General features: G+C 61.4%; 35 protein-coding genes and 2 tRNA genes (1 of these 37 cut by a window edge). 23 read left to right on the top strand and 14 right to left on the bottom strand.

All coding sequences use genetic code 11. The annotated features are described in order from the left end of the window. Positions 1-118: 118 nt before the first annotated feature. Together mfd and ACM64M_RS10825 are read right to left on the bottom strand one after the other, a co-directional pair. Positions 119-3,640 carry a transcription-repair coupling factor gene (gene mfd, locus ACM64M_RS10830; RefSeq protein ID WP_416228704.1) on the bottom strand — a complete coding sequence of 1,174 codons (3,522 nt, stop codon included), beginning with the start codon at positions 3,638-3,640 and terminating at the stop codon, positions 119-121. A 62-nt stretch (positions 3,641-3,702) separates the two neighbouring features. Continuing rightward, complete coding sequence (locus ACM64M_RS10825; protein WP_416228697.1) at positions 3,703-4,011, bottom strand: succinate dehydrogenase assembly factor 2; 309 nt, start codon at positions 4,009-4,011, stop codon at positions 3,703-3,705. Between the two features lie 55 nt (positions 4,012-4,066). On the opposite strand from ACM64M_RS10825, the gene recG reads away from it, so the two are divergent. Further along, entirely contained in the window at positions 4,067-6,142 is a 2,076-nt protein-coding gene (gene recG, locus ACM64M_RS10820; protein ID WP_416228696.1) for an ATP-dependent DNA helicase RecG, read from the top strand. A 14-nt stretch (positions 6,143-6,156) separates the two neighbouring features. Here the strand turns inward: recG and ACM64M_RS10815 are convergent, their stop codons facing one another. Further along, the gene (locus ACM64M_RS10815; protein WP_416228695.1) at positions 6,157-6,654 is read right to left on the bottom strand and encodes a low molecular weight protein-tyrosine-phosphatase; all 498 of its coding nucleotides are present in this window, start codon (positions 6,652-6,654) and stop codon (positions 6,157-6,159) included. A 65-nt stretch (positions 6,655-6,719) separates the two neighbouring features. Here ACM64M_RS10815 and ACM64M_RS10810 point away from each other — a divergent pair, with 65 nt between their 5' ends. Continuing rightward, positions 6,720-8,486, top strand: coding sequence for a DUF885 domain-containing protein (locus ACM64M_RS10810; RefSeq protein WP_416228694.1), 1,767 nt, complete (start codon positions 6,720-6,722; stop codon positions 8,484-8,486). A 3-nt stretch (positions 8,487-8,489) separates the two neighbouring features. Here the strand turns inward: ACM64M_RS10810 and ACM64M_RS10805 are convergent, their stop codons facing one another. Next, positions 8,490-9,869: an ABC1 kinase family protein gene (locus ACM64M_RS10805; RefSeq protein WP_416228693.1), complete on the bottom strand. Its 1,380-nt coding sequence runs from the start codon at positions 9,867-9,869 to the stop codon at positions 8,490-8,492. Positions 9,870-9,938: 69 nt separating this feature from the next. Continuing rightward, positions 9,939-10,712 carry an SDR family NAD(P)-dependent oxidoreductase gene (locus ACM64M_RS10800; RefSeq protein ID WP_416228692.1) on the bottom strand — a complete coding sequence of 258 codons (774 nt, stop codon included), beginning with the start codon at positions 10,710-10,712 and terminating at the stop codon, positions 9,939-9,941. A 78-nt stretch (positions 10,713-10,790) separates the two neighbouring features. Between ACM64M_RS10800 and ACM64M_RS10795 the strand changes: the two genes are divergently transcribed. Beyond that, entirely contained in the window at positions 10,791-11,246 is a 456-nt protein-coding gene (locus ACM64M_RS10795; RefSeq protein WP_416228691.1) for a DUF3429 domain-containing protein, read from the top strand. Positions 11,247-11,254: 8 nt separating this feature from the next. On the opposite strand, the gene ACM64M_RS10790 is transcribed toward ACM64M_RS10795, so the two are convergent. Continuing rightward, on the bottom strand, positions 11,255-12,388 hold the full coding sequence (locus ACM64M_RS10790) for a hypothetical protein (RefSeq protein ID WP_416228690.1): 1,134 nt from the start codon (positions 12,386-12,388) through the stop codon (positions 11,255-11,257). Positions 12,389-12,532: 144 nt separating this feature from the next. Continuing rightward, on the bottom strand, positions 12,533-14,047 hold the full coding sequence (locus ACM64M_RS10785) for a tryptophan halogenase family protein (RefSeq protein ID WP_416228689.1): 1,515 nt from the start codon (positions 14,045-14,047) through the stop codon (positions 12,533-12,535). Between the two features lie 195 nt (positions 14,048-14,242). Here ACM64M_RS10785 and ACM64M_RS10780 point away from each other — a divergent pair, with 195 nt between their 5' ends. From ACM64M_RS10780 to ACM64M_RS10755, 6 genes are all read left to right on the top strand, one after another. Beyond that, positions 14,243-17,554: a TonB-dependent receptor gene (locus ACM64M_RS10780; protein ID WP_416228688.1), complete on the top strand. Its 3,312-nt coding sequence runs from the start codon at positions 14,243-14,245 to the stop codon at positions 17,552-17,554. Positions 17,555-17,651: 97 nt separating this feature from the next. Then, a complete protein-coding gene (locus ACM64M_RS10775) occupies positions 17,652-18,665 on the top strand; it encodes a family 16 glycosylhydrolase (protein WP_416228687.1) in 1,014 nt (337 codons plus the stop codon). A gap of 24 nt (positions 18,666-18,689) precedes the next feature. Beyond that, positions 18,690-19,745, top strand: coding sequence for a LacI family DNA-binding transcriptional regulator (locus ACM64M_RS10770; protein ID WP_416228686.1), 1,056 nt, complete (start codon positions 18,690-18,692; stop codon positions 19,743-19,745). 14 nt (positions 19,746-19,759) lie between these two features. Then, entirely contained in the window at positions 19,760-20,962 is a 1,203-nt protein-coding gene (locus ACM64M_RS10765; RefSeq protein WP_416228685.1) for an MFS transporter, read from the top strand. 100 nt (positions 20,963-21,062) lie between these two features. Next, on the top strand, positions 21,063-23,465 hold the full coding sequence (locus ACM64M_RS10760; protein WP_416228684.1) for a glycoside hydrolase family 3 N-terminal domain-containing protein: 2,403 nt from the start codon (positions 21,063-21,065) through the stop codon (positions 23,463-23,465). A 52-nt stretch (positions 23,466-23,517) separates the two neighbouring features. Then, entirely contained in the window at positions 23,518-25,101 is a 1,584-nt protein-coding gene (locus ACM64M_RS10755; RefSeq protein WP_416228683.1) for a sodium:solute symporter family transporter, read from the top strand. Positions 25,102-25,140: 39 nt separating this feature from the next. On the opposite strand, the gene ACM64M_RS10750 is transcribed toward ACM64M_RS10755, so the two are convergent. After that, positions 25,141-25,217, bottom strand: a tRNA-Pro gene (locus ACM64M_RS10750). A gap of 100 nt (positions 25,218-25,317) precedes the next feature. Here ACM64M_RS10750 and thyA point away from each other — a divergent pair. From thyA to ACM64M_RS10725, 5 genes are all read left to right on the top strand, one after another. Then, positions 25,318-26,286, top strand: a complete 969-nt coding sequence (gene thyA / locus ACM64M_RS10745) for a thymidylate synthase (protein ID WP_416228682.1) — start codon at positions 25,318-25,320, stop codon at positions 26,284-26,286. A gap of 113 nt (positions 26,287-26,399) precedes the next feature. Continuing rightward, positions 26,400-27,716: a thiamine pyrophosphate-dependent enzyme gene (locus ACM64M_RS10740; protein ID WP_416228681.1), complete on the top strand. Its 1,317-nt coding sequence runs from the start codon at positions 26,400-26,402 to the stop codon at positions 27,714-27,716. Then, on the top strand, positions 27,713-28,783 hold the full coding sequence (locus ACM64M_RS10735; RefSeq protein ID WP_416228680.1) for an alpha-ketoacid dehydrogenase subunit beta: 1,071 nt from the start codon (positions 27,713-27,715) through the stop codon (positions 28,781-28,783). The genes ACM64M_RS10740 and ACM64M_RS10735 overlap by 4 nt, the downstream gene beginning before the upstream one ends. Before the next feature lie 236 nt (positions 28,784-29,019). Next, positions 29,020-30,324 carry a dihydrolipoamide acetyltransferase family protein gene (locus ACM64M_RS10730; protein WP_416228679.1) on the top strand — a complete coding sequence of 435 codons (1,305 nt, stop codon included), beginning with the start codon at positions 29,020-29,022 and terminating at the stop codon, positions 30,322-30,324. A 100-nt stretch (positions 30,325-30,424) separates the two neighbouring features. Continuing rightward, a tRNA-Asp gene (locus tag ACM64M_RS10725) sits at positions 30,425-30,501 on the top strand. Positions 30,502-30,543: 42 nt separating this feature from the next. Here ACM64M_RS10725 and ACM64M_RS10720 read toward each other — a convergent pair. The 4 genes from ACM64M_RS10720 to ACM64M_RS10705 form a co-directional block, all read right to left on the bottom strand. Then, the gene (locus tag ACM64M_RS10720; protein ID WP_416228678.1) at positions 30,544-30,795 is read right to left on the bottom strand and encodes a DUF2842 domain-containing protein; all 252 of its coding nucleotides are present in this window, start codon (positions 30,793-30,795) and stop codon (positions 30,544-30,546) included. An 11-nt stretch (positions 30,796-30,806) separates the two neighbouring features. Then, positions 30,807-31,388, bottom strand: a complete 582-nt coding sequence (locus tag ACM64M_RS10715; RefSeq protein WP_416228677.1) for a 5-formyltetrahydrofolate cyclo-ligase — start codon at positions 31,386-31,388, stop codon at positions 30,807-30,809. A 521-nt stretch (positions 31,389-31,909) separates the two neighbouring features. After that, positions 31,910-32,476 (bottom strand): cell division protein ZapA, encoded by a 567-nt coding sequence (gene zapA, locus ACM64M_RS10710; protein WP_416228676.1) that lies wholly within the window; start codon positions 32,474-32,476, stop codon positions 31,910-31,912. Positions 32,477-32,486: 10 nt separating this feature from the next. Continuing rightward, positions 32,487-32,729 (bottom strand): hypothetical protein, encoded by a 243-nt coding sequence (locus ACM64M_RS10705; protein ID WP_416228675.1) that lies wholly within the window; start codon positions 32,727-32,729, stop codon positions 32,487-32,489. 238 nt (positions 32,730-32,967) lie between these two features. Between ACM64M_RS10705 and tkt the strand changes: the two genes are divergently transcribed. The 6 genes from tkt to ACM64M_RS10675 all read left to right on the top strand — a co-directional run bounded on the left by tkt (position 32,968) and on the right by ACM64M_RS10675 (position 39,087). Next, positions 32,968-34,965 carry a transketolase gene (tkt, locus tag ACM64M_RS10700; protein WP_416228674.1) on the top strand — a complete coding sequence of 666 codons (1,998 nt, stop codon included), beginning with the start codon at positions 32,968-32,970 and terminating at the stop codon, positions 34,963-34,965. A gap of 15 nt (positions 34,966-34,980) precedes the next feature. Continuing rightward, positions 34,981-35,988 carry a type I glyceraldehyde-3-phosphate dehydrogenase gene (gap, locus tag ACM64M_RS10695; RefSeq protein WP_416228673.1) on the top strand — a complete coding sequence of 336 codons (1,008 nt, stop codon included), beginning with the start codon at positions 34,981-34,983 and terminating at the stop codon, positions 35,986-35,988. A gap of 13 nt (positions 35,989-36,001) precedes the next feature. Next, positions 36,002-37,204 (top strand): phosphoglycerate kinase, encoded by a 1,203-nt coding sequence (locus ACM64M_RS10690; RefSeq protein ID WP_416228672.1) that lies wholly within the window; start codon positions 36,002-36,004, stop codon positions 37,202-37,204. Continuing rightward, the gene (locus ACM64M_RS10685; RefSeq protein ID WP_416228671.1) at positions 37,205-37,633 is read left to right on the top strand and encodes a nuclear transport factor 2 family protein; all 429 of its coding nucleotides are present in this window, start codon (positions 37,205-37,207) and stop codon (positions 37,631-37,633) included. It abuts the gene before it with no gap. Positions 37,634-37,651: 18 nt separating this feature from the next. Beyond that, complete coding sequence (locus ACM64M_RS10680; protein ID WP_416228670.1) at positions 37,652-38,107, top strand: PaaI family thioesterase; 456 nt, start codon at positions 37,652-37,654, stop codon at positions 38,105-38,107. An 89-nt stretch (positions 38,108-38,196) separates the two neighbouring features. After that, complete coding sequence (locus tag ACM64M_RS10675; RefSeq protein ID WP_416228669.1) at positions 38,197-39,087, top strand: fructose bisphosphate aldolase; 891 nt, start codon at positions 38,197-38,199, stop codon at positions 39,085-39,087. A gap of 14 nt (positions 39,088-39,101) precedes the next feature. Here ACM64M_RS10675 and ACM64M_RS10670 read toward each other — a convergent pair whose 3' ends face one another. Continuing rightward, positions 39,102-39,563: a hypothetical protein gene (locus tag ACM64M_RS10670; RefSeq protein ID WP_416228668.1), complete on the bottom strand. Its 462-nt coding sequence runs from the start codon at positions 39,561-39,563 to the stop codon at positions 39,102-39,104. Between the two features lie 128 nt (positions 39,564-39,691). On the opposite strand from ACM64M_RS10670, the gene thiE reads away from it, so the two are divergent. Then, the gene (gene thiE, locus ACM64M_RS10665) at positions 39,692-40,348 is read left to right on the top strand and encodes a thiamine phosphate synthase (RefSeq protein WP_416228667.1); all 657 of its coding nucleotides are present in this window, start codon (positions 39,692-39,694) and stop codon (positions 40,346-40,348) included. Positions 40,349-40,364: 16 nt separating this feature from the next. Here the strand turns inward: thiE and ACM64M_RS10660 are convergent, their stop codons facing one another. After that, positions 40,365-40,766, bottom strand: coding sequence for an elongation factor P (locus tag ACM64M_RS10660; protein WP_416228666.1), 402 nt, complete (start codon positions 40,764-40,766; stop codon positions 40,365-40,367). 197 nt (positions 40,767-40,963) lie between these two features. Here ACM64M_RS10660 and efp point away from each other — a divergent pair, with 197 nt between their 5' ends. Both efp and ACM64M_RS10650 read left to right on the top strand, forming a co-directional pair. Then, positions 40,964-41,527, top strand: coding sequence for an elongation factor P (gene efp, locus ACM64M_RS10655; RefSeq protein ID WP_416228665.1), 564 nt, complete (start codon positions 40,964-40,966; stop codon positions 41,525-41,527). Positions 41,528-41,532: 5 nt separating this feature from the next. Further along, positions 41,533-42,129: the 5' portion of an inositol monophosphatase family protein gene (locus ACM64M_RS10650; protein ID WP_416228664.1), read on the top strand. 222 nt of this gene lie beyond the right edge of the window; 597 of the gene's 819 nt are visible here — the first part of the coding sequence; its start codon is at positions 41,533-41,535; the stop codon falls past the right edge of the window.

The following is a 42,129-nucleotide window of genomic DNA, read 5'->3' as shown; positions in this document are numbered from 1 at the left end:
AGCGCCGGCGATGTCAGTGCGCGGCCTTCGACAGGCTCAGGCTGAGCGGGGGTTGCAAAGGATTTCGTGGCAGCAATCGGATTGATTCCTGAACGGCAGTATATGGCGAAAATTGGCCCTATCCGCCCGTCAGCTCCCCTCTTTTTCCCGCCTTCCGCGCAATCGCGCTCAACCCCTTGGTCAGCTGGAACAGACCGTTCAGTCGGCTTTCCGGGTCGCCCCAGGCGCGGTTGATTACCAGCTTCATGTCCGGGCGCAATTTGGCAGTTTCCTGCCCGTTCTGGTTCAGCCGGTCGACGTAAGCGACAAGGCCCGGTCCGTCGGCGAAATCGTCCTTGTGAAAGGTCACCAGCGTCCCGCGCGCGCCCACATCAATCTTGGCGATGTTGGCCTCGATCGCCTGATGCTTGATCTCGATCAGGCGCACCAGATTGCGCGTTGGCGAGGGCAGATCGCCGAAACGGTCGATCATTTCTGCGGCGAGGCTTTCGATTTCGGCCTTGTCAGCCGCCTGATTGAGCCGGCGATACAGCGCCATGCGCACCGCGAGGTCAGGCACATAGGCTTCCGGAATCATGATCGGCGCATCGACGGTGATCTGGGGCGAGAACGCGTCGGGCGCTTTCTCCAGCCCCATCTCGCCCGCCTTGGCGGCCAGGATCGCGTCCTCCAGCATCGATTGATACAGCTCAAAGCCAACCTCGCGGATATGGCCCGATTGCTCATCGCCCAGCAGATTGCCCGCGCCACGAATGTCGAGATCGTGGCTGGCCAGCTGGAACCCTGCGCCAAGGCTGTCGAGATCGCTCAATACCTTGAGCCGTTTCTCGGCGATTTCGGAAAGCTGCGTGTCTGCCGGAGTGGTGAGATAGGCATAGGCGCGGATTTTTGACCGGCCCACGCGCCCGCGCAGCTGATACAATTGCGCCAGACCAAAACGGTCAGCCCGATGGATGATGATGGTGTTGGCGCTCGGCAGATCGAGTCCGCTTTCGACGATGGTGGTCGATAGCAGGACTTCGTATTTGCCATCGTAGAACGCGCTCATGCGCTCCTCGATCTCGCCTGCGCCCATTTGGCCATGGGCGGAGATCGGCTTCACTTCGGGCACATTGTCGCGCAGCCATTGTTCGACATCAGCCATGTCGGAAATGCGCGGCACGACGATAAAGCTCTGCCCGCCGCGGTGATGTTCGCGCAGCAATGCCTCGCGCATCACCATGTCGTCCCACTCCATCACATAGGTGCGCACCGCCAGCCGGTCGACCGGCGGGGTCTGGATGGTGGAAAGTTCGCGCAGGCCGCTCATCGCCATTTGCAGCGTGCGCGGGATCGGCGTGGCGGTAAGGGTGAGCATGTGCACATCGGCGCGCAATTGCTTCAGCTTTTCCTTATGCGTGACGCCGAACCTTTGTTCCTCGTCAACGATCACGAGCCCGAGATTCTTGAACTCGGTCGATTTGGACAGGATCGCATGGGTGCCGATCACCAGATCAACCGAACCCTTAGCCAGCCCCTCGCGGGTTTCGGCGGCTTCCTTTGCGGAAACCAACCGCGACAATCGCCCGACATTGAGCGGGAAGCCGGAGAAGCGTTCAACAAAGCCATTGTAATGCTGCCGTGCGAGCAGGGTGGTGGGGGCAACCACCGCGACTTGCTGACCGCTCATTGCGGCGACAAATGCGGCGCGCAATGCGACCTCGGTTTTGCCAAAGCCAACGTCGCCGCACACCAGCCGGTCCATCGGCCTGCCGCTTTCCAGATCGCGCAGGACATCGGCAATGGCGGCGTCCTGATCCTCGGTCTCCTCCCATGGGAAGCGGTCAACGAAGGGATTATAGCTTGCCTCATCGGCCTCAAAAACCGGCGCTTTCCTGAGCGCACGCTGGGCCGCGACTTTCATCAACTCCCCGGCAATGGCGGTGATGCGTTCTTTGAGCTTGGCGCGGCGTTTTTGCCACGCCTCGCCGCCAAGCCGGTCCAGCGGGACGCTTTCCTCGCTGGAGCCATAGCGCGACAGCACGTCGATATTCTCGACCGGGATGAACAATTTGTCCCCCCCGCGATATTCCAGCGCGACGCAATCATGCTGGCTCTTGCCCACGGGCACGGGCTCAAGGCCGAGATATTTGCCGATCCCGTGTTCGACATGGACCACCAGATCGCCCTGCGCCAGCGCTTGAAGTTCGGCGAGGAAAGCATCGGCATCCTTGCGCTTTTTCTTGCGCCGCACGAGCCGGTCACCGAGCACATCCTGCTCTGTGATGATCTCCAGATCGTCATTGGCGAATCCCGTTTCGAGCGGGAGCACCATGGCGGCGGTCTTGCCCTTGGCGGCCCGTCCCAGCGCGTCCTGCCAGCTTTCGGCGAGTGCGGCGGGAGCGCCCGCTTCCTCTAGGATTGACGCAATGCGCGCACGGCTGCCGTTGGAATAGGCGGCGAACAACGGTTTGCGGCCCGATTTTGCGACGCTGAGCAAGTGTTTTGCCGCCGCTTCGTAAACATTGTCGCCGCGCGCGCGCTCTGGTGAGAAATCGCGCGCTGCGCGGAACCCGAAATCGAGGTGGTCGCCGCCATCGGGTGCGGCAAAGACGCTGGCGCGGTGCGCGGGTGCAGCGGCGAGCGCAGTTTTGAACGCGCCATCGCCCACATACAATGCGTCGGTCGCCAGCGGCCGGTAGCTGCCGCTCTTTTCGCCGCTCAATCGCCCGCGTTGTTCGTGATAATCGGCAATGTCACGCAGCCGTTCATCGGCAGCACCCAGCGCAGCCTGATCGATGACCACCACATCGTCGCCGCTCAGATAATCGAATAGGCTCGCGAGCTCTTCCTCGAACAGCGGCAGCCAATGTTCCATCCCTGCCAGCCGCCGCCCGTCGCTGACGGCTTCGTACAGCGGGTCCTGCGTTGCCGAAGCGCCAAACTGCTCGCGGTAGCGTGAGCGAAAGCGTTTGATGCTGTCTTCGTCCAGCAGCGCCTCGGACGCAGGCAGCAGCAGATGGGCATCCAGCCGCCCGGTGCTGCGCTGGGTTGAGGGATCGAACAGCCGCAAGCTTTCCAGATCATCGCCAAAGAAATCGAGCCGTAAGCCTTCGTCAAGCGAGGAGGGGAAGATGTCGACAATCGACCCGCGCACTGCAAATTCACCATGGTCGATCACTGTATCGGTGCGGGAATATCCCTGACGGATGAGCAAAGCGGCAAGGCTTTCATGGCCAATGGACATGCCGGGCCTGAACTCGCGCACGCTTTGCCGAACCCGGAACGGGGTAATGACCCGCTGCAAAGCGGCGTTGACCGTGGTGACCAGCAATTGCGGCCCAGTCGCGGCGCGCTGCAACCGGTAAAGCGCCGACAGCCGCGCCGCGCTGACCGAAAGCGCCGGGCTGGCCCGGTCATAGGGCAGGCAATCCCAAGCCGGGAATTCGATGACCTCGATTTCCGGGGCGAAGAACCGCGCGGCCTCTGCCAGGCTGTGCATCGCCGCATCGTCGGGTGCGATGAACACCGCGCGCTGCCCGCCCTTGATCCGCTGCGCCGCGCGCGCAAGGTCGCTCATGACCAGCGGCTGCGCCCCGCGCGGCAGCGAGGACAGGGTCAGCGGTGCGTCCGCGTTAAGGATGCGGTCGAGGTCGGGCATGATCTGGTCTAAGGTCGCAGCGGCGGCGCGCATTCACGTCGCAAAGGGAAAGGAGCCGCGCCCTAGCCCGGGATATCGACGTAGTCGAGCCTCTGCATCATTTCGATCAGCGCGCCCTGAAACCGTTCCGGCACCGGCTGGGTTTGCAGGCCCCAGGCCATCACATCGACATCGTCTTCGTCGAGTAAAGCCTCAAACCACGCCATCTCGTCATCGCCCCAGCCATCCGCATAGCGATCAAAGAAGCCGCCGATCATGTAATCCGCCTCGCGCGTGCCGCGGTGCCATGCGCGAAATTTGGCGCGGGCCAGACGCTCGGCAAACGGCCTTGCCTCCGCAACGCTGGAATCGGATGTGGGTAAAACGGACATGCCAGACGCGGTAAGGCACTCGCAGAAATGGCGCAACCGGGTATAGGATAAGGCGATGCGTCCCGAAGTGCTCAACCCGATCTTTGCCGAAAGCCAGACGCTCGAAGGTGTCGGGCCGAAATTGGCGAAGCCGCTCGAAAAGCTGGGCCTGACGCGGATCAAAGACGTGGCCTATCACCTGCCCGAACGGTTCGTGACGCGCCGCGCAATCGCCAATCTTGACGAAGGGGCAGAGGGCGAACAGGTGATCGTCGCGCTGACCGCGACCGAGCACCGCGCGCCTTACAATCCGGGGCGCGGTCCGTACCGCGTGCTGGCGCAGGACGAGATTGGCAATATCTGCGCGCTGACCTATTTCGGGCGCGCCTCCTACACGGCGAAGAAACAGCTGCCGGTGGGTGAGAAGCGCTGGGTTGCGGGGCGGCTCGACCGCTATGGCGACATGCTGCAGATCGTCCATCCCGACCATGTCGAGCAGGAATCGGCGGCGCATCTCGCGCGCTTGAACGAGCCTGTTTATGCCCTGTCCGAAGGGTTGACGCAGCCCAAGATTGCAGGGCTGGTGGCGCAAGCGCTGGAGCGTTTGCCCGAACTGCCCGAATGGACTGAGCCAGGGCAATTGGCGCGCAGCGGCTGGCCCGCGTGGCGGGATGCGCTGCGGCTGGCGCATAGCGGAACGGAGGCCAAGGCGCGCGACCGGCTTGCCTATGACGAATTGCTCGCCAATTCGCTCGCGCTGTTGATGGTCAAAGCCGAGGGGCGGCGGCGCAGAGGGCAGGCGTTGATCGGCGACGGCAGCCTTCGCAGCCGGGTGCAATTGCCATTCGCCATGACCGGCGCGCAAACCCGCTCCATCGCCGAGATTGAAGGCGATTTGCAGCAGGAAGCCCCCATGTTGCGGCTGTTGCAAGGCGATGTCGGTGCGGGCAAAACCGTGGTTGCACTGGAGGCGATGCTGATCGCCAACGAGGCTGGCAAGCAAGCGGCGCTGCTCGCGCCCACTGAAATCCTCGCAAGGCAGCATTACGAGACCTTGCGCAGACTGGCCGCGCCCGCCGGTGTAGAGGTCGCACTCCTCACCGGCCGGGCCAAAGGCAGGGAGCGCGAGAGCATCCTGATGGGATTGCTGGACGGGTCGATCCAGATATTGGTGGGCACCCATGCGATCTTTCAGGACAGCGTCGCCTACCGCGATCTCGGGCTGGTGGTGATCGACGAGCAGCACCGTTTCGGCGTTGCTCAGCGACTGGCGCTCGCTGGAAAGGGCAGGCGCGCGCCGCATACGCTGGCCATGACCGCAACCCCGATCCCGCGCAGCCTCACGCTGGCGCATTACGGCGAAATGGATGTCAGCCGACTTGATGAATTGCCACCTGGACGCCAAGCCATCGACACCCGGGTCATCGCGCAGGAACGGATCGAGGATGTTGTCGCCGGTGTCGAACGCCATCTGGCGAGCGGCAGCCAAGCCTATTGGGTGTGTCCGATGGTGCGCGAAATGGACGGATCGTGGCAGACCGACGACATTGCGGCGGCGGAGGCGCGCTATGCGGCGCTTCGCGCGCGGTTCGGCGACGATGTGGTGATGGTCCACGGTCAACTCAAACCAGAGGTCAAAGACGCCAATATGGAACGCTTTGCCAGCGGCGCAGCGAAATTGCTGGTGGCGACCACGGTGATCGAGGTCGGGGTCGATGTGCCCGCTGCAACCCTGATGGTGATCGAACAGGCGGAGCGATTTGGACTGGCGCAGCTTCACCAATTGCGCGGGCGCGTCGGGCGGGGGAGCGAAAAGTCGGTGTGCCTGCTGCTGCGCGGCGGCGAATTGTCCGAAACCGGCAAGCAGCGGCTGGCGCTGATGCGCGAGACGCAGGATGGTTTTCGCATCGCTGAAGAGGATCTGAAACTGCGCGGCGGCGGGGAATTGCTGGGCACGCGGCAATCGGGTGAGGCGGCGTTCCGGATCGCCAATCTCGAACAGGTCCAGCAATTGCTCCCGATTGCCCATGCTGATGCGCGTCTGCTGATCGACCGCGATGGCGGGCTGACTTCGCCAAGGGGAGAGGCCGCGCGGATACTGCTGTATCTGTTTGAACGCGATTGGGGCGTGCAATTGCTGCGCGGCGGTTGAGGCCTGTATGCGCGCTAGGCGGCGTTTTGTTGCAATCTGGAAAATCTGACAACCAGCGCATCAACGGCTTCGGCGATAGTCTTCCAGCATTTTTCGAAGTCTGCATCATCGCCGTAATAGGGATCAGGCACGGCCACGCCCTTGCGATGATCGAGCACATCGAGCAGCAATTCCACCTTCGCTTTACCCTGACGCGGAGCGCGCGCCTTGATCCCGGCGATATTCGCTTTATCGAGGGCAATGATATGGGTGAAAGTGTAAAAATCATTTTCCGACAATTGCCTGCCGATCTGGTCGCCAATATCCACTCCGTGCGCGCGCGCAGTTGCAATCGCGCGGGGGTCAGGGGCATTGCCGATGTGATAATTGGCTGTGCCCGCAGACGCGACAATTATATCCAGCCCGGCCTTGTGCGCGGCGTCACGCATTGCGCCTTCGGCCATGGGCGAGCGGCAAATATTGCCGAGGCATACAAACAGTACAGCAGGCTTGGTTTGCGTGGCGGCGTGCATGGCGCTCTCTAAAAGTATGGAGTTGCCCAATGCAAGCATTAACATCCTGAAAACGGAGAAAACAATTGTATCGTAACCTGATCTGCGGCCTGATCTTGTCGGCCTTGCCTGTTGCATCCGCTGTTGCTGGACCAAGTGATGATTACACCGCGCTGCGCGAAGAAGTATGGCAAGCCAATCTCGACAGTTCTCCCAGTCTGGCAACCAGCGTAGGTGACCGGCGCGGGGACGGGAAATTGGGTGATCTTTCGCTTGCCGAATATGAGCGGCAAGTTGCCGAGGCGCGAGAATTTCTCGGCCGGCTGGCGGCAATTGATGCCGAAGCACTGCCGACCGATCTTCAGATAGATTACGCAGTCATGCAGAGCAGCCTTGCCGATTTTGTGGCTGGCAGCGAGCATGACCAGGATCGCTTTATCCTGTTCACCAACCGCGGCGGCTGGTTTTCGGGCTTTGCTTCCTTGCCGCACCGCTCACCGTTTTTCTCGCTCGCCGATTACCAAAGTTATGTCAGCAGGCTTGCCGCGTTTGAGGCATTCAACCGGCAGGGAATCGAACGCAGCCGTCAGGCGGTGGCGCTCGGCATGGCGCAGCCGTGCGAGCCGATGGAGGGATTTGAAAACCGCATAGAGCAGCAATTGGTAGAGGATTACACTCAGTCCTCCTTCTGGGAGCCGCTGGCTGGCGACAAACCGGGTGCAGTTTCCGATGCCGACTGGGCAAGGCTGAAATCCGAAGCGGAGGCCGCAATCGAAGGCCGGGTGATCCCCGCCTACCGCGAATTCCTGACGTTTTACACCGATGAATATGCGCCCAACTGTCGCTCCGGCACGCCGGGAATTCTCGCCACGCCGGGCGGTGACGAATATTACGCTTATCGCGTGCGCAGCTTTACCACGACTGATATGACCCCGCAGGAAGTGCACGATCTTGGCCTGTCCGAAGTCGCGCGCATCCGGGCTGAAATGGAACAGGTCGCCGCCGAGGCCGGGTTTGATAGCCGCGAAGCCTTCATCGAGCATCTGCGCACTGATCCGCAATATTACATGACCGATGCGGATGAATATGTCCGCTATGCCGCCGCCTTGGCCAAGCATATCGACGGGTTCCTGCCGGAATTGTTCGGCCGTCTCCCGCGCCAACCCTACACCGTGTCGCCAATCCCTGCGCCCAATGCGCCGGGCAACACCACCGCCTATTACGAGCCGGGATCGCTGGAGACGGGTGCAGCGGGGATTTACAGGATCAACACAACCGAACTGGATCAGCGCCCCTTGTGGGAATTGCCCGCGCTCGGCGTGCATGAGGCGGTGCCGGGGCATCACCTGCAGATTGCGTTGCAGCAGGAACTCGACATCCATCCCTTGCGCGCCAACGGCACCTTCTTCACCGCCTTTGTCGAAGGCTGGGGGCTCTATTCAGAGCGACTGGGAATTGAGATGGGGCTGTATGATACTCCGGCGAAACAGATGGGGCGGCTGTCCTATGAAATGTGGCGCGCGACCCGGTTGGTGGTCGATACAGGGCTGCATTCAAAGGGTTGGAGCAAGCAACAGGCGGCCGATTTCATGACCGACAACACCGCGCTCTCTCCCGCCAATATCGATGCAGAGGTCAATCGTTATATGACGTGGCCAGGTCAGGCGCTGGCATACAAGATTGGCGAATTGAAGATCCGCGAATTGCGCAGCCGCGCCGAGAACGCCTTGGGCGCCAATTTCTCGCTGCGCGATTTTCACGACACCGTGCTTGAAAACGGAGCGGTGCCGCTCTCTGTTCTCGAACAGCATGTGGACCGCTGGATAGCGGCGCAACTGGCCGGTCAGGAGTAGTTTTCAGGCCGCTTTGGCGGGGAGGGGCTTGGTCGATGCCAGCACCTCCTCCGTCATCCGGCGAATGTTGACCTTGGCTTTCAGCCGCGCGCCCAACAGCGCAGTCCCGCTCACCTTGCGCTGCACGAACAAGGTTTCAATCGGGGGGAAGGCCCAAGTGTCTTTGTCCTGCGCAATGGCAAAACCTTCCTCACGCAGCAGCGGCACAAAACCGCGGTCGCCAAAGTCGAAGGGCTTATCCTCTCGCATTTCGCCAATCACAATGTCGATCATGCGGTTGACCCGTTCCGGGTGCTTTTCCGCGACAATGGGCATCATGAAGCCGGATTCGATCGTCGCTGCGAGCACTTCCTCGCGGTCGCCCTGAAGGCCCGCAGCCAACATCCGCCGATAACCGTTGGAGACATCGGGATCGACATCACGGCAGGCACCGAAATCGAGCAGCACGATTTCCCCCGTTGAAGGACGAAAACGAAAATTGGCGAAATTGGGATCGGTCTGCATCACCCCGAATTCGAACAATTCGCGCGCCACCAGCCGCATCAACCGCTCCATCGTTGCGTCGCGGCGTTCGGGCGTTTCCTGTTCGAGCTCCTCGATGCTGACACCTTCCTCGAAACTCATGGCGAGGATTGATCCGCGCGTCAGCCCTTCGTGAAGGCGCGGGACGACGAAACCGTCCTCGCGCTCCAACCGGCGGCGATACAGCTCCATCTGCGCGCCTTCGCGCTCGTAATCGGCTTCCTCGTGCAGCTGTTGCTTGGCCGCAGCGAGCAGTTTGCCCATCTCCAGTTCGGGCGGTGCAAAGCCAGCCACTTTCAGCAGCGTCATCACATTGTCGACGTCGCTGTCGATGCTTTTAGCGACGCCGGGATATTGCACCTTGATCGCCAGTTCCTGACCGTCGCGGGTCAGCGCCTTGTGCACTTGTCCGATGCTGGCGGCGGCGATGGGGCGGGGGTTGAACCAGCGGAATTGTTTGCGCCAATCATTGCCCCATTCGGCCTTCAGCACCTGATCAAGTTGCCGCGTCGGCATGAAATTGGCCTGATCGCGCAGCGTTCCGAGGATTTTCGACAGTTCCGGCGGCAGGAAATCCCCCGAATCCAAGCTGATCATCTGCCCCATCTTCATCGCCGCGCCGCGCAGATGCGCCAGCCGGTCGGTCAATCGCTGGACATTGCCGGGGGTCAGGATCAGGTCGCGCGCGGAAATCCGTTCACCGCTGGAGAGCCGCCGTGCGCCTTCGGCTGCCATCCCCCCCGCGACCCCGCCGACCAGCCGTCCGAACGTACCGAACCGCGCCAGCCGACCCGAAGGCACCGCACGCTCGCGCGAACGGTCGGCGCGCTTGTCGTCGAAATCAGAATAATCTTCGGCCAAGTGGAGGGGGTCCCGTCTGCAAAAGTGTAGTGCCTCAACGGCCCATATTGGGGCGCGTTCCCTCGATTGCTAGCTGATCGACAGCCCGCCATCGACCGGCAGGCATTGCCCGGTGATGTAATCGCTGTGCTCGGAGGCAAAGAACACCGCCAGCCCCTCCAATCCAGCGTGATCCCCCGGACGGCGAAGCGGGATGCGCTGTTCCATCCACTGCGCGAATTTCGGATTGGCCTTTGCCGTGATGTCGGTTTCGAAATAGCCGAAAAGCAGTGCGTTGGCGGTGATATCATAGCGCGCCAGTTCGAAAGCCGCGCCGCGAGTCAGTCCGTTCACCGCCGCCTTGGACGCCGCATAATCGGAGCTTTTGTTGACCCCCATGATCGACTGGCCGGAGGATGTGACAATCAGCTTGCCGCCTGGATCGCCGTTTTCCGCGCGGTCGATCATGTGATGGGTGACGTGTTTGTAGACCAGCGCAGGGCCGCGCGTGTTGACAGTAAAGGTCGCGTCCCAGCCTTCTGCCGTTATGTCGGGAATGCGCGTTCCCGCGCCCGAAATCCCGGCATTTGCGAAAACAGCATCGACGCGGCCGAAGTGATCGAGCGTTCCCGCCATAGCCGCCTCGATATCCAACTCATCGGAAACATCGCACAGCGCGGTGATGACCTTTCCATCACCTAAGCTTTCCAATTCCTGAGCGGCGGCATCATTCTTATCGGGATTGCGCGCCCAGATCGCGACATTCGCGCCCGCCTTCACCAGCCCGCGCGCCATGCCAAGACCAAGCCCGCCATTGCCGCCGGTGATGATGGCCACGCGGCCTGAAAGATCGAACAGGTTCATGGGGGACCGGTTGGCGCAAATTGTCCCAGCTCGCAAGCTTGGCGGGAACTTGGCGGATATCCGCAGGTTTGAGCCTGCATGGACGGACAGACTTCTCTGACCCCGGCGGCGCGCTGGCTTGGCTATGCCGGACTGCTGCCGCAGATCATCTGCGTCGCGTTGGCGGCGAGCGGGCACGAATATGCCTACACCGCGCTTGCCGGTGGGTTTGCCTATGCGGCGGCAATCTTTAGCTTCCTTGGCGGAGTGTGGTGGGGACAAGCCACGGCTAATGGCAGGGTCGGGGCAGGGGCCTATCTGATCGCGGTGATGCCCAGCCTGCTGTCAGTGGCGCTGTTCCTGCCATGGAGCCTTGGCTGGGACTGGCCGGGGCCGGCGCTGATGTATCTGGGCGCGCTTATCTTGGCCTCCCCGATCATCGACCGGGCGCTGGGGTTTGCGGCAAGGGATTTCTTCAATCTGCGGGTGCAGCTGTCGGTCGGGCTGGGGCTGCTGACGATTGCGCTCGGTGTGATTGCCGATGCGATTGTCTAGGACCAGTCCTATCTTTCGACCTTGAAGACATAGACCGGGCCAAGGTCCACTTCCTGCACAGAGCCGCCAAAATACAACTCCAGCTCCGCGCCGCCAGCGCCGTAACCGCGCGGGGCCTTGGTCTCGATCTTGATCATCTGCCATTGCGGACCGACGCTGAACCGGTTTGCGGCAAAGCTTTCAAACGGCGGCGAGGTTCCCTGAATGCGCGATGCGGCCACTGCGCGGCCATCTTCGGCTGACGCGCTGATTGTGCGAGCGGCGATGGCAATCACCAGATCGTCACCTTCTTCAATTGCCCGGTTGATCGGAACCGTCGCGGCCAGATCGGTCAACTGCGTGCCCGGTTCGGTGATTGAAAAGCGGGTGGCGCGCAGCATCCAAATCTCGCGTTCTTCGCGGTTGTCATAAGTGCCCGCCGAACCGCTGAATTTCCACGAAGCCTGCCCCGGATCATTGATCAGCGTGCCAATCCCTTCGAGCGTTTCAGGCATTTCCAGCTCAGGTATCTGATAGGCAGCGGCAGCGACCGTCACTGGTCCGGAGCCTGCAATCGAATCGGCACCGGTCACGACTATGGCTTGCCCGATTTCGATAATCTGGCGGGTGCGCCCGAATTGCAGCGCGATAATACCGTCTCTTGACCGCAGCTTTTGTTCGGCCTCGGCGCTGACTTCATACCATTGCCACTCGCTGCCAATGGACAGCGTCTGTTCGCCAAAGCCGGGGTAGGGGACGACGTTTTCCTGAAACCGGACGCGCACCACACCCTTGCCGTCGTCAGTGTCCGCTTCGATCGTGCGAGCATAAAACCCGACGGTCACTGTCTCGCCGCGGTCGACCTCTTTGGTGAGCGGGATGTTGGCCCCGGCGGTGTAGATAAACGCGGCGGCGCGCTTGACCTCAAACCGCCGCGCCGCGCCGCCGCCCGGAATACTGGGGTCAACGACCGAAGAGGCCGCCAGATCAGTGCCATAGCTTTGCCAGTCGATGGCAGAGGGATCATTGACGAGATCGCCCGGCAATTGCGCATCCAGCGCCTCCAGCGCGGCCTCATCCTGCGCCATGGCCGGATGTGCGGCCAGCCCGGCGGATGCCAATGCGCCAGCAGCGGCAAGCGAAATCATGCGCGGTTTTCTCATTTGTCCCCTCCAGGTGTTGGTGGCCGGTTTGTTCGACTCACTCCTATTGTTAGCGTTATCAATAATCAGCGCAAGTGAGCGGAAACTGAATGGCTGTTTGCCGGACGGAGCCGGTTTCGCGGCTCCGCCGTGCTCGTGGCAGGATCAGGCCGCCTGCGCTGGGCAATAGCGCGACAGATATTCGCCATGTCCCGGCATATGCTGCACCAGGAAGCGAATGGATTGCTCCATCTCGTCGATTTCCTCGCGGGTTTTTGCACTATCGAGCGATTCGGCCATCGGGTTGTGGCCGCCCATGGTGACGCCTTGCCCCATCATCACCGCCGCCCAACTGGTTTCGGTAAACAGTTCGTCCTCCTCGCGGAAGATTTGGCCATTGGCTTTGAAAATCTCGACCTTTTCGATCAGCGTATCGGGCACATCCATGGTGCGCACATAGTTCCAGAAATCCGAATCGGTGCGCGATGTGGCGTTGTAATGCAGGATCAGGAAGTCGCGGATGCGCGCATATTCGCGCCCTGTCAGCCGGTTGAACGTATCTTGCTGTGCCTGCGTCACACCGTCGAGCGACAGGAGCGACAGGAATTTGTCGATTCCCGTGTTGATAAGGTGGATTGAGGTCGATTCCAGCGGCTCCATGAAACCCGCCGACAGGCCGAGGGCCACAACATTCTTGTTCCAGAATTTTTTGCGTCGCCCCGTGACGAAGCGGAGGAAATTGGGGTCGGCCTGCGGTTTTCCGGCGATATTGCCGAGCAGGATGTCGAGCGCGTCGCTGTCTTCCATATAGCTGCTGCAATAGACGTGGCCGTTGCCGTTGCGATGTTGCAGCGGGACTTGCCATTGCCATCCGGCGCTATGCGCGGTGGCGCGGGTAAAGGGCGGGGGCGGGCTGCCATCCTCGCGTTGGCAGGGCAAGGCGACCGCGCGGTTGCAGGGCAGCCAATGGGTCCAATCCTCATATCCGGTTTTCAACGCCTGCTCGATCAGCAAGCCCCGGAAACCGGAGCAATCCACGAACAGATCGCCCGCCAGCACGCGCCCATCGTCCAGCGACAGCGATGTAACGAAACCGGTTTCGGCATCCAGCGCGGTATCGGCCACCTTGCCTTCGACCCGCACAACCCCGCGTGCCTCGGCGAATTTGCGCAGATAGGCGGCGTAACGTCCGGCATCGAGGTGATAGGCGTAATTGATCGGGGGCAGGTCATCGCGCTGTTTCTGGTAGTCTTCGGTGCGGGCAAACTTGCCGAAATAGGCGGCCATGGTTTCCAGATTGAAGACCTGAATCGGGCGATTGTCGCCGCTGGCAGCGAAGCGGTGCCAGACATGGTGAAATCCGATTCCGCCCATTGCATAGCCATAAGCGCCAAAGGGATGGATATAGCTGTCGCCCTGCTTGCCCCAATTTTCAAACTGGATGCCCAGCTTGAATGTGCCGCCGACCTCGGCCAGCATTTCTGCTTCGTTGATGCCCAGCAGATCATTAAAGCCGACAAACGGAGGAATTGTTGCCTCTCCCACCCCCACCGTGCCGATCTGTTCCGATTCGATCAGCGTGATTTCGAGCGTGCGACCGACCTTCAACCGCGACAACGCTGCCGCCGCCATCCAGCCTGCGGTGCCGCCGCCAACGATGATTATCTGTTGAATTGCCATAGAATCCTCTGCCCTTTCCCCGGTCCATACACCCGCCCTTGCAAGTCCAGCAAACGCGGTCCGCCGGGGTGTTGCCAAAATGCAATGTGAAGAAAATATTGCAAGGCTTGAGAACGCTAACAAAATGCGCTAGACGAGTCACCAGCCATCAGACGGCATGAATGTCGCCACGAGGCTTGGGAGGGTAAGAGAAACATGAATACGGCTCGCATTGCGTCTTCGCGGCGCTCATTCTCGTTAAGCACCGCGTCGGGTCTGGCGATTTCGCTGGCGCTTGCCGCGCCGGCCTATGCACAGGATGAAGAGGCGCCCGCAGAGGTTGCCGAAGACCCCGCAGCTACCGGCAATGAAATTTTGGTGACCGGTTTCCGCGCCGCGCTTGAGAGCGCTCAGAATATCAAACGCGATGCCGACACCTTTGTCGATGCGGTCACCGCAGAGGACATTGGCGCATTGCCGGATCGCTCGGTTGCAGAAACCTTGCAGCGTATTCCGGGCGTCAACATCGGCCGGTTTGAAAAGACCACCGACCCTGACCGTTTCTCGGTTGAAGGCACCGGCGTCATTGTGCGCGGCCTGCCGTTCGTTCGTTCGGAATTGAATGGCCGCGACATTTTCTCGGCAACCGGCGGCACAGTGCTCAGCTTTAACGACGTCTCGCCAGAGCTGCTGGGCCGGGTCGAGGTGTTCAAGAACGTCACTGCCGACATGATCGACGGCGGCATCGCCGGGACGGTCAATCTCGTCACGCGCAAGCCGCTCGACAATCGCGGGACGCGGCTGTCGGGCTCGATCGAAGGCAATGTCGGCGATCTGGCAGAAGAATGGTCACCGGGTTTCTCGGTGCTCGGTTCGACCACCTTTGACAGCGAAGCAGGCTCAATCGGTTTCCAGCTTGGCTATACCAAGTCGGAACTGGTCAGCCGCACCGACGCATCGCAGGTTACCGACCCCTGCTTCCGCGCCGACACTCTCGATGGTCCGTGTTTCCGCACCAGCGGCGTGAGCTCTGCCGGCGTGGGCGCGCCCACTGGCTTTGATGCAAGCAACTTCCCGCCGCCCGGCACCGTCCTTGTGCCCAAGGGCGCAGGTGTGCGCACCACCGAACTCGAACGCGACCGTGAAGCGTTTTCGGCTGTGGTGCAGTATGAAAGCCCGAATCGCGATTTCCTCGTCACCTTTGAATGGCTGCGCGCAGAAACCGATTTCTTCACCGATGAATCCGCAATCCTCGCGTTGGTGAACGATGATGCGCTGTTCCCGGTTCAGGCTGCGGGCAGCACCTGGCAGTTTGATGAAAATGGCGTGTTCCAAAGCGGCATTCTCAGCCAGCGGATCGGTGATGCCTATGCGAACCCGTTTGGTCGCGGCGGTATTCCGACCGAATCCTTGCGGTTCCAGCGGGAAACCCGGGCCAGCACCCAAGATTTCACGGTTGATATTGACTGGAACGTCACCGACCGGCTGACCTTCAATTTTGAAGCGCAGCGAATCGAATCCGATCTCGCCCGCGATTCGATCATCGGCGTGATGAGCACCTGGTCGAATATCGCGCTTGATCTGAGCGGTGAAACACCCTCGGTTCAGTTCCTTGCGCCTCCGGGCGCTCCGGCGGATTATTTCACCAGCGGTCAGAACAGCTATTACTGGTTCCTGCTCGACAGTCTGGAACGCAACGACGCGCAGCTCGACAGCCTGCGGTTCGATGCGGATTACGAAATCGGCGATGGTTTCTTCAAAAGTGCGCGCTTTGGCGCGCGCTGGGCCGAACGTGACCGGGTTACTCGCGACACCAATTTCAGCACTTGGGGCAATCTGTCTGCACCATGGGCGGGCCGCGCTGGCTGCGCGCCGTGGGGTGCGGGTCCGGGCTGTTTCGCCAATGGTCCAGGGACCGGCAACGGCTTTGTCCCGGGCCGGTTCTTCACCGGCCTGCCAGGTCAGGATTTTGCGATCGCAGGCGGTGCCTATGTCGATGATTTCCCTGCCTTCTCAAACTTCCGTTCGCCGTTTGACGACGGGTTCCAACGCGGCGGTGCGCCGACCCCGATCGAAGGCGGCGGCACGTTCTTCTATGGCGGGGACGATTTCCTCGGCGAATATCTGTCAGGCGAAACCAAGCGTCAGGCGCAAGAAATCAACGTCTTCTCGCAGACGCCCAACCCGTTCTTTGGCGTTCAGGGCCGTTCGTTCACCGATATTGCAGGCAATGTGACTCAGTGCGATCCGTTCTGCCCACCTGAAACCAATGCAGTGACCGAAGTCACCAAATCTGGCTATGGCCGGGTCGATTTCGGCACGGATTTCAGCAATGGCTGGAATATCGAAGGCAACTTCGGTGTCCGCTATGTTGAAACAGAGGTGCGGACCGGGGGTCTGATCGGTTTCCCCAGCCCATTCGGCTTTGACGATCCGAGCGTGACCAATGGTCAGGGCAATGGCGACGGCGTGGTGCAGGTTTCCGAGATCAACGCATCGTGCGGACGCACCCCGCCAGGGCAAACTTTGCCGGGGTTCTGCGGGCTGACTGACGCGCGCAAGGCTGAATTTGCGGCGGCCTTTACCGGTGATCTGATTATCGATGACCGCGACATCACCTTTGAACATTGGCTGCCCAGTTTCAACGTGCGGCTAGATATCGGCAACGGCCTGTTGTTCCGCGCTGCTGTGTCGAAAGGCATCTCGCGGCCCGACCTGCAATTGTTCCGTTCGGGCGGGGCAATCGGTGACAACACCGGCGACCTGCAAGCCGAAGGCACGCTTGCAGATGGGCCATTGTTCCAGCTGTTCACCGGCAACCGCAACCTGCGCCCGGTCGAATCGTGGAATTATGACCTTTCGGTCGAATGGTATTTTGACGATGTCGGCTCGTTAACGCTGTCGGGCTTCCTCAAGGATATCGAGGGGATCGTAAATTCCGGGATTGATACGGTCGACTTCATCTCGCCCACCGGCAATCTTGTCGTCCCGGTCGAGGTAAACGGTCCAGTCAATGCGCAAGGCGGTATATTGAAGGGCGTGGAGATTGGTTATCAGCAGACCTATGACTTCCTGCCGGGCTTGCTCAGCGGGTTCGGGCTTGCGGGAACCTATACCTATATCGACGGCGGCGAATTCTCGAACTCGGATCTTGCCGGAAATACCGGCGTGTTCGCATCGAGCCAGCCGCTAGCGGGGATTTCCAAGCACACGGTCAACGGCACGATCTTCTATGAAAAGGGTCCATTGTCGGCGCGCGCTGCGTATAACTGGCGCTCCGATTTCCTGATCACGCCGCGCGATGACATCTTCCCGTTCTCGCCGATCTATCAGGAATCGACGGGTCAGCTTGATGCGTCGATCTTCTTTGCGGTGACCGATTACCTCAAGCTCGGGGTGCAGGGCGTGAACCTGCTCGATGAAGTGACCGTCACCAGCCAGGTCGTCGATTTCGACGGGACGCGGATCACCCGCTCCGCCTTCCGCAACGACCGGCGCTTTACTTTCCTTGCTCGCTTCGATTTCTAATCTCAGCTGAGCGAGGTTTTTGAGGGGGTCTTGCTTGAGGGAGCAGGGCCCCCTCTTTGTTTGACCCGAATTTTCGCGCTGCGAATGGGAGAGAGCGATGCGCAAGATGGTTTGCAGGATGGCAGGCGGATTGGTGCTGGCGGTCTCACCCTTGGCGGCGGGCTGCGTGACGGCGGCGGCGGAGCCGGGCGGAGCGGCGGTGCAGGCCGAACTCGCACCGCTGGAGGCAGCGGACTGGGCATTGGTGTGGTCCGATGAATTTAACGGTACGCAGCTCGACCGGAGCAAGTGGCTGCCCGAACAATCGTGCTGGGGCGGCGGCAATGACGAACGCCAATGCTACACCGACCGGCCCGAAAATATTGCGGTGGAAAATGGCTATCTGCTGCTGAAGGCCCGCGCAGAGACCTTTACCGGCCCGGCGCGCCCGCCCGAAATTGCTGGTGATACCAACCCGCAGATCACAAAAGAATACACATCGGGCAAAGTCCGCACCCGCGGATTGCATGCTTGGAAATATGGCCGGATCGAAGTGCGCGCCAAAGTGCCGCCGGGGCAGGGCATGTGGCCTGCGGTGTGGATGATGCCGGCGGATGATGATTACGGACGTTGGCCGCTATCGGGCGAGATCGACATTCTCGAAGCGGTGAATATCGGCGCGGATTGCGACACTTGCGAAGGCAATGTCGGTGAAAACCGCACGGTCAGCGCGCTGCATTTCGGCGATCTGCCGCCTGACAATCGACTAGTCGATAACAAGACTGCACTGCCCGATCTTGCGCTGCCGTCGGATGATTTTCACGTCTATGCGGTTGAATGGGGCGAAGGCCTGATCCGCTTTCTGGTCGATGACCGAGTGCATTTCACCGTGACCCGCGATCAATGGGATACCGGCTCTCCGATTGCCAGCGGCAACCCCAATGCGCCGTTCGACCGGCCGTTTTATGTGATGGCCAACCTTGCCGTGGGCGGGCGCTGGCCTGAACGCGACAATGAAAAGGGGCTTGCCCCCGGCAGCATTCCCGCCCAATTCGCTCTGGATTGGATCCGCGTGTATCAATGCGCCAGCGACCCTGAAACGGGCCGTGCGTGCATGGATGGCCGGAATTGACAGATTAACAAAGGCAGAGTGGGTTTGGCGAGGGGCCGAAAGTCCGTTACAATTCGGGAAGTCGCAGAAGACGCCGGCGTGTCGCTGCAAACGGTGAGCCGTGTCATCAACGATGGGCCCAATGTGCGCCCACAGATGCGCGACAAGGTGCAGGCGTCCATAGACCGGCTTGGCTATGTCCCGTCGCTGGCCGCGCAGCGGATGAGCGGGTCGCGATCCTACATCATTCTGGCGATCAACGACCGCGAAAGGACGCTGGCCGACTGGCGCGAGCGGCAGGGGACCGACTGGGTCGATCAGATGCTGCTGGGCGGTATTCTGACTTGTTCGCGGCACGGATACCGGATGCTGGTGGAACTGGTCGATACGCATATCGACCATGTTGAGCGTGAACTGGGCGCGACGATTTCGGCATTGCAGCCCGACGGCGTGATCCTGACCCCGCCGCATTCGGAAAACCGGCTGATCACGCAATTGCTCGAAGAGCGCGGCATACCCTTTGCCCGGATCGGGTCAAAGCAAGAGGGCGCCGGTATCCCGCTGACCATGGGCGATGAAGACGCCGCCTATGACGCAGCGAACCGGCTGATCGAGCTTGGCCACCGCAAGATCGGCATCATCGCCGGGCCGCGGCAATACAGCCTGAGCGGATGGCGCGTCGATGGTTGGCGGCGCGCGCTGGAAGAACACGGGTTGAGCAGCGATGGGCTGAACGAACGCGGCGATTTCAGTTACGAATCGGGAACTCAGGCGGCGCGCGCCCTGCTCGACCGGAACCCCGACCTCACCGCCTTGATCGGCAGCAACGATCAGATGACGCTCGCCGCGCTCGAAGTCGCGCGCGACCGGGGCCTGCATGTCCCGCGCGATCTGTCGATCATCTCGTTCGACAACACCCCGATTGTGCGCTTTTCCCAGCCGCCGCTGTCCGCCATCGACCAACCGATTGCCCAGACCGTTTCGCTGGCGGTGGAACGATTGATCACGCTGAAAGGCCAGCCGCATGATGGCGGCGTGATTGAAGTGAAAGCCGGTCTGATCGAGCGTGCCTCGATTGGTCCGGCACCGACAGACGATTGAACGCGCACCGGGTTGTGAGCGAGCGTGCAGGTGAGCGGCAACCGATCTGGTTCCTGATCCTGTTTGCCTTGGCGGCGGGCGGCGGTTCGGTCGCCTATGTCCCGCTGCTAACCGTGCTGCTCCCGCTCAAGATCACGGTTCTCACGGGGGCAGAGGACGTGCCCGCATTGGCGCAGGTCACTTTTTTTGGCGCGGTTGTGGCCAGCCTTGCCAACATTGCCTTCGGGATATTGAGCGATCTCACCGGCCGACGTCCGCTTTGGATTGCTGCAGGGTTGGTCACGTCCAGCGTACTGCTGATTGCGATTGGTCAGGCGACTCGGCTGAGCGAGGTGATCGTGCTGGTCATGGCGTGGCAATTGGGGCTCAATATGATGCTCAGCCCGCTGCTTGCCTGGGCGGGCGATTGTTTCCCCGACAGTCAGAAAGGCGTGCTGGGCGGAGCGTTGGCGTTCGCCCCGGCAATGGGAGCGCTGTCTGGATCGCTGGTGACGTTTGAAAGTGTGGTTGATCCGCAGCACCGTTTGGCGCTGGTCGCGGGTTTGGTGAGCGCGATGGTGCTGCCGGTGCTGATCGCAGGGCGCGGCAGGGCCCGGCCCGACTTGATGCGCGGGCCGGATCATTCTGCAACCGAATTTTCCAATCCGGAAACCAGGCAGGCGCAGCGGGCGCTCGCGGGCATGTGGATGGCCCGGTTTCTGGTGCAGATTGCAGAGGCCGGGCTGTTTGCCTTTCTGCTGTTCTGGCTGCGGTCGCTGTCGGACGGGTTTCACGAAAACACTGCCGCCAACATTTTCAGCGCGGTGTTGGTGCTGTCGGTGCCGCTGGCGCTGATGGTGGGGCGCTGGTCGGACCGCAGACGGCGTCCAATGCTGCCTCTGTCGCTGTGCGCGGGGCTGGCGGCTGCGGGGCTGATGGTGATGGCGGCGGCAAGCGGGCTGGAACTGGCGATTGCTGGCTATGTGCTGTTCGGGATTTCGGCCTCCATTTTCCTGTCGCTGCACACCGGACAGACCTTGCGCGTGCTGCCAAAGCCGGAGCGCCGGGGCCGCGACATGGGGTTGTTCAACCTCACCAACACCGTACCGTCGCTGGTGATGCCTTGGCTGACGCTGACTTTGGTGCCCGGTTTCGGCTTTACCGGGCTGTTCGCGCTGTTTGCAGGGCTTTCGGTGCTCGCTGCGATCGTGTTGGCGGGCATATCTGTGCGGCGATAGTGCCTTCTAGCTTGCAAAGACGCGGGCAATTTGTAGTATCTTGATAACGTTCTCATTCGAGATGTGAGGAACGATGGGGTCTTGGGAGGGACTTTTGAAAATGCGCAGGAATGCACGGCTGTTTTGTGCCGGAGCCGCTATTATCGCTGCCTTGTCGGGGTGCAGCCAGGCCGAGCTTGCCAGCGCCAGCAGCACACCCGTTGCCGCGCCGCAGATTGCCGAAACTGCGACCGACAGCGAAGCACAGATCGCGGACCTGCTTTCGCGCATGAGCGTGGAGCGCAAGGTCGCGCAGTTGATTATGCCGGATATCGGCTCCATCACTCCGCAAGACGTCGCGCAATATCGTTTCGGTACCGTGCTCAATGGCGGCAATTCCGGCCCTAATGGTGATGATTTTGCGCCCGCAGAGCAATGGCTGGCGCTGGCCGATGCCTATTGGGATGCCTCGGTCCAACCTTTGCCAGGCGATGAACCCGCAATCCCGGTGCTATGGGGCACCGATGCGGTTCACGGCCATGCCAATGTGATCGGAGCGACCGTGTTTCCGCACAATATCGCGCTGGGCGCGGCGGGCGATCCTGACCTGATCCGGCTGATCGGCGCTGCCACTGCGACCGAAATCGAAGTGACCGGCATCGAATGGACCTTTGCGCCCACGGTCGCGGTCGCGCGCGATGATCGCTGGGGCCGGACTTATGAAAGCTATTCGGAAAACCCCGAACTGGTCGCCCGTCTGGGTGCGGCGATGATCGAAGGGTTGCAGGGCCGTCCTGGTGATCCCGATTATTTGCGCACTGGCCGGGTTGCGGCGACTGCCAAGCATTTCTTTGGCGATGGCGGGACCGAACAGGGTGTCGATCAGGGCGATGTGAACGGCGATCTGCAAGAATTGATGGCGATCCACGCCGCGCCTTACCCCGCCGCCATCGACGCCGGGGTGGCCAGCGTTATGGCCAGCTTCAATTCGATCAATGGCCGCAAAATGCACGGCAACGAACCGCTGCTGAACGGCGAACTGCGCGGCAATCTGGGCTTTGGCGGGCTGGTGGTTGGCGACTGGAACGGCCACGGGCAGGTCGCAGGCTGCACCAATGCTGATTGCCCGCAGGCGCTGCTCGCCGGGCTCGACGTCTATATGGTGCCGGAGGATTGGAAAGCGCTTTACGAATCGCTGCTGGCACAGGTGCAGGATGGCACGGTGCCGATGGCGCGTCTGGACGAAGCGGTAACGCGGGTGCTGCGACTGAAACAGCAATTGGGCATGTTTGACGGCGAAACCCGCCCTTCAGAGCGTCCCAATGCGGGCCGCTGGGACAAGCTCGGCTTTGCCCCGCACCGCGCCGTTGCGCGCGAAGCGGTGGCGCGCTCGCTGGTTCTGCTCAAGAATGACGGCGTGCTGCCGATCCGCGACAATGCCCGCATCCTTGTCGCCGGTAGCGCCGCCGACAATATCCCGCAGCAGGCGGGTGGATGGTCGATCACCTGGCAGGGCGGGGGTGATCTGACTGCAGAGCATTTCCCCGGTGCAACCTCGATCCTCGGCGGGATCCGCGAAGTTGCGGCAGGATCAAATGTCGAAGTGACGTTTTCAGCCGAAGGGGCGGGCGTCCCGCAAACTCCGGTCGATCTTGCCATCGTTGTGTTTGGCGAACAGCCCTACGCCGAATTTGTCGGCGACAGCAAAGACATGGTGTTCCGCGATGAAGAGGGACTGCAACTGCTGCGCCAATACCGCGAACAGGGGATCAAGACGGTTGCGGTGTTCCTGTCGGGGCGTCCGCTGTGGATGAACCGCGAGATCAATGCCGCCGATGCCTTTGTCGCTGCCTGGCTTCCGGGCAGCGAAGGCGCGGGCGTGGCCGATGTGTTGTTTGGTGAGCGGGCTCCAAGTGGCCGCCTGTCGTTCAGCTGGCCCGCGACCTGCGAAGGCAATCCCGTAAACAGCAATGAAGGCGCGCTGTTTCCTTTTGGTTTTGGTCGCAGCTTTGGCGACACCAGCCCGCTGGCGGTGCTGGATGAGACTTGCGATGCGCTCTCTATTGACGGCGGCGATGCGTGGTTCACCTCTGGCCGGTTGGGCGCGCTGATTCAGGCTGTTGCCGACAACGCTGTGCTGCCCGATCTGCGCGGCGCGGGCAATGGCATCACCGCCGCTGGGCTTGATCGCAAGGCGCAGGAGGATGCGCGCACGATCAGCTTTGCGCCGGGGGCCAGCCTCACGCTGTCCGGTCCGGCGAACGAGGCGGGCTGGCGGATCGCCTATTCTGTCAATGCGCGGCCCGGTGCCCCGGTTACGGTGACGGCGGGCGGTGCGCCGCTCGACATAACGCAGGGGCTGTCGGTGGCAGAGGGCAAGGGGTGGCGCGAAATGGTGCTAACCCCGGCGTGCCTTGGCGCGGGCGGGGACCGACTGACCTTCGCGTCGACTGGCGCCTTCACCATCCAGATCAGTGAAATCACGCGCGAAACTGGCGCGGAGAATGCCGAGTGCTCGTTCTAGGGGGAAAACCTCCACGCGGGCATCAAGAACATAACAAACGGGGAGAGAAGCGGTGATATTGGAAACAATCGATATTGTGATCATCGCGGGCTATGCGCTCGCGCTGCTCGGCATTGCGCTGTATGTCAGCCGCGAACCGGCGGGGCACGCCAAGAACACCGAGGATTATTTCCTCGCCGGGCGCGCGCTGCCATGGTGGGCCATCGGGGCATCCTTGATCGCCTCCAATATCTCCGCCGAACAGATTATTGGCCAATCGGGTCAGGGGTTCGCGGTCGGCGTCGCGATTGCCGCCTATGAATGGCAGGCGGCAATTGTTCTGATTATCGTGGCCAAATATTTCCTGCCGATCTTCCTGAAGCGGCAAATCTACACGATGCCTCAATTCCTCGATCAGCGTTACGGATCGGGCGTCAAGAATTTGATGAGCGTGTTCTGGGTCGCGCTGTACACGGCGGTCAATCTGACCACGGTGCTGTGGCTGGGCGGGTTGGCGGTGCAATCGCTGACCGGGTGGAGCGTCATGACCTGCATGTTCGCGCTGGCCAGTTTTGCCGCGCTTTATTCGCTTTACGGCGGGCTGAAAGCGGTTGCGCTGACCGATATTATTCAGGTCGTGATCCTGATTTTGGGCGGTCTGGCAATCACGTGGTTTGCGCTGGATGCGCTGCCCGCCGATGGGGCGATTGCCGGATTTGGCTATCTGCTGCAGGAAATGCCGGGCCATTTCGAGATGATCCTCGAACCGGAACATCCCGCCTATTCGGATCTGCCGGGCATCTGGACGCTGCTGGGCGGGCTGTGGGTGCTGCATTTCAGCTATTGGGGTTTCAACCAATATATCATTCAACGTGCGCTTGGCGCGGAAAACCTGGGCGAGGCGCAAAAGGGGTTGGCCTTTGCTGCTTTCCTCAAGATTCTCGTCCCGTTCATCGTGGTGGTGCCGGGGATTGCGGCGGTCATTCTGGCGCAGCAAGGCATTCTCAATGGCGATGCGCTGGCAGAGAAATCGGACCGCACTTACGGTGAGTTGATGGCGTTTGCCCCGGCGGGTCTGCGCGGATTGGTGTTTGCCGCGCTGATCGCGGCGGTGGTGTCATCGCTTGCGTCGATGATGAATTCGATCTCGACGATATTCACCATGGACCTTTATCGCACCGCGCGGCCCGACCGGACAGAGGCGCATTACGTGACCGTCGGGCGCGTGTCGGCGTTTGTCGCCATGGGGCTGGCGCTGGTGCTGGCGCGGCCTTTCATCGGGGGCTTTGAAAGCGGGTTTCAGACCGTGCAGGAATACACCGGCTTTATCGCGCCGGGGATCGTGGTGGTGTTCCTGCTGGGCTTCTTTGACAAGCGCGCCAATGCGGCAGGGGCGTTCACCGCGCTGATCGGGTCGCTGGCGGTCAATGTGTTGCTGAAATTCGGGATGCCCGATGTGCCGTTCATCATCCGCATCTGGGGCGTGTTTGTGCTCGCGCTGATCGCGGCAATGGTGGTTTCGCGCATGACCGCCGCCCCAGATGAGGAGCGGACGGTGAAGCTGGGGGACATCGCCTTTGCCACCAACACCTTGTTCAACACGCTCGCGGCGCTGACTGCGGCGACGCTGGTGGGGCTGTACGTCTGGCTGTGGTGACCTGAGTTTGGGAGGGGTTACGGCTCCTCCCGAGTTTGCTGGTCGGGAAGAGAGGATTCGAACCTCCGGCCCCCGCCTCCCGAAGACGGTGCTCTACCAGGCTGAGCTACTTCCCGACTCAATTGCGACAATGCCTGCGCATCATGCGGTAGGGGCGCGCGTATAAGTGTGGATGGGCGGGGTGGCAAGCGGGCATTTGCGGCCTATAGTTTGCCGATGGCCACGCTCGAATCCCCGACGACCCTTCCTATAACTCTGCCCGCTGCGGACCATCCCGAGCAGCAATATCTCGCGCTGATGCGGGACATCTGGGAAAACGGATCGCAGCGCGCCGACCGAACCGGGATCGGCACGCGGTCGATCGCAGGGACGGTGCTGCGCTATGACCTTGGCGGCGGTGCTATGCCCTTGCTGACGACCAAGCGGGTGTATTGGAAAACGGCGACGCGCGAGATGCTGTGGTTCCTCACCGGGGACACCAATATCCGCCCGCTGGTGCTGCAAGGGGTCAACATCTGGAATGAATGGCCGCACGCCGCCTATGTCAGAGAGACGGGCGAGGACATCACGCTCGACGCCTTTATTCACCGGATCGCCGAAGACGAGGCATTCGCGCTGCGCTGGGGCGATCTGGGCCCGGTCTACGGCAAGCAATGGGTGGACTGGCCGACCTACCGTTACCGCGCCGATGGGCTGTATGAACGCGGACCGGGGATCAATCAGGTCGCGCAGGTGGTCGATAGCCTCAAGACCAACCCCGGCAGCCGTCGCCACATCATCGAAGGCTGGAACGTGGCCGAACTGGACCGCATGGCGCTGCCGCCGTGTCACAAGACCTATCAATTCCACGTTGCCGGAAACAAACTCAACTGCCTGCTCTATCAACGCAGCTGTGACGTCGCGCTGGGCCTGCCGTTCAACCTGTGGTCGGCGGCGCTGCTGACCCGGATGATGGCGGACCAGACCGGGCTTGAACCGGGCGAGCTGGTGTGGATGGGCGGCGACGTGCACCTCTATCTGAACCACGCGCATCTGATCGAGGAACAGCTGACCCGCCAGCCGCAGGGCCATCCGGTGCTGGAAATCACCCGCAAGCCGGAAACAATTTTCGATTACCGGATCGAGGATTTTGTGGTGCATGATTACGCGCCAATGCCACCGATCAAGGCTCCCGTTGCGGTTTAATTGCGCAGCACGAGGAACGCTTGACCGCACCGGCGTGTTGAAATAAAAATTCACTCCAAAGCAATGATTGCAAGGCCCCGTTGGGCCGCGCGGTCGTATGGGGAGAGCGTTTTATGGCCAGCCCGGTCCATCCGCCAGATTCTGCTGCGGCAAACAGCGGGGACAATCGCCCGGCGCTGGCGCTGCATGTGCCAGAGCCGCGTTCACGCCCCGGCGATCCAGTCAATTTTGCCGATGTCGCGATCACCCAGGCAGGCGCACAGCCACGCCCCGATGAAGCCGCGCGGCCCGACGAGATAAGGGACCTCGCCTATGATCTGATCCGGGTGCTGGGCGATGACAATCAGGCGCATGGACCGTGGGACCCGAAACTGGACCCCGATACTTTGCGCACCATGCTCGGCCATATGGCGATGGTGCGCGCATTTGACGAACGCATGTTCCGCGGTCAGCGTCAGGGCAAGACCAGTTTCTACATGAAGTGCACCGGCGAAGAGGCGACCAGCGTTGCCGCTTCGATGGCGCTGGCCAGCGACGACATGGTGTTCCCGTCCTACCGCCAGCAGGGCATATTGATCGCGCGCGGATACCCGCTGCTCGAAATGATCAACCAGATCTATTCGAACAAGGGTGATAAACTCAAAGGCCGGCAGCTGCCGATCATGTATTCGAGCCGCGAGCACAGTTTTTTCAGCATCTCCGGCAACCTCGCCACGCAGACCCCGCAAGCGGTGGGCTGGGCGATGGCGAGCGCGATCAAGGGCGACAGCCGGATTGCCGCGACATGGGTGGGCGAAGGCTCCACCGCAGAGGGCGATTTCCACAGCGCCTGCACCTTTGCGGCGGTGTATAATGCACCGATTATCCTCAATGTTATCAACAACCAATGGGCAATCAGCAGTTTTTCGGGGTTCGCCGGATCGGAACGCACCACTTTTGCCGCTCGCGCGCTGGGTTATGGGATCGCCGGGCTGCGGGTTGACGGCAACGATGCGCTGGCGTGTTTTGCCGCGCAGCAATGGGCGGCGAACCGCGCACGCGCCAATCACGGGCCGACGCTGATCGAATATTTCACCTACCGGGCAGAGGGGCATTCGACCTCGGACGATCCATCGGGCTATCGCAGCGCGCAGGAACGCGAGGAATGGCCGTTGGGCGATCCGGTGATGCGGCTGAAAAACCACCTGATTGCGATTGGTGAGTGGGACGAGGACCGGCAGGCGGCGATGGATCAGGCCTGCGCCGAAGAGGTCAAGGCGACCACCAAGGAAGCCGAGAAGAACGGAATCCTTGGCCACGGTCTGCACCATCCGTTCCACACCATGTTCGAAGACGTGTTCGAGGAACTGCCCTGGCATCTGGAAGAACAGGCCGCGCAGGCCACGCGCGAACGGATCGCCAAATTCGGCACCGAAAGGCCTTACGGATGAGCGCCCCATCGACCACCGACGCGAAAACCGACGCGCCCATTGAAGCGACCGCAGAACGCCGGATCAACATGATCGAGGCAATCAACGAAGCGCTCGACATCATGCTGACCCGCGACCCTGATGTGATCGTGATGGGCGAGGATGTCGGCTATTTCGGCGGCGTGTTCCGCTGCACCGCTGGCTTGCAGGAGAAACACGGCAAGACCCGCGTGTTCGATACGCCGATTTCGGAATGCGGGATCATCGGCGTGGCGGTGGGCATGGGTGCCTATGGCCTGCGCCCGGTGCCCGAGATTCAGTTTGCCGATTATATCTATCCCGGCCTCGATCAGTTGATTTCTGAAGCCGCGCGGCTGCGTTATCGTTCGGCCACCGAATATATCGCGCCGATGACGGTGCGATCCCCCTTTGGCGGGGGGATTTTTGGCGGGCAGACCCATTCGCAGTCGCCGGAGAGCATTTTTACCCACGTCTCGGGGTTGAAAACGGTGATCCCGGCGACCCCCTATGATGCAAAAGGGCTGCTGATTTCCTGCATCGAAGACAATGATCCGGTGATATTTTTCGAACCCAAACGCATTTATAACGGCCCCTTCACCGGCTTTTACGACAAGCCGGTCGAACCCTGGAAAAAACACCCCGACAGCGTGGTGCCCGAAGGCTATTACAAGGTGCCGCTGGGCAAGGCGCGGCATGTTTCGGCGGGCGAGGAACTGACCGTGATCGCTTACGGCACGATGGTGCATGTCGCAGAGGCGGTGTGCCGCGCCAAAGGCGTGGATGCCGATATTCTCGACCTGCGCACACTGGTGCCGCTTGATATTGGGGCGATCGAGGCTTCGGTAAAGAAAACCGGGCGCTGTCTGATCGTCCATGAGGCGACCCGAACCAGCGGCTTTGGCGCGGAATTGTCGGCGCTGGTGACGGAGAGGTGTTTTTACCATCTGGAGGCACCGGTTGAGCGCGTCACCGGGTTTGACACGCCCTATCCGCACAGTCTCGAATGGGCTTATTTCCCCGGTCCGATCCGTATCGGAGAGGCGATTGACAAGATTCTGGCGGAGTAGGGCGGCGGCAGCGAAATCACTTTCCTACTTGGCCCCGGTCGTGTCAGCTCGGATCCAAGGAAAAAGACCGAAGGCGCGAAAATGTGTTGGAGAAGTGTCAAGCTGGCTTTTGAACGGAATATTGTTTTATTTTAGAAGGTTGGGCAGAAAAATGCAGGTTGACACTGTGTCAAATGTGTCAACCGGATCTGGCCCCGATTGCGGCGCGGACACGCACCAGAGGATGATCTGAAACCATGGCAAATTTCACTTTCAACATGCCCGATGTGGGCGAAGGCGTGGCCGAGGCGGAAATCGTCGAATGGCAGGTCAAGGTCGGTGACCGCGTCGAAGAGGACCAGCACCTTGTCGATGTGATGACCGACAAGGCGACGATCGACATCGAAAGCCCGGTCAGCGGCAAAGTGATCGCGGTCGCGGGCGAGGCAGGCGATACGATCGCGGTCGGTTCGATGTTGGTGGTGGTCGAAGTGGACGGCGAAGTGCCGGATGAGGTGCCAGATGAGGTAGAAGGGGAAAAGTCCCTTCCCTTGGGGGAAGGGGTTGGGGATGGGGGTGCCACGGTAAAGGTGGAAAAAGCCCCGGCAGCACCGCTCACCCGCTCGAACCCGGGATCCCCCGCATCCTCGGAAGCCCACCCCCCGGCCCCCTCCCAAACGGGAGGGGGAGAGAAAGTTCTCGCATCCCCCGCCGTGCGTCAACGCGCACGCGATCTGGGGATTGATCTGGCCGAGGTGAAGCCCGCAGACGATGGCCGGGTGCGCCACGGCGATCTCGATCAATTCCTCGCCTATAATTCGGGCGGCGGGTTTGCGCCCGCTGGCAAAGCCCGCGCGGATGAAGCGATCAAGGTCATCGGCCTGCGCAAGCGGATTGCGCAGAACATGGCCGCGGCCAAGCGCCACATCCCGCATTTCACCTATGTCGAGGAATGCGACGTTACCGCGCTGGAGGCGCTGCGCGCGGACCTCAACAGCGCGCGCGGGTCCAGACCGAAACTGACCATGCTCCCGCTGCTGATCACGGCGTTCTGCAAGGTCATTCCAGCCTATCCGATGATCAACGCGCGATATGATGACGAAGCGAACGTCGTCACCCGTCACGGCGCAGTGCATCTGGGCATGGCGACGCAGACCGATGGCGGTTTGATGGTGCCGGTGATCCGCGATGCGCAGGCGCGCAATCTGTGGCAGCTTGCCAGTGAGATCGGACGGCTTGCCAATGCCGCGCGCGATGGCTCGGCGAAATCGGATGAGCTTTCGGGATCGACGCTGACGGTGACCTCGCTTGGTCCGCTGGGCGGGGTGGCGACGACCCCGGTCATCAATCGGCCCGAGGTTGCGATCATCGGGCCCAACCGCATAATCGAGCGCCCGATGTTCGTTTCCGACGGTATGGGCGGGGAGCGAATCGAGAAACGCAAATTGATGAATATCTCGATCAGCTGCGATCACCGCGTGGTCGATGGCTATGACGCAGCAAGTTATATTCAGGAGGTCAAACGGCTGATCGAAACGCCGGCTTTGCTGCTGGCGGATTGAGGTCCAAAAAAATGCGCCATGGGCGGTGTTGCGGGCGTTGACAGCCCCGATGCACTGGCCTAGTGGCGCTGCTTCCCAAGAGGCGCTGCCGCCGTAATGCGCGGGTGTAGCTCAGTTGGTTAGAGTATCGGCCTGTCACGCCGAGGGTCGCGGGTTCAAGTCCCGTCACTCGCGCCACTTGGGAACCAATTCGGATTGATCGGGATATCAGCGAGCGGATCAGCCTTGGCCTGATTTGTCCCCTGAACCGGTCGGAACGGACCACCGGCCCGTCTCCATCCAGATCAGAAACCGTTTGAGCGGCAACAGCCAGAACAGGCCAAGCACCAGATACACCGCCGCCTGCGCGAGGCCCGGCCACCCGCCAATAATTTCCGGTGCATACCGGGCAATGACAACGCCATAAACCATCAAGGCCATGAACAGACCAATGATGCCAAACGGAATTCGCCAGGTCGGGGTGTCGCGCAAGGTTCGGTTCCTCAATTCAGACCGTAGATTCGAGTGGGAGTAACAACCGCATCCAGCGGCGCGTCATGTGGCTCTACCGGGAGCGCTTCTACCAGTTGCACGTCCCATGCCAGCCCAATCGCCATGCGCCCCGGATGTTCCGCCAGCCAGCGATCATAATGCCCGCCGCCCTGACCCAGCCGCGCAAGGTCGGCGGTAAATCCGACCAGCGGGACAAACAGAACATCGGGTGTTAGCACGGCTGCATCGGCGGATGGCTGCACCATCCCGAACGGCCCTGCGGAAAGGTCGCTGCCCCCATGCGGGTCGCTATATTGACGGAATTGCATGGCGGTGCCGATTGCGGCGAAGTGGGGCAGGGCGATGGTATGACCGGCCTCGTGGAAGAACCGGGCATAGTTGTCCGCCGGGGCCTCGGCTCCGACTGCATGATACAGGCCGATGACCGCACCGGGCGCGATATTGGCGAGGATTGGGGCTGGCGGACGATGGAACACCAGACCCTTTACCGCTTCGGCCAGATCCGCCACATGCTCAACCCGAGCGGCGCGCAGGGATTTGCGAAGTTGGGATTTGGTGCAAGGGGCGGTCATCACAGCGAAGTAAGCATCACGGCCCGAGCCCGCAAGCGCCAGAACCCGGGCCCCGGATGGGGTGCGCAGAAAAGCATCGGCCCAAAGGGCCGCAAGGGCGACCGCCCGCCCGCAGCGACGCGCCCGCAGGGCGTGAGAGCGAGGACACCGCGCCCCGGATGGGGTGCACAGAAAAAGGGCATCGGCCCAAAGGGCCGCAAGGGTGACCGCCCGCCCGCAGCGCCAAAGGCGCGAGGATACCGCGCCCCGGATGGGGTGCACAGAAAAAGGAGTGACGGAACCACTATGGGTCGGTGCCGGGAAATCCTCTGACGCCGAAGAGTCAGGTGGGCGCCGTTTACCCGAATCCCAGGGGTCCGTTCCCGAAAGAACGCATTGGCCCGTGAACCCAGGAAGGGACAGCTCCCGAGGATTGCTTATAGCCCCAGGGATTTTCGATGGCTCGTGCCGAGCAGTCCCGCCGCCAATGGACTTAGTGCGCCGCTGACCCCTGTGCAAGCCATGCCCGCTAAAGCCAGCGATTATTGCGCCTCGATCCCGCTCGCTGCGGCTTCGACCCGGACGGCCAGCGCTTCGAGCTTTTCTGCAAGCGCCAGTGACAGAGCGGCATCTTCGGCTGGGCCGCCGAACAGATCGTGTTGATGGCGCGCGCGGTCCTGCAATTCGGCTACCTCGGCCTTGAGCGCTGCATTGTCCTTGCGCGCGCGCTCCTCCGCCTTGCGCAGGGTTTCGATTTCGGCGAGCAGTTCGGCCTTCTTGCCGCCAGCTTTTTCGAGGTGTTCATCGGTCTGGCTGATCGCCTTGCGCAGGGCGTTGGCGGCATCGTCTTTGGCGTGTTGCAATTCCTGTCGCGCTTCGGTCAATTCGGCGCGAGCCTGGTTCGCAGCGGTGCGCGCTTCGGCCAGTTCGTCGGCCATGAACAGCGCGGCAAACACCACATTCTGCGCCTCCAGCGGGGCGCGGGCATCGCCAAGCCGGGCGTAATGTTCATCGATCAGCGCACCGAGCCGGGACACCTGCTCTTCCTCTCCCGGACCGCAGGCGATGGAATAATTCATCGGCCCGACCTTGATTCTGACCTTGCTCATGGTGCGGCGCTCACCCTTTGAGTTCCTCTATCAGGGCATCGAGTTCGCCAATCGTATCAGCCACTTCTTCACGCAATTTCTCATGCGCATTGACCAACGCCATGACCCGGGCGGAGCCGGGGCCTTCTGCGCTGACTGTTTCGGAATTGGCTGGTTCCGGCTTTGCTGCAAGATTTTGCAAACGTGCGGCGTCGATCCGCGCCAAAGCGGCGTTGATGCGTGCCATCGCCTGATCGATGCGAACTACGCTCATTGTGACAGGGGAAATACCAAATTGGCACCGTTTCGCAAAGCCTTGGATGGACCTGTTGATAAGTGCTCTCGTCTAACGGCAAATGACGCTGCGCAATCGAACCGAGCGGTCCAAGTGTTGACCTCGCGGGGGCGGCTCGGCAAGGGCATTGCGCACCCTTTTCCAAGGGATCGAATCGAGCGCGGAATCCGCGCAGACCGCGCCGCCCGGCGTGTCCCAACAGGAGCCTTTGCGCGCCATGAGCATCAATGCTGACCGTCTCCAACCGATGGCCAACGCCATTCGCGCCCTGTCGATGGACGCTGTGCAAGCTGCCAATTCGGGGCATCCCGGAATGCCAATGGGGATGGCTGACGTCGCCGCCGTGTTGTTTTCGCGGCATGTGAAGTTTGATCCCGCGCGCCCCGATTGGGCCGACCGCGACCGCTTCGTCCTGTCCGCCGGGCACGGCTCGATGCTTATGTATTCACTGCTGCATCTCACCGGCTATGCGCGTCCGACGATGGATGACATCCGCAATTTCCGCAAGCTTGGCAGCCCCTGCGCTGGTCACCCGGAAAACTTCCTGCTCGAAGGGGTGGAATGCACCACCGGCCCGCTGGGTCAGGGGCTGGCGATGGCTGTCGGCATGGCGATGGCGGAACGGCACCTGAATGCAGTGTTTGGCGATGATCTGGTCGATCACCGCACCTGGGTAATCGCCGGGGACGGCTGCCTGATGGAGGGGATCAATCACGAGGCCATCGGGCTGGCCGGGCACCTGCATCTGGGCCGGATGATGGTGCTGTGGGATGACAACAACATCACGATCGACGGCAGCGCCGATTTGTCGACCAGCGAAGATGTGAAGGCGCGTTATGAAGCGACCGGGTGGCATGTCGTCAGCTGTGATGGCCATGATTTTGATGACATTGACCGCGCTATTGAAATGGCCAAAGCGGATCCGCGCCCCTCGCTGATCGCGTGCAAGACTGTGATCGGAAAGGGCGCGCCCAATAAACAAGGCACCAGCGCAACCCACGGCGCGCCGCTGGGCGCAGACGAGATCGCCGCCGCGCGTGAGGTATTGGGCTGGAACGCTGCACCTTTCGAAGTGCCTGCAGAGGTGCTGATCGACTGGCGCGCCACCGGCGAAGCGGGTGCGGCGGCGCATGGCGCGTGGGCGCAGCGGCTTTCCACATCGCCAAAACGCGCCGCTTTTGAGGCGCAGATGGGTGATATCGCAGACCATGTCGCGCAGGCCATCGAAGGGCATATCCGCGGACTCGCCGCAGCGCCGCAGAATGTCGCGACCCGCAAATCATCGGAAATGGCACTAGGCCCGCTGACCGAGGCTTTGCCGCAGATGATTGGCGGATCGGCTGATTTGACCGGGTCGAACAACACCAAGACGCCTTCGACACTGCCGATGAGCGCGGATGATTATTCGGGCCGCTATGTCTATTACGGCATTCGCGAATTTGGCATGGCCGCGGCGATGAACGGCATGGCGTTGCATGGCGGGGTGGTGCCCTATGGCGGGACGTTCCTGATTTTCAGCGATTATTGCCGCAATGCTATCCGGCTGTCGGCGCTGCAAAAAACCCGGGCGATTTACGTCCTTACGCATGACAGCATCGGGCTGGGCGAAGACGGGCCGACGCATCAGCCGATTGAGCATGTGATGAGCCTGCGCCTGATCCCCAATCTCAACACCTTCCGCCCCTGCGACGCGATTGAAACGGCGGAATGCTGGGCGCTGGCGCTGGCCGCGGCTGAAACGCCATCGGTGCTGGCGCTGACGCGGCAGAACCTCCCGCAATTGCGCGGTGAAGGCGATGAGGCATGGACCGGGGCGAGCAACCGCTGTGCGAAGGGCGGATACCGCCTGCGCGCCGCCAGCAACGCGCGTAAGGTGGTTATTGCGGCCAGCGGCAGCGAGGTTGCGCTGGCAATGGAATGCGCCGAGCGGCTTGAAGAAAGCGGCGTGGGCGCGGATGTGGTTTCGATGGTGTGCACCGAATTGTTCGATGCGCAATCCGGCGCTTACAAAGCTGATGTTCTGCCTGACGACACGCTGATCGTTTCGATTGAAGCGGGCAGCACGCTGGGGTGGGAACGCTACACCGGAAGAAGCGGGCTCAACATCGGCATCGACACATTCGGCGCGTCCGCTCCGGCGAGCGACTTGTTCGCGCATTTCGGTTTAACAGCGGACGCTATTGTCCCGAAAATTCATGATAAATTGAAAAACTAGGTAGGACTTACCCTCATGGCTATCAAAGTTGCAATCAACGGCTTCGGCCGCATCGGCCGTCTTGTTGCGCGGGCTATTCTGGAACGCAGCGATCACGATCTCGAACTGGTTTCGATCAACGATCTCGCCGATACAAAGTCGAACGCGCTGCTGTTTCAATACGATTCGACCCATGGCCGCTTTCCCGGCACAGTCGAAGTCGAAGGCAATGCGATCATCGTCAATGGTAAGTCGATTGCGGTCACGTCGGAGCGCGATCCGGGCAACCTCCCACATGCGGCGCAGGGCGTCGATATCGTGCTGGAGTGCACCGGTTTCTTTCAAAGCCACGGCGCTGCCGCACCGCACCTCACTGCAGGGGCAAAGCGGGTGCTGATCTCGGCACCGGCAAAGGATGTCTCGGCGACCATCGTCTACGGTGTAAACCATGATGTGCTGCGCGCCGAGGACGTGATTGTTTCCAACGCCAGTTGCACCACCAATTGCCTCGCGCCGGTGGCCAAGGTGCTGAATGACACGGTGGGGATTGAGCGCGGGTTCATGACCACGATCCATTCCTACACCAACGATCAACGGATGCTGGACCAGATCCACAGCGACTTGCGGCGCGCACGCGGCGGGGCGCAGAGCATGATCCCGACCACCACCGGCGCCGCGCGCGCGGTCGGCCTGGTGCTGCCCGAACTGGCGGGCAAGCTGGACGGGTCGAGCGTGCGGGTGCCGACGCCCAATGTGTCGCTGATCGATCTGGTATTCCAGCCGGGCCGCGACACCAGTGCCGATGAACTCAACGCCCTGCTCAAAGCCGCCGCCGAGGGTGCGATGAAGGGCGTGCTCGATTACACCGATCAACCGCTGGTCAGCAGCGATTTCAACCATCAACCGGCCAGTTCGACGATCGACAGCCTCGAAACTGCGGTCATGGAGGGCAAGCTGGCGCGGGTGGTCAGCTGGTATGACAATGAATGGGGCTTTTCCAACCGGATGATCGACACCGCTGGAGTGATGGCGAAATTCCTTTAAGGGACCTTGCAAAATGGCCGCCTTCAAAACTCTCGATGATCTGCCTGCTGACCTGACCGGCCAGGTGGCGCTGGTCCGGGTCGATCTCAATCTCCCGATGAAGGATGGCTCCGCCACCGACGTCTTGCGGGTCGAAGCGGTCAGGCCAACCATTCTGGAACTCGCGGGCAAGGGCGCAAAAGTGCTGTTGCTCGCGCATTTCGGACGGCCAAAGGGCATGCGGTCCAGTGTGCTTTCGACCAGCATGGTGGTCGGCGATGTCGAAGCGGTGCTGGGCAAGGAAATCATGTTCATCCCCGAAATCGCCGGGCCAGTGGTTGAACAATCCATCGGTATCCTGCGCAGCGGCGACATCGGCCTGCTCGACAACACTCGGTTCTGGCCGGGCGAGGAAGCCAACGACCCGAACCTGGCTCAGGCGATTGCCGCGCATGGCGACATCTACGTCAATGACGCCTTCAGCGCGGCGCACCGCGCGCATGCGACCACCGAAGGGATCACCCATTTCCTGCCGTCCTATGCGGGCCGCGCGATGGAAGCGGAATTGAAAGCGCTCGACGTCGCGCTCGGCAATCCTCAGGCGCCGGTTGCCGCAGTTGTCGGCGGGGCCAAGGTTTCGACCAAGCTGGCGGTGCTCGAAAATTTGGTGGGCCGGGTCCAGCATCTGATTATCGGCGGCGGCATGGCCAACACCTTCCTCGCTGCGCGCGGGGTGGGCGTGGGCAAAAGCCTGTGCGAACACGATCTGACCGGCACCGCTTCGAAGATTTTGGACACCGCCGATCACGCGGGCTGCACCGTCCACCTGCCCTATGACGTGGTCGTCGCGCGCGAATTTGCCGCCAACCCGGCATCCTTGCGGAGTTGCAACGTCCACGAAGTCGCTGAGGACGAGATGATCCTCGACATTGGTCCGCAAGCAACCGAAGCGCTGGCCGATGTGCTCAAGACGTGCCGAACGCTGGTGTGGAACGGCCCGCTGGGTGCGTTCGAGACTGAGCCGTTCGACACGGCCACGATGGCACTCGCCCGCCACGTTGCCGCGCTGACGCAGGAAGGCTCGCTCATCAGCGTCGCGGGCGGAGGTGATACCGTCGCCGCATTGGCGCAGGCGGGCGTGACCGACGAGGTAAGCTATCTGTCCACCGCTGGCGGCGCTTTTCTTGAATGGATGGAAGGCAAACAGCTTCCCGGCGTTGCAGCGCTGCGGGCGTAAATGGCAGCGCTTGAACCCCTCTTTGAAGTGTTAGAGACGCGCGTTCTGCGGGCTTGGATGGACCGCGACCTGCGCGAATTCAAATCGCTGGTCGCGGCAAATTGCCTGTTCATGTTCGGCACCACGCCGCCTGCGCTGCTAGACCGGGCAAGCATGATCGAAGGGCTTCGGGGCAGGCTGGCGCTCGGCGGGTTTCGCTTTCACGAAATGACCGCGCGGCAATATGACAAATCGGTGTGGTTTTCCGGCCATGTAGAGTTGGAACTTAAAGTCGATGGACAGGATTGGAGCGGGGCTTTCCTGTTCACCGATCTATGGCGCAAGGGCGCGGTGCAGCGCAAATGGAAGCTCGCCGAACGGAGCATTGCGCCGCTGAGGGGTGACGGCGAAATGTCCCACGCGATCCGCGCTCTGCAATTGTGGCGTTGACGGGACCGGGCAGAGAGAATGACAGAACCGACAACTCAATATGGTTACGGCAATGCGGTGGAAAACCGCGCGGGTGAATTTGCTGGCTGGCACCATTGGAATCACGACCCTTATGAAACCCGATCCGGCCCGTTTTTCATGCGGCGCGAGGATGACGGCAGCTATCTCAGCGCCTTTCGCGCGGAGCAACGCCATATGAACGGGGCGGGCTTCATGCATGGCGGGTGCCTGATGACCTTTGCCGATTTCGCGCTGTTTGCCATCGCCACCGATGAACTCGACGGCGGCAATGCGGTGACGATGAACCTGTCGGGCGATTTCCTTGGCGCGGCAGGGCCGGGCGCGCTGATCGAGGCGCGCGGAGAGGTGACGCGCGGCGGCGGCAAGACGATATTTGTGCGCGGTCTGATCACCGCCGATGGCAAACCGGCACTAAGCTTTACGGGGATTATCCGGCGGATTGCAAAGCTGTGATTTGCGCCCCGGTTGATCGGGCCTTACACGCTGGCTAAAGCGCGGCTCATATCGTTCCCTCACGAATAATGGAAAGGCGCAATTCCGCCATGAATCATGATCAGATGACCGCCCGGATTGCCAGCGGCCAGGGCTTTATCGCCGCGCTCGACCAATCGGGAGGCTCCACGCCAAAGGCTTTGCGCGGATACGGAGTCGATGACGGCGAGTGGTCAGGCGACGATCAGATGTTCGCCGCCATTCATGCCATGCGATCCCGCGTCATCACCTCGCCCTGTTTCGGCAGCGGCAAGGTGATCGGCGCCATCCTGTTCGAACGGACGATGGATAGCGAAGTTGATGGCCAGCCTACCGCAGATGCGCTGAAAGCGCGCGGGATCGTGCCGTTTATTAAGGTCGATCAGGGGCTTGAGGACGAATCCGATGGTGTCCAGTTGATGCAACCGATGGACAAATTGCCCGCGCTGCTCGAAAAAGCGGTGGCGAACGGCATGTTCGGCACGAAAATGCGATCGGTCATCAAATCCGCCAATCCAGACGGAATTGCTGCGGTTGTGGCACAGCAATTCGAGATCGGATCGCAGATCGCCGATGCCGGACTGATGCCGATGCTCGAACCTGAATATGACATCACTTCCGGCGACCGCGCAGAGGGTGAGGATATTCTGCTGGCTGCGCTTCAAAAGGGCCTCGATAGCGTGCCCGAAGGGCGTCAGGTCATGCTCAAGCTGTCGATCCCCGCGCGTCCCGGCCATTACACCAGCTTGACCGCGCATCCCAAGGTGCTGCGCGTGGTGGCGCTTTCGGGCGGGTTTTCAACCGACGATGCTTGCGCGCAGCTCGCCAAGAACCCAGGAATGATTGCCAGTTTCAGCCGCGGCCTTCTACAAGACTTGCGCAAGGGTCAGTCCGACACAGAATTTGATCAGGTGCTGGGCAAGGCAATCGAACAGATCGCCGCAGCGAGTTGTTCCGGATAATCAGGGCCTGATAATCAGGGGCGCGGCAGCTCTGCTCGCTGGGACCGCCGGTCCCTTGGCGGGGCGGGGATAAATTCGATATCCAAAGCGTATTCGGTCAATTGCAGCGCGCCGCGATCACGCGGACGAGTGCCCGGATCGTGCAGGATCAAATAGCCGCCATCCACCTCGACCGGACGGCCCAGAAACAGCACCACCTCATACGGATATTCCCGGTCGTGCATCACCACCGAAACGCGCATGTCTTCGGGGCGGTAGCAGAACCGGGCATCGGCACAGCGTTGATCGCGCACGATTCCAAACGGGGTCAGTTCGATGCTGCCGACCGTTACGCGTTCGAAAAACGCAATGTCGTATGTCAGGCCAGCCACATACAGCTCGGTATCGGATTGAGCATTGGCTGTGATCGGGGCACCCAACGCGGCCAGCGCCAAGGATGCAGTTGCAATCATGGGTAAACGCTTTGGCCGGATCATGGCGGGCTCTCCTTAACATTTCATATACCATGATCCGAAAGGCGTAGCGCGGCGCGAATCCCGGCTGTGCCAAGCCAGAACAGTTCGCCCGATTGGCATAAGCCGCTAACGCCGTTATGGGACGCGCCATGAACGAAATAGCGACCCAGCTTTACCTCATTTCCCCACCCGATGTGGGCGGCGATTTTCCGCAGCGGCTCGAACGCGCGCTTGTCGCTGGCAAAGGGTTGGTGACCGCGTTTCAGTTTAGGGTGAAGGGGCTGGATCAGCATGAGGCGGCCGCCCTTGCAGAGCCATTGCAGGCAATCTGTGCGGCGCATGACGTGGCCTTTATCGTCAATGACAGTGTGGCGCTGGCCAAGCGTTTGGGCGCGGACGGTGTGCATCTGGGGCAGGGCGACGGCGACCCCCGCGAAGCGCGCGCCGAACTGGGGCCAGATGCGCAGATCGGGGTGACTTGCCACGCATCGCGGCACCTGGCGATGGATGCAGGTGAGGCTGGTGCGGATTATGTCGCGTTCGGCGCGTTCTTTGATTCCTCCACGAAGGATAAGGGCGATGCCGAGCGGCCGGAGCCTGAACTTATCAAATTCTGGGCCAATTTGTTCGAAATCCCCTGCGTTGCCATCGGCGGCATCACCCCTCAGAATTGTGGGCCTTTGGTGGCGGCGGGAGCGGATTTCCTCGCGGTGTCGGGCGCGGTTTGGAACAGCGATGAAGCGGCTGCGATCAAGGCTTTTAGCGATGCGATGCAGCGCGGGGCTGCTGTTGCTGACCGCGATTGATCTGTTCGCGCCAGCCCTATCCCGATCCCAGCCTTGTGCAGAGCAGATCGCTGTCTTCGCCGTTCGCGTTCAGCTTGCGCAATTGGTTCTCGCTCACTTGACGAAAGCGCTCTCCCTTGCGCGGGCCGCGGGTAAAGGTCACTTCGTCGCCGCGCAGGATATAGGTGCCCGCGCCGTCTGCGGTTTCATAGCGCGAGGCGGTGAAGATGCGGAAATCTTGCTCCTCCACCGCCACAAAGGCCGCGCCGCCTGCATCGCCGGGCAGCGCGCATTGATAGGTGCCGTGCGGCAAAGTGCGCAGCATCCCCCCCGATGGGGGCGCAGGTGCGGCGGCATTTTCCTGCTTCCCGATGGCGGGCGCGGTCGCGGCAATCCCGGCGGCAAATGCGGTCAAAATCGCGATGTGAATGGTCTTCATGGGCGGGGTTCCCTCTTCGCTGCGGCCCCTAGCATCGCAGATTGGGGCTGGCCAATGGGTTAACCACAATACGAAGGCGGTAAGGCCCGGCTTTCGGGCAAGCTTGATGTGCCCGGCATCACCCGCTATTGGGCGCGCTCTTATCTGGCCGCGCGGCAGCATTTGCGCGCGCCTCGCTATCAGGAAAGCAAGTATCCATGAAAATCAGCGGCGTTGATATTCGTCCGGGCAATATCCTCGAATACGAAGGCGGCATCTGGAAAGTCGCCAAGATTCAGCACACCCAGCCGGGCAAGGGCGGGGCCTATATGCAGGTCGAGATGAAGAACCTGCAGGATGGCCGCAAGACCAACATCCGTTTCCGCAGCGCTGATACGGTCGAAAAAGTGCGGCTTGATACGCAGGAATATCAATTCCTCTACGAAGACGGTGAGATGCTCGTGTTCATGGATCAGGACACTTATGAACAGATCACGCTGCCATCCGACCTGCTCGGCGATGCGCGCGCGTTCCTGCAGGACGGTATGCAAGTGAAGCTGGAACTGTGGGAGGAGAAGCCGATCTCGGTCGAATTGCCCGCCCAGATCGAAGCCACCATCGTCGAAGCTGATGCCGTGGTGAAGGGGCAGACTGCCTCCTCCAGCTACAAGCCCGCTGTGCTCGATAACGGGGTGCGCATCATGGTCCCCCCGCATATCGGCACCGGCACGCGAATCGTGGTGGACGTTTACGAGCAATCCTATGTCGGGAAGGCTGGCTAAACCCAATGTCGATGTTTTCAGGCCTGATCCGCGTGATGGAGCGCGCCGCGCGCAAGGCGGGCGGGCGGTTGCGGCGCGACTTTGGCGAGGTTGAACATCTTCAGGTGAGCCGCAAAGGCCCTGCGGATTTTGTCTCCAAGGCCGATATGCGGTCAGAGCGGACACTTTACGATGAACTGACTATGGCGCGGCCCGGTTGGGGCTTTGTGCTCGAAGAAGCCGGGATCATCGAAGGCGATCCCGACAAACCGCGCTGGATCATCGACCCGCTCGACGGGACCAGCAATTTCCTTCACGGAATCCCCCATTTCGCCATCAGCATCGCGGTGCAGGAACCGCGCCCCGATGGCAAGGGCTGGGGCGAAGTCACGGCTGCGGTGATTTATCACCCGGTGAACGATCAGACCTATTGGGCGGAAAAGACGCGCGGCGCGTGGTTGCAAGATGCGCGGCTGCGGGTTTCGGCGCGCTCGCATCTGGCCGATGCCCTGATCGCAACCGGCATTCCCTTTGCCGGACACGGCGACTTTGCCGAATGGAGCCGCATTTTCGGCGCCATCGGCCCAGAGGTCGCAGGTATTCGCCGGCTGGGCGCGGCCTCG

Source organism: Qipengyuania sp. ASV99, assembly GCF_047872805.1.
Lineage (GTDB): Bacteria > Pseudomonadota > Alphaproteobacteria > Sphingomonadales > Sphingomonadaceae > Erythrobacter.
This window is presented reverse-complemented; position numbering and strand designations above follow the sequence as displayed.

Bases quoted from the DNA above. Each gene is read 5' to 3' on its own strand.
- mfd (WP_416228704.1), bottom strand. From the start codon at position 3,640: ATGCCCGACCTCGACCGCATCCTTAACGCGGACGCACCGCTGACCCTG.
- ACM64M_RS10825 (WP_416228697.1), bottom strand. From the start codon at position 4,011: ATGTCCGTTTTACCCACATCCGATTCCAGCGTTGCGGAGGCAAGGCCG.
- recG (WP_416228696.1), top strand. From the start codon at position 4,067: ATGCGTCCCGAAGTGCTCAACCCGATCTTTGCCGAAAGCCAGACGCTC.
- ACM64M_RS10815 (WP_416228695.1), bottom strand. From the start codon at position 6,654: ATGCACGCCGCCACGCAAACCAAGCCTGCTGTACTGTTTGTATGCCTC.
- ACM64M_RS10800 (WP_416228692.1), bottom strand. From the start codon at position 10,712: ATGAACCTGTTCGATCTTTCAGGCCGCGTGGCCATCATCACCGGCGGC.
- ACM64M_RS10795 (WP_416228691.1), top strand. From the start codon at position 10,791: ATGGACGGACAGACTTCTCTGACCCCGGCGGCGCGCTGGCTTGGCTAT.
- ACM64M_RS10790 (WP_416228690.1), bottom strand. From the start codon at position 12,388: ATGAGAAAACCGCGCATGATTTCGCTTGCCGCTGCTGGCGCATTGGCA.
- ACM64M_RS10785 (WP_416228689.1), bottom strand. From the start codon at position 14,047: ATGGCAATTCAACAGATAATCATCGTTGGCGGCGGCACCGCAGGCTGG.
- ACM64M_RS10780 (WP_416228688.1), top strand. From the start codon at position 14,243: ATGAATACGGCTCGCATTGCGTCTTCGCGGCGCTCATTCTCGTTAAGC.
- ACM64M_RS10775 (WP_416228687.1), top strand. From the start codon at position 17,652: ATGCGCAAGATGGTTTGCAGGATGGCAGGCGGATTGGTGCTGGCGGTC.
- ACM64M_RS10760 (WP_416228684.1), top strand. From the start codon at position 21,063: ATGCGCAGGAATGCACGGCTGTTTTGTGCCGGAGCCGCTATTATCGCT.
- thyA (WP_416228682.1), top strand. From the start codon at position 25,318: ATGGCCACGCTCGAATCCCCGACGACCCTTCCTATAACTCTGCCCGCT.
- ACM64M_RS10740 (WP_416228681.1), top strand. From the start codon at position 26,400: ATGGCCAGCCCGGTCCATCCGCCAGATTCTGCTGCGGCAAACAGCGGG.
- ACM64M_RS10735 (WP_416228680.1), top strand. From the start codon at position 27,713: ATGAGCGCCCCATCGACCACCGACGCGAAAACCGACGCGCCCATTGAA.
- ACM64M_RS10730 (WP_416228679.1), top strand. From the start codon at position 29,020: ATGGCAAATTTCACTTTCAACATGCCCGATGTGGGCGAAGGCGTGGCC.
- ACM64M_RS10715 (WP_416228677.1), bottom strand. From the start codon at position 31,388: ATGACCGCCCCTTGCACCAAATCCCAACTTCGCAAATCCCTGCGCGCC.
- zapA (WP_416228676.1), bottom strand. From the start codon at position 32,476: ATGAGCAAGGTCAGAATCAAGGTCGGGCCGATGAATTATTCCATCGCC.
- ACM64M_RS10705 (WP_416228675.1), bottom strand. From the start codon at position 32,729: ATGAGCGTAGTTCGCATCGATCAGGCGATGGCACGCATCAACGCCGCT.
- tkt (WP_416228674.1), top strand. From the start codon at position 32,968: ATGAGCATCAATGCTGACCGTCTCCAACCGATGGCCAACGCCATTCGC.
- gap (WP_416228673.1), top strand. From the start codon at position 34,981: ATGGCTATCAAAGTTGCAATCAACGGCTTCGGCCGCATCGGCCGTCTT.
- ACM64M_RS10690 (WP_416228672.1), top strand. From the start codon at position 36,002: ATGGCCGCCTTCAAAACTCTCGATGATCTGCCTGCTGACCTGACCGGC.
- ACM64M_RS10685 (WP_416228671.1), top strand. From the start codon at position 37,205: ATGGCAGCGCTTGAACCCCTCTTTGAAGTGTTAGAGACGCGCGTTCTG.
- ACM64M_RS10680 (WP_416228670.1), top strand. From the start codon at position 37,652: ATGACAGAACCGACAACTCAATATGGTTACGGCAATGCGGTGGAAAAC.
- ACM64M_RS10675 (WP_416228669.1), top strand. From the start codon at position 38,197: ATGAATCATGATCAGATGACCGCCCGGATTGCCAGCGGCCAGGGCTTT.
- ACM64M_RS10670 (WP_416228668.1), bottom strand. From the start codon at position 39,563: ATGATCCGGCCAAAGCGTTTACCCATGATTGCAACTGCATCCTTGGCG.
- thiE (WP_416228667.1), top strand. From the start codon at position 39,692: ATGAACGAAATAGCGACCCAGCTTTACCTCATTTCCCCACCCGATGTG.
- ACM64M_RS10660 (WP_416228666.1), bottom strand. From the start codon at position 40,766: ATGAAGACCATTCACATCGCGATTTTGACCGCATTTGCCGCCGGGATT.
- efp (WP_416228665.1), top strand. From the start codon at position 40,964: ATGAAAATCAGCGGCGTTGATATTCGTCCGGGCAATATCCTCGAATAC.